The organism is Marinomonas posidonica (genome assembly GCF_043643765.1).
Lineage (GTDB): Bacteria > Pseudomonadota > Gammaproteobacteria > Pseudomonadales > Marinomonadaceae > Marinomonas > Marinomonas posidonica_A.
This window is the reverse complement of record NZ_JBHZSP010000012.1, coordinates 122,740-180,410: the sequence shown is the minus strand read 5'-3', so window position 1 is coordinate 180,410 and position 57,671 is coordinate 122,740. Positions and strand designations below refer to the sequence as shown.

Annotated in this window: 46 protein-coding genes (2 of these 46 only partly in view); 32 read left to right on the top strand and 14 right to left on the bottom strand. The window is 46.0% G+C overall.

Annotated elements, in window-relative coordinates; genetic code table 11:
- Positions 1–732, bottom strand: the 5' portion of a protein-coding gene (locus ACHUFM_RS14795; protein WP_394183121.1) for a class 1 fructose-bisphosphatase. Its footprint begins 228 nt before the window's first position; 732 of the gene's 960 nt are visible here — the first part of the coding sequence; its start codon is at positions 730–732; the stop codon falls past the left edge of the window.
- Between the two features lie 148 nt (positions 733–880).
- On the opposite strand from ACHUFM_RS14795, the gene ACHUFM_RS14790 reads away from it, so the two are divergent.
- Complete coding sequence (locus ACHUFM_RS14790; protein WP_394183119.1) at positions 881–1,849, top strand: zinc transporter ZntB; 969 nt, start codon at positions 881–883, stop codon at positions 1,847–1,849.
- Between the two features lie 54 nt (positions 1,850–1,903).
- Here ACHUFM_RS14790 and rpiA read toward each other — a convergent pair whose 3' ends face one another.
- Positions 1,904–2,578: a ribose-5-phosphate isomerase RpiA gene (gene rpiA / locus ACHUFM_RS14785; RefSeq protein ID WP_063333602.1), complete on the bottom strand. Its 675-nt coding sequence runs from the start codon at positions 2,576–2,578 to the stop codon at positions 1,904–1,906.
- Positions 2,579–2,858: 280 nt separating this feature from the next.
- Here rpiA and ilvA point away from each other — a divergent pair, with 280 nt between their 5' ends.
- From ilvA to ACHUFM_RS14765, 4 genes are all read left to right on the top strand, one after another.
- Positions 2,859–4,364 carry a threonine ammonia-lyase, biosynthetic gene (gene ilvA / locus ACHUFM_RS14780; protein ID WP_394183117.1) on the top strand — a complete coding sequence of 502 codons (1,506 nt, stop codon included), beginning with the start codon at positions 2,859–2,861 and terminating at the stop codon, positions 4,362–4,364.
- Positions 4,365–4,493: 129 nt separating this feature from the next.
- Entirely contained in the window at positions 4,494–6,227 is a 1,734-nt protein-coding gene (gene argS / locus ACHUFM_RS14775) for an arginine--tRNA ligase (RefSeq protein ID WP_394183116.1), read from the top strand.
- Positions 6,228–6,355: 128 nt separating this feature from the next.
- Positions 6,356–7,321, top strand: a complete 966-nt coding sequence (locus ACHUFM_RS14770) for an asparaginase domain-containing protein (protein ID WP_394183114.1) — start codon at positions 6,356–6,358, stop codon at positions 7,319–7,321.
- Positions 7,322–7,429: 108 nt separating this feature from the next.
- A complete protein-coding gene (locus ACHUFM_RS14765; RefSeq protein WP_394183112.1) occupies positions 7,430–8,290 on the top strand; it encodes a DMT family transporter in 861 nt (286 codons plus the stop codon).
- Here the strand turns inward: ACHUFM_RS14765 and ACHUFM_RS14760 are convergent.
- From ACHUFM_RS14760 to ACHUFM_RS14735, 6 genes are all read right to left on the bottom strand, one after another.
- A complete protein-coding gene (locus ACHUFM_RS14760) occupies positions 8,287–8,910 on the bottom strand; it encodes a ubiquinone biosynthesis accessory factor UbiJ (protein WP_394183111.1) in 624 nt (207 codons plus the stop codon). The genes ACHUFM_RS14765 and ACHUFM_RS14760 overlap by 4 nt on opposite strands.
- 30 nt (positions 8,911–8,940) lie before the next feature.
- On the bottom strand, positions 8,941–9,318 hold the full coding sequence (locus tag ACHUFM_RS14755; RefSeq protein ID WP_394183109.1) for a gamma-butyrobetaine hydroxylase family protein: 378 nt from the start codon (positions 9,316–9,318) through the stop codon (positions 8,941–8,943).
- Between the two features lie 64 nt (positions 9,319–9,382).
- Complete coding sequence (gene hslU / locus ACHUFM_RS14750) at positions 9,383–10,708, bottom strand: ATP-dependent protease ATPase subunit HslU (protein WP_394183129.1); 1,326 nt, start codon at positions 10,706–10,708, stop codon at positions 9,383–9,385.
- Between the two features lie 43 nt (positions 10,709–10,751).
- Complete coding sequence (hslV, locus tag ACHUFM_RS14745; RefSeq protein ID WP_063333609.1) at positions 10,752–11,303, bottom strand: ATP-dependent protease subunit HslV; 552 nt, start codon at positions 11,301–11,303, stop codon at positions 10,752–10,754.
- Positions 11,304–11,411: 108 nt separating this feature from the next.
- On the bottom strand, positions 11,412–12,035 hold the full coding sequence (locus ACHUFM_RS14740) for an SPOR domain-containing protein (protein ID WP_394183108.1): 624 nt from the start codon (positions 12,033–12,035) through the stop codon (positions 11,412–11,414).
- Positions 12,036–12,095: 60 nt separating this feature from the next.
- Positions 12,096–14,327, bottom strand: coding sequence for a primosomal protein N' (locus ACHUFM_RS14735; protein WP_394183107.1), 2,232 nt, complete (start codon positions 14,325–14,327; stop codon positions 12,096–12,098).
- Positions 14,328–14,595: 268 nt separating this feature from the next.
- Between ACHUFM_RS14735 and rpmE the strand changes: the two genes are divergently transcribed.
- The 4 genes from rpmE (at position 14,596) to ACHUFM_RS14715 (ending at position 17,736) form a co-directional block, all read left to right on the top strand.
- Positions 14,596–14,811, top strand: a complete 216-nt coding sequence (gene rpmE / locus ACHUFM_RS14730; RefSeq protein WP_013797718.1) for a 50S ribosomal protein L31 — start codon at positions 14,596–14,598, stop codon at positions 14,809–14,811.
- Between the two features lie 8 nt (positions 14,812–14,819).
- Complete coding sequence (locus ACHUFM_RS14725) at positions 14,820–15,602, top strand: thermonuclease family protein (protein ID WP_394183105.1); 783 nt, start codon at positions 14,820–14,822, stop codon at positions 15,600–15,602.
- Positions 15,603–15,779: 177 nt separating this feature from the next.
- The gene (locus tag ACHUFM_RS14720) at positions 15,780–17,048 is read left to right on the top strand and encodes a malic enzyme-like NAD(P)-binding protein (RefSeq protein WP_394183103.1); all 1,269 of its coding nucleotides are present in this window, start codon (positions 15,780–15,782) and stop codon (positions 17,046–17,048) included.
- Positions 17,049–17,166: 118 nt separating this feature from the next.
- The gene (locus ACHUFM_RS14715; RefSeq protein ID WP_394183101.1) at positions 17,167–17,736 is read left to right on the top strand and encodes an LOG family protein; all 570 of its coding nucleotides are present in this window, start codon (positions 17,167–17,169) and stop codon (positions 17,734–17,736) included.
- 76 nt (positions 17,737–17,812) lie between these two features.
- Here the strand turns inward: ACHUFM_RS14715 and ACHUFM_RS14710 are convergent, their stop codons facing one another.
- Positions 17,813–20,272: a penicillin-binding protein 1A gene (locus ACHUFM_RS14710; RefSeq protein WP_394183099.1), complete on the bottom strand. Its 2,460-nt coding sequence runs from the start codon at positions 20,270–20,272 to the stop codon at positions 17,813–17,815.
- 158 nt (positions 20,273–20,430) lie between these two features.
- Between ACHUFM_RS14710 and ACHUFM_RS14705 the strand changes: the two genes are divergently transcribed.
- The 9 genes from ACHUFM_RS14705 (at position 20,431) to ACHUFM_RS14665 (ending at position 33,239) form a co-directional block, all read left to right on the top strand.
- The gene (locus ACHUFM_RS14705; RefSeq protein ID WP_394183098.1) at positions 20,431–21,387 is read left to right on the top strand and encodes a hypothetical protein; all 957 of its coding nucleotides are present in this window, start codon (positions 20,431–20,433) and stop codon (positions 21,385–21,387) included.
- The gene (locus ACHUFM_RS14700) at positions 21,359–22,093 is read left to right on the top strand and encodes a hypothetical protein (protein ID WP_394183097.1); all 735 of its coding nucleotides are present in this window, start codon (positions 21,359–21,361) and stop codon (positions 22,091–22,093) included. The genes ACHUFM_RS14705 and ACHUFM_RS14700 overlap by 29 nt, the downstream gene beginning before the upstream one ends.
- The gene (locus ACHUFM_RS14695; protein ID WP_394183095.1) at positions 22,062–23,228 is read left to right on the top strand and encodes a type II and III secretion system protein; all 1,167 of its coding nucleotides are present in this window, start codon (positions 22,062–22,064) and stop codon (positions 23,226–23,228) included. The genes ACHUFM_RS14700 and ACHUFM_RS14695 overlap by 32 nt, the downstream gene beginning before the upstream one ends.
- A gap of 42 nt (positions 23,229–23,270) precedes the next feature.
- The gene (locus ACHUFM_RS14690; protein ID WP_394183093.1) at positions 23,271–23,819 is read left to right on the top strand and encodes a shikimate kinase; all 549 of its coding nucleotides are present in this window, start codon (positions 23,271–23,273) and stop codon (positions 23,817–23,819) included.
- On the top strand, positions 23,819–24,925 hold the full coding sequence (aroB, locus tag ACHUFM_RS14685) for a 3-dehydroquinate synthase (protein WP_394183091.1): 1,107 nt from the start codon (positions 23,819–23,821) through the stop codon (positions 24,923–24,925). The genes ACHUFM_RS14690 and aroB overlap by 1 nt, the downstream gene beginning before the upstream one ends.
- 31 nt (positions 24,926–24,956) lie before the next feature.
- Positions 24,957–26,501, top strand: a complete 1,545-nt coding sequence (locus ACHUFM_RS14680) for an SPOR domain-containing protein (protein WP_394183090.1) — start codon at positions 24,957–24,959, stop codon at positions 26,499–26,501.
- Positions 26,502–26,927: 426 nt separating this feature from the next.
- Complete coding sequence (gene gltB / locus ACHUFM_RS14675) at positions 26,928–31,379, top strand: glutamate synthase large subunit (RefSeq protein ID WP_394183088.1); 4,452 nt, start codon at positions 26,928–26,930, stop codon at positions 31,377–31,379.
- A gap of 113 nt (positions 31,380–31,492) precedes the next feature.
- Positions 31,493–32,914, top strand: coding sequence for an FAD-dependent oxidoreductase (locus ACHUFM_RS14670; protein ID WP_394183086.1), 1,422 nt, complete (start codon positions 31,493–31,495; stop codon positions 32,912–32,914).
- 151 nt (positions 32,915–33,065) lie between these two features.
- Complete coding sequence (locus tag ACHUFM_RS14665) at positions 33,066–33,239, top strand: DUF6435 family protein (RefSeq protein ID WP_394183084.1); 174 nt, start codon at positions 33,066–33,068, stop codon at positions 33,237–33,239.
- Between the two features lie 21 nt (positions 33,240–33,260).
- Here ACHUFM_RS14665 and ACHUFM_RS14660 read toward each other — a convergent pair whose 3' ends face one another.
- Complete coding sequence (locus ACHUFM_RS14660; protein WP_394183082.1) at positions 33,261–34,859, bottom strand: cation:proton antiporter domain-containing protein; 1,599 nt, start codon at positions 34,857–34,859, stop codon at positions 33,261–33,263.
- 284 nt (positions 34,860–35,143) lie between these two features.
- Here ACHUFM_RS14660 and chvE point away from each other — a divergent pair, with 284 nt between their 5' ends.
- The 7 genes from chvE (at position 35,144) to ACHUFM_RS14625 (ending at position 44,215) form a co-directional block, all read left to right on the top strand.
- Positions 35,144–36,205: a multiple monosaccharide ABC transporter substrate-binding protein gene (chvE, locus tag ACHUFM_RS14655; RefSeq protein ID WP_394183080.1), complete on the top strand. Its 1,062-nt coding sequence runs from the start codon at positions 35,144–35,146 to the stop codon at positions 36,203–36,205.
- A gap of 190 nt (positions 36,206–36,395) precedes the next feature.
- The gene (mmsA, locus tag ACHUFM_RS14650; protein WP_394183078.1) at positions 36,396–37,934 is read left to right on the top strand and encodes a multiple monosaccharide ABC transporter ATP-binding protein; all 1,539 of its coding nucleotides are present in this window, start codon (positions 36,396–36,398) and stop codon (positions 37,932–37,934) included.
- 14 nt (positions 37,935–37,948) lie between these two features.
- Positions 37,949–39,151 (top strand): multiple monosaccharide ABC transporter permease, encoded by a 1,203-nt coding sequence (mmsB, locus tag ACHUFM_RS14645; RefSeq protein WP_394183076.1) that lies wholly within the window; start codon positions 37,949–37,951, stop codon positions 39,149–39,151.
- Between the two features lie 10 nt (positions 39,152–39,161).
- Complete coding sequence (gene araD1, locus ACHUFM_RS14640) at positions 39,162–40,130, top strand: AraD1 family protein (RefSeq protein ID WP_394183074.1); 969 nt, start codon at positions 39,162–39,164, stop codon at positions 40,128–40,130.
- The gene (locus ACHUFM_RS14635) at positions 40,127–40,897 is read left to right on the top strand and encodes an SDR family NAD(P)-dependent oxidoreductase (protein WP_394183073.1); all 771 of its coding nucleotides are present in this window, start codon (positions 40,127–40,129) and stop codon (positions 40,895–40,897) included. Before araD1 ends, ACHUFM_RS14635 begins: the two co-directional genes overlap by 4 nt.
- Positions 40,894–42,654 (top strand): L-arabinonate dehydratase, encoded by a 1,761-nt coding sequence (gene araD / locus ACHUFM_RS14630; protein ID WP_394183072.1) that lies wholly within the window; start codon positions 40,894–40,896, stop codon positions 42,652–42,654. The genes ACHUFM_RS14635 and araD overlap by 4 nt, the downstream gene beginning before the upstream one ends.
- A 43-nt stretch (positions 42,655–42,697) precedes the next feature.
- Positions 42,698–44,215, top strand: a complete 1,518-nt coding sequence (locus tag ACHUFM_RS14625; RefSeq protein ID WP_394183071.1) for an aldehyde dehydrogenase (NADP(+)) — start codon at positions 42,698–42,700, stop codon at positions 44,213–44,215.
- Positions 44,216–44,247: 32 nt separating this feature from the next.
- Here ACHUFM_RS14625 and ACHUFM_RS14620 read toward each other — a convergent pair whose 3' ends face one another.
- Positions 44,248–45,192, bottom strand: coding sequence for a LysR family transcriptional regulator (locus ACHUFM_RS14620; RefSeq protein ID WP_394183069.1), 945 nt, complete (start codon positions 45,190–45,192; stop codon positions 44,248–44,250).
- Between the two features lie 136 nt (positions 45,193–45,328).
- Between ACHUFM_RS14620 and ACHUFM_RS14615 the strand changes: the two genes are divergently transcribed.
- Entirely contained in the window at positions 45,329–46,576 is a 1,248-nt protein-coding gene (locus ACHUFM_RS14615) for a multidrug effflux MFS transporter (RefSeq protein ID WP_394183067.1), read from the top strand.
- A gap of 4 nt (positions 46,577–46,580) precedes the next feature.
- Here the strand turns inward: ACHUFM_RS14615 and ACHUFM_RS14610 are convergent, their stop codons facing one another.
- Entirely contained in the window at positions 46,581–47,594 is a 1,014-nt protein-coding gene (locus ACHUFM_RS14610) for an ABC transporter substrate-binding protein (RefSeq protein WP_394183065.1), read from the bottom strand.
- Positions 47,595–48,146: 552 nt separating this feature from the next.
- Here ACHUFM_RS14610 and ACHUFM_RS14605 point away from each other — a divergent pair.
- Together ACHUFM_RS14605 and ACHUFM_RS14600 are read left to right on the top strand one after the other, a co-directional pair.
- The gene (locus tag ACHUFM_RS14605; protein ID WP_394183063.1) at positions 48,147–49,505 is read left to right on the top strand and encodes an amidohydrolase family protein; all 1,359 of its coding nucleotides are present in this window, start codon (positions 48,147–48,149) and stop codon (positions 49,503–49,505) included.
- Positions 49,506–49,656: 151 nt separating this feature from the next.
- Entirely contained in the window at positions 49,657–51,009 is a 1,353-nt protein-coding gene (locus tag ACHUFM_RS14600; protein WP_394183062.1) for an MATE family efflux transporter, read from the top strand.
- 55 nt (positions 51,010–51,064) lie between these two features.
- On the opposite strand, the gene ACHUFM_RS14595 is transcribed toward ACHUFM_RS14600, so the two are convergent.
- Together ACHUFM_RS14595 and ACHUFM_RS14590 are read right to left on the bottom strand one after the other, a co-directional pair.
- Positions 51,065–51,517: a hypothetical protein gene (locus ACHUFM_RS14595; protein ID WP_394183060.1), complete on the bottom strand. Its 453-nt coding sequence runs from the start codon at positions 51,515–51,517 to the stop codon at positions 51,065–51,067.
- A gap of 18 nt (positions 51,518–51,535) precedes the next feature.
- Entirely contained in the window at positions 51,536–53,620 is a 2,085-nt protein-coding gene (locus ACHUFM_RS14590; protein WP_394183058.1) for a TonB-dependent receptor, read from the bottom strand.
- Positions 53,621–53,799: 179 nt separating this feature from the next.
- Here ACHUFM_RS14590 and ACHUFM_RS14585 point away from each other — a divergent pair, with 179 nt between their 5' ends.
- The 4 genes from ACHUFM_RS14585 to ACHUFM_RS14570 all read left to right on the top strand — a co-directional run.
- On the top strand, positions 53,800–54,723 hold the full coding sequence (locus ACHUFM_RS14585; protein WP_394183057.1) for a heme/hemin ABC transporter substrate-binding protein: 924 nt from the start codon (positions 53,800–53,802) through the stop codon (positions 54,721–54,723).
- 3 nt (positions 54,724–54,726) lie between these two features.
- Complete coding sequence (locus tag ACHUFM_RS14580; RefSeq protein ID WP_394183055.1) at positions 54,727–55,785, top strand: FecCD family ABC transporter permease; 1,059 nt, start codon at positions 54,727–54,729, stop codon at positions 55,783–55,785.
- A 23-nt stretch (positions 55,786–55,808) separates the two neighbouring features.
- The gene (locus ACHUFM_RS14575) at positions 55,809–56,603 is read left to right on the top strand and encodes a heme ABC transporter ATP-binding protein (RefSeq protein WP_394183053.1); all 795 of its coding nucleotides are present in this window, start codon (positions 55,809–55,811) and stop codon (positions 56,601–56,603) included.
- 183 nt (positions 56,604–56,786) lie between these two features.
- Positions 56,787–57,671, top strand: partial view of a helix-turn-helix domain-containing protein gene (locus tag ACHUFM_RS14570; protein WP_394183052.1) — the 5' portion only. It continues 9 nt past the right edge of the window; 885 of the gene's 894 nt are visible here — the first part of the coding sequence; the start codon lies at positions 56,787–56,789; its stop codon lies off the right edge, out of view.

Here is a 57,671-nt window from a genome sequence, read left to right as displayed (position 1 = left end):
ACATAGAATACGATGTACATCACCAACCATCGCCGCGACCCAGCGCATATTGAAATCTTTTTTACGGGTGCCGGTACTACCTGCAATCAAGTCGTTAACATAATTTTGCATCGCGGCAGACCAAAAACGTTGATTAGATAGGTTAATGGCAAACTCTTGTGTTTCAGCTGCAACCGTTACTTGATCTTGGGTTAGAACAAAGTCATTGTTTTCTGGGTCAAGCGTGAACATCTGGACGCCATTACCTGTTGTTAGTACCAACATACAAGAAGGTCCATACAGCACATAACCTGCAGCCACTTGCTCAGAACCGGGTTTTAAGAAGCCTTGTTCAGTTGCTGGCTTACTACCAGTGTCATGGTAGATAGAGAAAATGGTGCCTACCATGGCGTTGATGTCTATGTTAGATGAGCCATCTAGTGGGTCGAAGGCGATTAAGTATTCACCCGTAGTATTCGCGGGGACAATGTCATCTTCTTCTTCTGATGCGACTGCTCGAACAGCAGGGCAGGCTAACAATGCCGTTTTAAGCATGTCGTTTGAGATGATATCGAGTTTCTTTTGCTCCTCTCCTTGCACGTTTTCGTTTCCCGCCACTCCAAGAATACCTGCAAGAGAGCCTTTGTGAAGAGCATTGCAAATATCAATACAAGTGTTGGTCGTAACGCTTAAAACAGTTTGAAGTGATGTTGGTGTCGAGCTGGATGCCAAAACGTGTGCTAGGTTTTGCATGATCAAGCTTTTCCTTATTATTTTGAGGGTGATGAAATTATGCCACTCTCAGCAGAGAGTGTCAGCTGAGCTAGCTCGTTGAAGTGAAAATAAATAGGGCAGCGGGACTTTTTCCGTTAATCTACAAGCCATTGATGGAGGAGGGGTTATGTCTGAATTTGTTGTGCATCACGTGGCGTTAGATGGTCAAGGCGGCGCAGACCATTTGGCCGAGACGGATTTGCCAAAGAGAATTCCTGAAGCAGGTTGTCGTTGGATTCATGTGGATGCTTCGGAAGACTCGAGTCGAGACTGGTTGGCCAGTGTTGAAGGGGTTGCTGATGAGGTTGTCGAGGCATTATTCGCTGAAGAGACACGTCCTCGAATGGTTAAAATGGGCCGTGGCACCTTAGTGATTCTTCGTGGTGTGAATTTAAACCCAGGTTCTGATCCATCGGATATGGTGTCGTTACGTTTATGGGTGACGCCACACTTTATCGTATCCAGTCGACGTCGAAAATTGTTATCCGTTGAAGATGTGGTAAATAGCTTGGCGCAAGGTGAAGGTCCTACAGATAGTGCTGATATTTTGGCCACCTTGACCGTCACATTAACGGGACGAATGTCGAGTGTCATCGTCAATTTAGAAGAAGAGTTGTCTGATTTAGAAGAACGAATTGGCGAAGGCATCGAGCAGGGACAAAGAGAATTATTGGTTCAACGTCGACTTGAAACCATTCGTTTACGTCGATTTTTGGTGCCTCAAAAAGACGCTGTTCAAGCCTTGGCTCAAGATACGTCTAGTTGGCTGACGAGTCGGCAAATCACGCAAGTTCAAGAAGCCGTGAACGACATTGTTCGTTATGTTGAGGGGCTTGAATCATTAAGGGAGCGTTGCCAGTTAATGCAGGAAGAGTTTGTCAATTTACAAGCTGAAAAAATGAATGCTCGTATGTATGTGTTGTCGATTTTGTCTGGAATTTTCTTGCCCTTGGGTTTTTTAACTGGGTTGTTTGGTATCAATATCGCGGGGATGCCTGGCACCGATAATAATCAGGCTTTTGGGCTGTTTTGTGCGGTTTTAGTGGTGATGGGGGTCGGACAGTTTTGGTTGATGCGAAAAAGTCGCTGGTTTTAAGAGTAAGATGAGCCACTTTTAGAAAGGTGATTTAAGTGGCTCATTTGAGGTTCTCTAGTCGTTTTTCAGTGTTTTCACACCGTCTTGTGTTGCCAGTAATAACACGTCAGCAGATCGATTAGCGAACAGCCCGTTGGTGACGACTCCAACAATCGCATTAATCTGAGCTTCAAGCTTAATTGGGTCAATAATCTTAAGATTGTAGACGTCCAGAATGTGGTTGCCATTATCCGTCACCACACCTTCACGGTAGACTGGATCGCCCCCCAGTTTTACTAGTTGGCGAGCCACATGACTGCGTGCCATGGGGATGACTTCAACGGGTAAGGGGAAATCTCCCAACACTTTGACCAATTTTGACTCGTCAGCAATACAAACAAACTCATCACTGCAAGCCACCACGATTTTTTCACGGGTCAAAGCGGCACCACCACCTTTGATAAGGTGTAGATGATGATCGGATTCATCGGCGCCATCGATGTAAACACGAATCTGATCGACACCATTTAAATCGTAAACAGGAATGCCATGATCTTTCAGGCGTTGGGCTGAAGCATCAGAGCTGGCTACGGTGCCATCAAACTTGCTCTTGTGTTTGGCCAACTCATCAATGAAAAGGTTAGCCGTTGAGCCTGTGCCAACGCCGACAATGGTGTCGTCTTCTAGTAACGGTAGAATGTAGTTAACGGCCGCTTCCGCGACAGCTTGTTTTAACTCATCTTGGGTCATGAGGGAGTGCCCTTTATTATCGTTGAATGAGAAAGTAGTTAGAGCTTACTCTTTTGGTAAGCTTCCTCTGTTGGTGTCATTATTATATTCCCTTCTCTAAATGAATGTTAGCCAAAACAACTGGGATTTATGCTGGCTATTTTGCAGATTCAGGGGCTTTCGCCTTTACGTGAGTTAAGCCGAACAGGTATATTTCGATGTTCTATTTTTAGACTTGGTTTTCTCAATGCTGTTGAGCGCCGGTCTTGTTCTGACGAATGTTATTTTCCTAGGAAACATTATGCCTCATACCATGATCAAAAAGATTCTACAGGCACGCGTATACGACGTTGCCGTAGAAACACCACTGTCTCGAGCCAATCAATTATCGAATCGATTGGGCAACGAGATTATTTTGAAGCGAGAAGACCTGCAACCCGTTTTCTCGTTCAAAATTCGTGGGGCATACAACAAAATTTGTCAGCTCACCGATGCTGAAAGGGCCAATGGGGTGATTGCCGCATCAGCCGGAAATCATGCACAGGGTTTGGCATTGGCGGCGAAAAAATTGGGTGTGCAAGCCACCATTGTAATGCCAGCAACGACACCGGAAGTGAAGGTCAGCGCCGTGCGTAACCATGGTGCGGAAGTGGTGCTGTTTGGTGATGCTTTTGATGAGGCTTCTGCTAAATCAAAAGAGATCATGGCACAAACGGGACAAACTTATGTTCACCCTTTTGACGATGTCGATACCATCGCTGGACAAGGCACGATTGGTATGGAAATTTTACATCAGCATGAAGGCAATATTGATGCGATTTTCATACCGGTAGGTGGTGGTGGCTTGATTGCTGGCGTCGCGGCTTATGTTAAGTACCTACGTCCTGATATCAAAATCATTGGTGTGGAACCTGAAGATGCGGCTTGTTTAAAAGTGGCAATGGAAAAAGGTGAACCAACTCGTCTTGCTCAAGTGGGCATTTTCGCTGAGGGGGTTGCGGTCGCTGAAATTGGTCATAACACCTTTGCCATTGCCAAAGACACGGTTGATGACGTGATCACAGTCACAACGGATGAAATGTGTGCTGCGATAAAAGACATTTATGATGATACTCGAGCCATTACCGAGCCAGCTGGTGCTTGTGCTTTGGCGGGATTGAAGAAGTACATTGAGCGTGAAGGCGCCAAAGGTCAGACCCTGATTGCGATTAACAGTGGTGCCAACGTGAATTTTGACCGCCTACGCCATGTGTCAGAACGTGCAGAACTGGGTGAAAAACGTGAAGCTATCATTGCTGTGAAGATTCCTGAGTCTCCCGGTAGCTTTAAGGATTTCTGCCAAGCGTTAGTTGGTCGAAATATCACCGAGTTTAACTACCGCTATGGTGATGATCAGCAAGCGGTGATTTTTGTTGGTGTGGCATTGGGCGGAAGCCCCCATAGCCGTAAAGAACTGTTGGACGATCTAAAAGATTACGAAATCATTGATTTAACTGATGATGAAACTACTAAGGTGCATGTGCGTCATATGATTGGTGGCCACCTACGCAGTCAAAAAGGGGAGTTGCTATACAGTTTTGAGTTCCCTGAACGTCCTGGTGCCTTGTTGAAATTCCTCAACACCTTAGGTGGTCAGTGGAATATTTCTATGTTTCATTATCGTAATCATGGTGACGCCTATGGTCGCGTGTTGGTTGGCTTACAGGCGGTTGGCGAAGAAACGGATGTGACGCATTATTTAGATGAGCTAGGTTATCCTTATCAGGATGAAAATAATAACTTGGCATGTCAGCTGTTCTTTCGCTAAACGGCGGTAAATCGGTTATTATTAGGTCATTAATTTTCTTATTTAAACCCTCCGCTTGCTAGGCAAGAGGAGGGTTTGTGATTTTGATATGCCAGCCTAACGGCATGTTAACTGTTTAAAGGTTTCCTTGTGAATATTCAAACGCTTCTAAATCAACGTATTCAAGCCGCTATGGTTGCGGCTGGTGCACCAGAAACAGCTCCAGCACTGACTCGTCAATCCGCTAAGGTTCAGTTTGGTGATTACCAAGCCAATGGCATTATGGGTGTGGCAAAAAGCCTTAAGATGAACCCTCGCGAATTGGCGCAGAAAGTCGTCGATGGGTTGGATTTATCCGACATCGCGGAAAAAGTCGAAATCGCAGGCCCTGGTTTTATCAATATCTTCTTGAAGAATGCTTGGTTGGGCAAAGAACTTATGGCTCTGCGCCAAAGTGAGCGCCTAGATGTGCCAAGTGTGGCAGCACCTGAAACCGTCGTGGTAGATTATTCTTCTCCAAACCTAGCAAAAGAAATGCACGTAGGGCATCTACGTTCTACCGTTATTGGTGATGCGGTTGTCCGTACCTTAGAGTTTTTAGGGCACCGAGTTGTTCGTCAGAACCACGTAGGTGATTGGGGAACGCAATTCGGTATGCTATTGGCTTATATGGAACGCTTACGTTCTGAAAGCGCTGAGATTAGTATGGCGTTGTCGGATCTTGAGACCTTTTATCGAGCGGCTAAAGGCTGTTTTGATGAAGATGAAGCCTTTGCCAATCGTGCTCGTGAATTGGTTGTGGCTTTGCAATCCGGTGATAAAGACTGCTTAGCCTTATGGGATGAGTTTATCGACATTTCTCTGACGCACTGTGAAGAAACCTACAAAATGTTGGGTGTGTCTTTAGAGCGTCAACATGTCATGCCTGAAAGTGCTTACAATGATGATTTGCAAAATGTAGTCAATGAGCTGCAAGAGCAAGGTTTATTGAAAGAAGACCAAGGCGCACAATGTGTCTTTTTAGAAGAGTTTGCTAATAAAGAAGGGGAAATCACCCCGATTATTGTGCAAAAGACCGGTGGTGGCTTTTTGTATTCCACGACGGATTTAGCCGCAGTGCGTTTCCGTCAACACACATTAGAAGCCAGTCGTGTGTTGTATTTCGTCGATGCGCGTCAATCGTTGCATTTCCAGCAGATCTTTACCTTGTCTCGTAAAGCCGGCTTCGTAAAACCAGAAACTCAGTTGGAGCATATGCCGTTTGGTACGGTAATGGGCAGTGATGGCAAGCCGTTCAAAACACGCTCTGGTGGCGTTGCGAAACTGTCTTCATTGCTAGAAGAAGCACAAGAACGCGCTTATCAGTTAGTGTCTTCTAAGAACCCTGATATGAGTGAAGAAGAACTTCGTAACATTAGTCGAGTGGTTGGAATTGCCTCGGTTAAATACGCGGATTTATCGAAAAACCGTACCAGTGATTATGTGTTTAACTGGGACACTATGTTGAGTTTCGAGGGCAATACTGCGCCCTATTTGTTGTACGCTTACTCTCGTGTTGCCAGCATTGTGAAACGTTCTGAGATGGACGTTGCATCTTTAACGGGTGAAATTCAAGTTGAAGCAAGCCAAGAGCGTGCGTTGGCCATGAAGTTGTGTCAGTTTGAAGAAGCCATTCAGCAGGTTGCGAACGATGGTATGCCTCACTTCTTATGCGCGTATCTGTACGAATTGGCAGGAACCTTCATGACCTTCTATGAAGCTTGTCCAATCCTAAACGCTGAAGAAGACGTTAAAAATAGCCGTCTACAGTTGGCGTTGAATACAGCGTCAACATTACAACTTGGTCTATCATTGTTGGGTATTGAAACCCTAGAAAGAATGTAGTCCATACCGCTTATTCAGTGAGCGGTTGGGTAGGTTTAGATAAAAGGCGCAGTTCGTTAGGATTCGCGCCTTTTTTATCACTGTATTGAAATGCGCTGTGTCGATATAAGGGTGAAAAGAGGAACGAGATGAAAATATACATAGCTTATACCGGTGGTACGATTGGTATGGTGCCATCATCACAAGGCTTGATCCCTGATGCGGCCTTTGCTGACCATTTAAGTGAGCACCTAAACGCCTCAGATGAGCTGCCACACGATTTTGTAATACAAAGTTATGCTGAGTTGATTGACTCCTCTAATGCCACGCCAAAAGACTGGCAGACCATTGCGTTAGACATTCAAAGTAAATGGCATGAATTTGATGCCTTCATTGTGCTTCATGGCACAGATACCATGGCGTATACCGCCGCCGCGCTGAGCTTTATGTTTGAGCAAAGTGCTAAGCCAATAATCGTAACAGGCTCACAAGTGCCCATGTATAAAGCGCGAACCGATGCCATGAACAATGTGTTAGGGGCGATTTCTGCTTGTGAATCCGTTTCCAGAGGTGTGTTCTTATTCTTTGCTGGTCGTTTGATTGAGGGGGATTGTGCTCATAAATCGCATACTAGTGACTGGCTGGCTTTTTCTTCTCCCAATCGGGCTGAGCGAGGCATTTTAGGCATTGATTGGCGTTGGCGAGAAGGTCAAGCCGATGATGTTCCCTGCGTGATTCGTATTCCTGAGATGGCGTCTGGAGTGGTGACCTTATTACCTGTTTTTCCGGGTGTGCAAGCGGAGCATTGGCGCGATTTATTAAATGAATCCGTGCAAGGTGCTGTGCTGTTGAGCTATGGTGCGGGCAATGCGCCCGATAAAGACGCTGAACTTTTATCGGTATTGCAGCAAGCCAGTGAGCGAGGGGTTGTCATTGTTAATGTCAGTCAATGTGGAGCGGGCAGTGTGGTAGCTGGTGCCTATGCGGCCGGGTCAGCCTTGGTGAACGCAGGTGTGATCTCAGGGCAAGCGATGACTTATGAAGCGGCTTTCGCTAAGTTGCATTTTTTGATCGGGTTGGGTTTGAACACTGCAGAGATAAAAGCCGAGTTTTAAGGAAGGTACGAACAAGTCCTCTTGCCTCAGTATGTGGATAAAAGCTTGTTATTCGTATCTTCCTTAATCTTCATTTAAGCGCAGGCAGCGATTAATAAAAGGAATTATATGGTCATTCTTTATGTGCTCTTAGTGTTAATTTGGTCCACCGGTTTCATTACCGGTAAGCTGATTGTTGGCCTGATGGACCCCAACATTTATTTGGGCATTCGTTTCTTATTGGCGGCTTTGTTGTTTTTTGCCTTGGCGCTTTGGCAGCGTCGAACTTTTCCATCACGACAAGAGCTACCTCAGCAAATATTGGCTGGGGTATTAATGAGTGGTTTGTACCTTGGTCTTGCCTATGTTGCCATTGCTAAAGGGTTGCCGGCAGGTGTCATGGCATTGATTGGCGCTTTACAGCCCGTGTTGGTGACCTTGTTAGCCTTCCTGTTGATTAAAGAAAAGACGTCTTTTTTAAGCATGTTCGGTATGCTGATTGGCATCATTGGCTTGTTGTTGGTGATTTCTCCCGCATTGGAGTTGGACATGAGTCACGGTGGCGTCACTCTGTTGACGCTTTGCCTTGCTGTTGGAGCCATTTTGGCTTTATCCCTCGGTGCCATCTATCAGAAAATGTCGATTGCTTCCTCTGACATCATTGTTTCCATGGGCATTCAGAACTTAGCCGCTGGTGCGGTGGCGTTTGGTTTTGTGTGGATGTTAGGTGAACACGTGTTTGTTGCTCAATGGCCATCGTATTTATTGTTGTTTTGGGGGGCGGTGGTGTTGTCGGGTGGCGGTGTGTTTTTAATGGTTTGGTTGCTAAGGAAAATCCATGCATCGCAAGTCGCTATGCTGTTACTGTTAGCGCCACCTCTCGCTGCCGTAGAGAGTTATTTCTTATTCGCTGAGACCATGACAATGGTGCAAATAATCGGCTTTGTTATCACTATAGGTGGGGTTTATTTTAGCCGGCTAAAGGCTTAACGACGTTTGTTTTCACGCAGTCTGAGCTTCGCTTCAAAGCGATCTAACTGAGTGCCAAAATTTTCCAGTTGATCCACAAAGGCATCGACTTCGATCTTGCTTGGTAGTAATTGACTATCAGACTGTAAATGTTGTACCAGTTGGATGCGTGCTTGGGTGGCAAGTTCTTTACTCCACGACCACTGAACTCGTAGTAAACGTGCCAGAGTGGCGGCGGGTAAATCACCAATGTGATCTGCTAATAAGCCTTCCCAATCCAGTTCGAAGTTTTCCATCACTTTATGCAAGGTCATCAGTGCTTGCGCATTACCCTGAATGCGTAGATCGCCATCAAAGAAGCCATCGCCTTCGAGCAGTTTACGATAGGCTGAGCTTGGCCCTTGTACTAACGTATCTAATTTAGGGTCGAGTTCGATGTCTTCTAGATGATCAGGCTTGTGTAACATCACGCCTTGTTCAAGGATATGTACCTGTAGAATGAGTGAAAAATCTTCCACATACAGGATGACCTGTTGCCCTGCGAGCTTGCTTAGCCTTTGCTGAGAAGGTGTATCTTGCTGAAGAGCAAGGTTAATACCATGTTCAATCGCGCTAATGGCAGACAAGCTGAGTGAGCTCATAACAGGTTTTCCTAAATTTGAGAGTGCTGTTTAGTGTTGATGAATTTGAATCACGGAAGTGTCCCGCGTCTTCCCTTCTTTTTCAAGGCGAGTTAAGTACATTTGCCATAACTGATCGTGGTTTTTTCCCAAATTATGTAAGTATTCCCAAGTATAGAGGCCAGAGTCATGGCCATCGTCAAAGGTGATCTTTAACGCGTAATTCCCTGCGCCTTCAATGTTCTGTATGAATATGTCCTTTTTACCGTATTGGAGAATGGGCATTTGTGCCCCATGACCTCGAACTTCAGCAGAAGGAGAATGCACTCGTAAAAATTCGGCACTCAATTGAAAGCTTTGACCATCAGAAAAGGCCAGCTCAAGTTCACGGGACTGTTTGTGGTAATGAATTTTGGTTGGTGTGAGCATGATGTTTACTCTAAATAAAAAGGCGAACCACTAAGAAGTGGTTCGCACTAATTTAGCACTAAGCCTACAGGATGTATTGGCTTAGATCTTCGTCTTTGGCGACTTCACCTAGCTGTTCATCCACATAAGCGGCTGTGATGTCAATTTGCTGACCTTCTGGCATATCGCAAGCTGAGTAAGATACCTCTTCAAGTAAACGCTCTAACACAGTGTGAAGGCGACGAGCACCAATGTTTTCAACGGTTTCATTCACTTGGCAAGCAATCTCGGCAATGCGAGTAATGCCTTCGTCGGTAAAGTTCAGATTGATGTTTTCCGTTTTCGCTAAGGCCACGTATTGTTTAGTCAGAGACGCGCTTGGTTCAACTAAAATGCGTTTGAAGTCTTCAACGGTCAAGGCATCTAGCTCAACCCGAATCGGTAAACGACCTTGTAGCTCAGGAATCAGATCTGACGGCTTAGTTAAGTGGAACGCCCCTGAAGCAATAAACAAAATATGATCTGTTTTGATCATGCCGTACTTGGTATTGACGGTACAACCTTCTACCAAAGGCAATAAATCACGTTGGACCCCTTCACGAGACACTTCACCGCTGGTGCGTTCTGAGCTTTTGGCGACTTTATCGATTTCATCTAAAAAGACGATACCGTTTTGCTCAACCGCTTCAACAGCACGGGCTTTTAGTTCGTCTTCATTGACCAGCTTTCCGGCTTCTTCATCGCGCACTTGGCGTAAGGCGTCTTTGACTTTTAACTTGCGCTTCTTTGTTTTATTAGAACCGAAACTTGAAAACATGTTCTGCAATTGGCTGGTCATTTCTTCCATGCCAGGTGGTGTCATGATTTCCACGCCAACGGGCGCATCAGCGACATCAATATCGATCTCTTTGTCGTCTAATTGGCCTTCACGTAGCTTTTTACGGAAGATTTGGCGTGTGGTGTTCTCATTGTTCAACTCTGGATCACCACCTCGAGCTGGTGGTAGCAATGCATCAAGGATTCGATCTTCGGCCGCGTCTTCTGCTTTGTGGCGTAACTTTTCAGTTTCTTGCTCGCGCAGCATTTTGATGGCCATTTCTACGAGGTCGCGGATGATGGATTCCACATCTCGACCAACATAACCGACTTCGGTGAACTTGGTGGCTTCAATTTTAATGAAAGGCGCATTCGACAGTTTCGCTAGACGACGGGCGATTTCAGTTTTACCGACACCCGTCGGCCCAATCATTAGGATGTTTTTAGGCGTGATTTCTGCGCGCATGTCTTCTGGTAATTGCATTCGACGCCAACGGTTACGAAGTGCGATGGCGACGGCGCGTTTGGCTTTTTGTTGGCCAATAATGTGATTGTCTAGGGCGTTAACCGTCTCTCTTGGGGTCATACTGCTCATCATTTGGTCTCTTTTAATGGGTCTGTTTGACGTCGTGAATCAATTAAGCGGATTGATCTTCCAGCTTGCCTTCAACGACAATCTCTTCAATGGTTAGACTGTGGTTTGTGAACACACAAATATCCGCCGCGATGTTAAGGCTTTTTTCCACAATCTCTTTGGCTGTAAGGTCCGTATTGTCGATCAATGCTCGGGCAGCGGCTTCAGCATAGTTACCGCCAGAGCCTATTGCTAAAGCGCCGTGCTGAGGTTCTACCACATCACCGGTCCCAGTTATGATGAGGGTGCTTTCTTTATTGGCAACAATGAGCATAGCTTCAAGCTTGCGTAAGGCGCGATCTGAGCGCCAGTCTTTTGCTAGATCAACGGCCGCACGAACGAGATGACCTTGGTGCTTCTCTAGTTGGCCTTCAAAACGTTCGAATAGGGTGAAGGCATCCGCCGTGCCACCGGCAAAACCAGCAATGACTTCACCATGGTATAAGCGACGTACTTTGCGAGCGTTGCCTTTCATCACAGTGTTGCCAAGAGATACTTGTCCATCGCCACCTACGACGACTTGGTTGCCTTTGCGTACAGTTAGAATCGTTGTCATGCTTTACTCCAGTTTCGATTCTAACAAGGTGGGGGCAAGCGATGAGATTTCAAGCGGTGAACGTGCACGGAATGGCGTCGTCCATACTGTGCACTTTTATCAAGAGAATTAAGGCTCTTTCTTTACTTTGTATGAAAAAGAGGAGATGTCCATAGAGACCAGCTTGTCCTCGGCGCGATTCATTTTCGAGCGAGAAATATAAGGGCCAAGTATCACGCGATACCAAGGTCGGCCATCTTTGCCTATGGTTTTTCGAATGCTGGCTTCTACTAGTCCCGATAAAATGAGTTTGGCGCGTAGGCGATCTGCATCGTCAGAACTTCGAAAGGAGGCCGCTTGTAACATGTAATAAAAATCTTGTTCACCGCGCGGCGTAGATTGATAAGCATCCACATGACTCGTATCAACTTCGCTGTCTTGCAGAATTTGATAGAACTCAAAGTTGTCTTTTTTCGCAGTGGTTTGCTCCGCAGGTTTCTTGACGGGTTTGGCTTTTTCGACGGTTTTCGGTTGTGGCGCGGGCTTTGATGGTTTCGCTGCACTTGCTTTTGCGGCTTCTGGGGCAATTTGGCTAAGTTGCATTAAACCGTAAATGAAGGCCAGCAAGATGGCTGGAATGAGCAACCATAACCACCAAGCGGTTTTGCGTTTTGCTACAGGTGGCGGTGTACGACGAGTTGCGCCTTTTTTCGGGCGACTCCCTTTGCTAGCAATGTAAATTGGCTTAAACATAGTGTGTTGTTGGTTTACTCAAAAATGGGGCGTCATGCAGGGCACATTATGCGTTGTCGCTTAATAAGTTTCCAGTGGATCGACGTCGATAGCGAAACGAATTTTATGTTGTTTGGTGGCTTGTTCTAACCATTGCGTTATCCAATCCGTGGCTTGATGCAATGGCGCCCTAGAGGCCGACTTAATTGAAATCAAGGCTCGGTGCTGACCTGCCTTGCGAACAATGATAGCAGCATAAGGACCCACCATGTAAACGTCCGGTGAGAGCATGGGGGTGAGGTCGTTTTTCAGAGCATTCAAGAGCTGCATGGCTTCTTGTTCGTTGGCGGATTCAGCCCGAACAATTACTTGGTGGTAAAACGGTGGTAAAGAGAGGGATTTGCGTTCAGCCAGACCATCAATTGCAAAGTGTTCATATCCTAGGTTGCACAAGCATTCAATGGCGGCATGGTCGGGGTGGTAGGTTTGCAATAATACATGGCCTGGTTTTTTGGCTCGACCCGCTCGACCAGCAACTTGAGTGATAAGTTGTGCTGTACGCTCCATACCGCGAAAATCGGATGAAAATAAGCCTGCATCGGCATCCATAATGACCACCAAGGTGACATTCGGAAAATGATGGCCTTTAGCGAGCATTTGGGTACCAATTAAAATGGCTTGGTCATGTTCATGGATCTTTTGTGTAAGCTTGGTCATCGCTGACTTGCGTTGAGTACTGTCTCGATCAATGCGCAAAATAGGCGTGTCTTTAAACAGCGTATTGAGTTGAGTTTCTAACTGCTCTGTGCCTTCTCCAACCGTGAACAATTCTTCGCTTTGACAATCTGGGCATTGATGAATCAAGGCTTTTTGCGAATCACAATGGTGGCAATGCAGTTTGTTTGCGCGTTTGTGTACCGTAAGGTTGACGTCACAGTGGTCGCACGTCGCAATCCAGCCACATTGATGGCACATCAGTGTTGGTGCATAACCGCGACGATTCAAAAAAATTAACACTTGTTCTTTGCGCTCTAGGGCGAGCTTCATATTGCTCAGCGCCGTTTCACTAAAACCATGAACGAGAGTTTGTCCCCGTAAATCGACTCTTTCCATTTTCGGAATATGAGCGTCCCCAGCCCGTTGACGCAATTTTAGCCATGAGAAGCGCTTTTGTAGAGCATTGGTCAAACTTTCATAGGACGGTGTAGCGGACGCCAGTAAAACCGGAATGTTCAGGTTTTGTGCCCGTTTTACGGCGAGGTCACGAGCATGGTAGCGAAATTTTTCGTGTTGTTTATAAGAGGCATCATGTTCTTCGTCGATAACCATGAGACCAAGTTTTGGTGCGGGAACAAAGACCGCTGAGCGGGTGCCTATGATGATTTTGGCGTGGCCATTGGCGGCGAGTAGCCACGCATCCAGACGTTCTCGGTCATTCATATTGGAATGCATGAGAACAATGTCGGTGTTAAATCGTACTTCAAAACGTTTTAGGGTTTGGGGGGTTAACCCGATCTCAGGCACCATCACCAACACTTGCTTGTCTTCTTTGATGCACTGCTCTATTAAACGTAAAAAAACCTCTGTCTTGCCACTGCCTGTCACGCCATCTAATAAGGAAACGTGGAAGTGTTGACGGTGCTCAAGCAAAGAGTCGATCGCGGCAGCTTGCTCGGCATTGAGCGTTGGAGGAACTTGAGTCTGGTGCGTGTGTTTTTCGCCTGCTTTATTAAAGGCTCTTGGTTCTCGTCGTAATAGCCCTTTTTCTTCAAGGCTTTTGCCTGCAGCAGGCGCCAGATCCAATACCGAGGCCGCTTGTTGACTGAGGCCGTTCGGATGTTGTTGAACAGCTTTTAAAAAGTCTTGCTGGCGTGGTGCACGGCTTAGCTGCTGGACATCGAACGTTTGACTGGTTGCAGTGGTAAACCACCAATTCTCAGTGCGAAATTCGGCATTTTCTCCTTTGCGAAGTAAAACGGGTAAGGCATGAAAAACCACATCGCCGATTGGGTGGTGATAATAACGTGCCGCCCATTCGCAGAGCGCCATGAGTTCTGGGGTAATGACTGGCTGTTTATCATGCAGTGAGGTGAGAGGTTTGACTTCCTCTGGGTTCCAGTCACTGGTGTCACTGAGGGCAACAATGACGCCTAAACGGCTGCTTTTCCCAAATGGCACTTTGACTCGCATGCCCGGCTGTAAGTCATGGCGTAAGGCAATGGCTTTTGGCACTTTATAGTCGAATAAAGTGCGCATTGGCACAGGCAAAGCGACTTTAATATAAGGGTGCTGAGTGAGTAGAGCCTCTTGCATGCGTTTAGTTAAGCCTTGTTTAGTAAAGGAAAAAGTTTAGCTGTTGGTTTATAGGCTTAGTGTACGCTAGAGCGAGGCGTTTACGCGAGGGGCAATTTTATGTGAAAAGAGTGATAAAAGGCTTGATGAATCGTTAATTGATCCCTAAAATACGCCGTTCTTGGTACCACTGTACAATGTCTGTACAACGAATCGTGCGGTGCTTGGCGAGGCGAAAGCCCTTTTATGTCGATCAAGTGGCGGCACACCAAACTTTAAGGTAGAAACAATGCAAAAAGATATTCACCCAAATTATTCTGCGATTACTGCAACTTGTACTTGTGGTAACACTTTGAATCTTAACTCTACAATCGGCAAAGACATGCACATCGATGTATGCAGTAACTGCCACCCATTCTACACTGGTCAGCAAAAAATGCTGGACACTGGTGGTCGTGTGGATCGCTTTAACAAGCGTTTCGGAGCACGTCGTACTACTAAGTAATTGGTGGCATGATTGTGAGAGTGTTAAAAAAGCGCCGAGTTTACTTGGCGCTTTTTTTATGTCTGTCATTTAGTGCTGGCGCTACTGAACTTTGTCGGGCAACCGGGCCATTAGAGCGTGCGCAGATTAAACGCATTGTCGATGGCGATACGATTCATTTAAGCGATGGTCGTAAGGTGCGTTTAGTTGGTATTAATACTCCAGAATTAGACCATAAAACGGGTCATCATCAAGCCTATGCCGAACAAGCTAGACAGTTTCTCGCCTCTCGCCTAGAAGGTGAGGTGTTTATCCAGAAGGCTAGAAGCGATCAAGATCGCTATGGTCGTAAGCTCTATTACCTGTTCGATAAAGATCGTATTTCACTGACAAGTCAGTTACTATCTGAAGGGCTTGGTTATCGTATTGCGGTGCCGCCGAATTTAGCTTATCAGGCATGTTTTGTCGATGCTGAAAACGCTGCTCGTAAGGCTCATAAAAGGTTATGGCAACACAATTTGCAATGGCAGCCACAAGCTGGTTTTGCAATCGCTAGAGTGAATATCTCTTCCGTTACCCGCAACCGAGGAGGTTGGTGGCTAGAAACACAACAGGATCTAGTAATCAACTTGTCACCCTATGTCTCAGATTATTGGCCCGCTCAAACCGTGTTTAGTTTGCAGGGAAAGACCATTGAGATAAGAGGCTGGCAACATCACAGAAAAAATCGTAACAACGCTTTTAAATCGTGGGTTTTATCGGTAAGACATCCGAATGACTTGCGTGAAATCAAGGACCTTAATTCTAATTGATTGATAGAATATTCCAATGGTTTTGTGCTTTAAAGTGTGTGTTAGATAGATTATTCTGACGAACCAAAACGATAAGGTGTCATTTTTTGGTAGGAAGATGCAGTGCATTTATCACCAAGAATAAGGCCCACAGAAAAGCAACTAATTCAATAACACCAAACAGACGGAAACATCATAATGGCAGAAGATATGAAGCAAGCTGCATTGGATTACCATGAGAATCCAGTTCCAGGTAAATTGAGCGTTACTATTTCAAAACCAACAGAAACGGCTCGTGACCTTTCCTTAGCTTATAGCCCAGGTGTGGCTGAGCCTTGCCGTGAAATTGCGAAAGACCCAGAGAATGCTTATCGCTACACTGGTAAAGGTAACTTGGTCGCGGTTATTTCTGATGGTTCTGCCATTCTAGGTTTAGGTAACCTTGGTCCATTGGCGAGTAAGCCCGTTATGGAAGGTAAAGGCTTGTTGTTTAAACGCTTTGCTGGCATTAACTCAGTGGACGTGGAAGTGGAATCTGAAAGTCCACAAGCGTTTATTGATACCGTTGCGCGTATCGCGAATACCTACGGTGGCATCAACCTTGAAGATATCAAGGCGCCAGAATGTTTTGAAATTGAACGTCAGCTTATCGAACGTTGTTCTATCCCAGTATTTCATGATGACCAACACGGTACTGCGATTGTAACAGCGGCAGGTTTGTTAAACGCGCTTGAGCTTCAAGGCAAAGACATTGCGGATGCGAAGATCGTTTGTCTAGGTGCGGGTGCAGCGGCGACAGCTTGTATGAAGCTGATCATTGCCTGTGGTGCTCAGCGTGACAACATTTTTGTGTTGGACCGTAAAGGCGTTATTCATTCTGGTCGTGACGATTTGAACCAATTTAAAGCTATGTTCGCAATCGACACAGACAAGCGTACTTTAGATGATGCGATTGATGGTGCGGATGTGTTTATCGGCGTATCGGGTCCTGATCTATTGTCTGCTGATCAGTTGAGCAAAATGGCCGCTAACCCAGTGGTATTTGCATGTTCTAACCCAGATCCAGAAATCAGCCCAGAATTGGCACGTCAAACTCGTAGCGATTTGATCATGGCGACAGGGCGTTCTGATTACCCTAATCAGGTCAATAACGTATTGGGCTTCCCATTCATTTTCCGTGGTGCATTGGATGTTCGTGCAACACAAATTAATGAAGAAATGAAAGTCGCTGCGGTTCATGCTCTGAAAGACTTGGCGAAAGAAGAAGCACCAGCTGATGTTGTCGCTGCTTACGGTGGTACTGCATTGAGCTTCGGTAAAGAGTACATCTTGCCTAAGCCAATGGATTCTCGCTTGCTAAATGTTGTTTCTGCTGCCGTTGCACAAGCCGCAGTCGATTCTGGTGTGGCACAACTTCCATACCCTGATTTCTACCCACTTGAGAACCTAGACCACTTCGGTGCTTAAGTTGCGTACAATACTTTGATAGACCTTTTCATGGTCTAATCACAGCAAAAAAGGCGATACTCTTTTCTGAGTCTCGCCTTTTTTTATGACGAATCATTGCCATGTCAGGAGAGTGTTGATGAGATTAGCAATTTACTGTGGTTCCGCAGAGGGACGCTCGGAAGATTATATGAAGAGTGTTTGGTCATTAGGTCAGTACTTGGCAAAGCAGGGTGTGGATGTGGTGTACGGCGGTGGCAATGTCGGTTTGATGGGTGTGATTGCGAATTCGGTATTGGACGCTGGTGGAAAGGTGATTGGTGTGATTCCAAATCATTTAAAACAAAAAGAGATCGCTCACCTTGGTTTAACTGAGCTCCACATTGTTGCTGATATGCATGAACGCAAAGCGAAAATGATGGCATTAGCCGATGCTTTTGTGGCGTTACCCGGCGGTGTGGGCACCTTAGAAGAAATATTTGAAGCGTGGACGTGGGGGCAGCTGGGTCTGCACCAAAAAGCATGTGCTTTTTATAATGTGAAGGGGTTTTACGATCCTTTATTTACCATGGTGGAAAGCATGCAAAAAGCGGGTTTTGTGAAGCCCGCTTATCTTGATATGTTGATTCGAGAGTCGACACCAGAAGCGTTATTGGTGGCACTACGAAACTATCAAGCGCCGCAGGCAAAATGGTCTAAGAGCGAATAAAACTAAGAAAAAACCATAAAAAAAGACCCACGTCAAAGCAGGTCTTTTTTATGGGTTAAGCTTATGAAGGCGCTATTTAGAATAGATTTTCCAGAGCGCTGCTTTCTTGTTTTTCTTCCTGTACTTCACTGGCGGTGCTGTTGTCTAACGCTGGTGAGTTGAGGTCACGTTTAGGTGGAACGTGGTCTTTGCGGAAAATCTCAAAGATCGCATTGTTTTGGCCCGGTAGCGCTCGCTCACCTGTTTTTGGGTCAATGCGAACGGTAACTAGGCTCGAGGGCTTAGCAACGTAATCTGGTGGTGTGTCTTGTAGTGCGTAACGCATGTACTCAATCCAAGGGGGTAAGGATACTGAACCACCCCATTCAGATCGACCACCGCTGTAATGGCCAAGTGGCGAGGAATTGTCGAAGCCACTCCATACGGAGGTGACAATGTGTCCATTGAAACCAGAGAACCAAGCATCACGTCCATCGTTGGTGGTACCAGTTTTTCCTGCGATGTCGTCACGTTTGAGAACTAACGCGCGTCGACCAGTACCGTATTTAATGACATCGCGCATCATGTCGTAAATGATGTAATTGACTTCAGGGTCTAACACTTGTGGCGCAACAGGTAAGCTATTGATGCCATCGGCATTATTAAAAAGCCCCATTTGTGGTTCATCTTCCGAGCTTCTTTCTAACAGTGTACACGTCTCACAAACCGTCACTGGTGTGGCTTGGAAAAGCGTTTGACCATCGCGGTCCACAACACGATCTATTAAATAAGGTTGTACTTGATAGCCACCGTTCGAGAAGACGGCATAACCAGCGGCAATTTGTAACGGAGATAAGTTGGCACTGCCTAAAGACAAGGATAAGTTATGTGGTAACTCATCAGGATCAAAACCGAAACGTTTTAAGAAGTTCAGTGTTGGACGAATGCCGAGCTCGTCCAATAGTCGAACGGAGACAATGTTTTGTGAGCGGTACAATGCTTGGCGCAAACGGGTTGGCCCATAAAACTTACCGCCATCATTGGTGGGACGCCAAGCCGTCGCCAGATTGGTGTCATTAAACACCACAGGCGCATCATTGATGATACTCGCGGCGGTATAACCACGAGCCAAAGCACTGCTGTAAATAAACGGTTTGAAGTTTGAACCTGGTTGGCGCTTAGATTGTGTGATGCGGTTGAATTTATTTTCGTAGAAATTAAAACCACCAACCAAAGATTGTATTGCGCCATTTTTGCTGTTCAATGAAATCAATGCACTTTGTACGTCGGGCTTTTGAGCCAGCAGCCAACCTTGGCTGTCATCCGGCCGCAAACGAATGACATCACCAGGCACTAGGACGTCAGCCATGGTTTGCGGAGCAGGACCTTGGCTATCGGTATCGATATAGGGTTTTGCCCATTTGACGGCTTCCCAGGATAGCGACACACGTTCACCATTGACCATACGTACGTCTGCCGTTTTTTCTTCTGTGGCAATGACTAAGGCGGCTTGCCAGTCTTTAAATCGACTGACTTCTTCTAGCGCGGCTTGCTGTTCTTCAAGTGGTGCGTCGACTAGGTCAATACGAGTTTCAATCGAGCCACGGTAGCCATGGCGCATGTCGTAACTAATCACGCCATTGTAAACGGCTTCATTTGCGGCTTTTTGACGACCAGAATCGATGGTGGTGTACACCGTCATACCGTTATTGTAAAGGTCATTACCAAAGGTAGTGTAGAGCTCAGAACGCACCATTTCAGCAATGTAGCCCGCTTCAATATCAGGCGTAACACCATGGTTTTCAGCGGTCACAGGGGATTCTACAGCGGCTTCATAAGCTTGTTTGTTAATCATGCCAAGGGACAGCATACGCTGTAAAATCCAGTTTCTTCGAATTAACGCTCGGGAAGGGTTAACGATTGGATTGTATCGCGAAGGCGCTTTGGGGAGGCCTGCAATCATCGCAATCTGAGCGAGGGTCAGCTCGGATAAGCTCTTGCCATAATAGACTTGCGACGCGGCTTCGAAGCCATAGGCGCGTTTGCCTAGATAAATTTTATTGACGTAAAGTTCAAGAATTTCATGTTTGGTCAGTTCCCGTTCCATCTTCAATGCAATGAAAATTTCGGTGAATTTACGGGTAAAGGTTTGTTCAAAAGATAAGAAGTAGTTACGGGCGACCTGCATGGTAATAGTGCTACCACCGCCTTGTTTCTGGCCTGTGGTAATCAGTTGTACGACAGCACGGCCAAGGCCAAGAATATCAACACCGGGATGGTGGTAGAAGTTCGTGTCTTCTGCAGCCAATATGGCGTGTTCAAGGTTGGCTGGGATGTCTGCATAGTTAATTGGGGAACGGCGCTGTTCACCAAATTCGCCAATCAATTGGTTATCGGCGGTGTAGATGCGTAAGGGGATCCGCAGCTCTATGTCTTTTAGTTCTTCCACGGTCGGAATACGATCTTTTACATTGTAATAAATCGCATAGGTGATACCAGCCGCACTAATTGCTCCTAATACACCGAGAAAAAAGAGAATTTTTAATACCTTAGCCATAGATAACCAATTGCCACTGGATGAAAAAGAACCATTATACCTAATATCTTCATAGAATTGGCGCTTAACTTTGCAGCAAAACGTGTTATCTTGAGAAAAAAGTTTGGTATGGATACTGACCTTCGAAACTTCATTAAAAATAACATCAAGGATGAAAGATGGCACTCGCTTTAAATTATTCAATTGCTCTATTTTCAGGGCAGGCTTGTCAGCTTTTTCACTCTTCCGAATACCGTGAATTATTGCCGCGATTATCGTCCTCTGAGTCTTCAGCGCCATCGGCGGAAAGCATCAATGCGTGCTTAAAAGGGGTTGACTTTGCCTCATTGGACTGTGCTTCAAGATTATTAATACTCATACCGGACGAATGGCTTAGTGTGACTCAGCATAGCTTGGATCATCCTGTTTCTGCTCGATTATTGCCTTTAGCTGCACTCAGTTTCGCGGTTGAATCGACTTACGCTACCCCCGACAATACCTTGTATGCATTTCAGCATAAAACAGCGTCAGCTCATGAGACACAACTCACCGTGTATGCTTGCTCAAAAAACTGGTCCGAGCCTTTATTTTCGGCGTTTCAACAGCAAGGCCGACACTGTATTTTAGTCGCTTACAGTCAATTTAAAGACTTCTCATCTCGGTCTTGGTCTTATTGTACTAGCCAGCAAATCTCAGGCTATCGCCCAGAATATGAAAAACAGCAAAAAGTGCGTCGCTGTCTATGGCTTGGCGTGATATTAAGCCTAGTGATTCATTGTTTGGCTGTGGGGTTGTATTGGTATCTTGAGCAGGCGGCTAAGTCGGCGGACATGGCTTATCAGCAGGTGATGGATGTGACCTCAAATTGGTCACAAGATCAGCTAGCGAGCCCCTTTGTATTGACGGCTTTGAATATGGTGCAAAGCCTGCCTGACCGTGTCAGGGTAGAGACATTTCAGGGTCATGGTGAACAAGCGCAGATTCATTTTAGTTTGCCTCATGCCATGCTGAAAAGGGTATTGGATAACTGGCGCAGCATGCACCCTCAATGGCGTTGGAAAGTCGAGAAAAATACGCTTTTAACCGTTGATCAAGAGGAAGTGGTGAATGTCTCCGTTCAAGTCTTCCGCTCTTAATATGTCTTTCCTACGCATGCTGAATGGGCGCTTAATACTGTTTTTTTTGTGCTTACAGATGGCGATCTGGTATCCGTTTTTATTTTCTGTCTATGAAGACTGGAAAAGAGAAGAGAAAAATTTAGCGAATGCTTGGCAGCGCTGGCATAAGGTTCAACGGCAAGATGATCGCTTGTTAGCGCTGTCATTATCTGATTGGGAATGGCTCGATCAGACGGCTATTAAAAAACGCAATCGCTTGGTCACAGGTTGGCGCCTTGAAGGCGTGGCGCACATGACTCAATGGCAACCTGTGTTAGAAGTGGTGCAGGAAACGTTGGCCGTATCGGTAATGGGAGTCGATTGGCAGCGGCAAGTCGATGGCCGTTGGCGAGGTATCATTGAATTGGATGTACAATTGCCAATGGCAAATCGAGAGTTTGAAAACTGGCTGCCAACGCCTTTTCGAACAACGCATTTTAATGCGCGAGATTGGCGCTTATTCTCCACAATGAAAAGTGCTGACCGGCGTTCAGCTCTCGTACAATTTCGTCGTAAACAATATTGGCTTCACGAAGGCAGTTGGATACCCGAAGCGGGTGTTAGTGTGCTTTCTGTGTTGGCTGATCGCATTATTTTAGTCGCCAAGGATGGCTCGAAATATACGCTATTAATAACCACAAGGAGGTCAGAGGATGACAGTTTGCTGCAGGAGGTGGCTGATTAGCGTAACAGGACTATGTTTTAGTAACCTGTGCTTATCATTGGATGTGTACTTCGAAAACAAGCCATTGCAAGAAGTGTTGCCTTGGTTAGCCGCTCAGTTAAATGAAAGTGTGGTGATTAGTCCGGACATTGACCGCAATCTAACCCTGTCTATCAAGGATGCCAGTTGGCAAGACGTATTAGCGGCCGTGGCTCGTCAACCTGGCATTAGTTTGCAATGGCAGTCTGAGGTAGCAGTATTGATTCCGGACCAAACCATGTCTGAACCACCTCTGTGTCAACGTTCGTTTTGGCCTTTGAAACACGCTAAGGCGGAATCTGTTAGTAAGCATTTACAAACTCTTTATCCTTCGGCTTCCATTGTGGTAGACCACAGAACGAATGCATTACTGGGGTATTATTGTGCGCCGTTGGAAGGGATGGATGAGGTTTTGGCTTGGTTGGACTCGCCATTAAAGCAGATTGAGATCAGTGCTCAAATTGCCCAGGTCAGTCGATCGGCTCAGTCACAATTTGGTGTTAATTGGCAAAGCATCTTGTCCCAAGGGGTACGCTCTTCTATCGGTGGTGCGATTGATCTTGGTGCTCTGGCACCCACGAGTGAATTTAATTTGTCGGCTAACGGCGCAAATAGCTTGTTGTCGTTAACGTTGGATATGCTGGAAAGCGAGGGCATGGCGAATGTGGTATCAAAGCCGAAAATCGTGACGTCTGCTGGCCAAATCGCTCGAATTGAATCGGGGACAGAAATTCCGTACCAGACGGTGAGTGATGATACGGTCAGTGTGTCGTTTCGACAGGCCGCACTCATGTTAGAAGTGACCCCTTATGTAAAACAAGATGACCACATTTTATTAGAGTTGAGTATTCACCAAGATTCGGTTGGTGAGTTGGTTAATGGTGTACCGAGTTTGAAGACCAATCGCTTAACCACCCAAGTCATGTTGAGAGATCAGGAAACACTGGTTTTAGGTGGTGTATTTAGGGAAGAAAGCTTTACGACGGAAAGTCGAGTGCCCTTGTTGAGTTCTGTACCTTGGTTGGGAGAATTATTCAAAAGTCACTCAAAACAACAAGAAAAGGTTGAATTACTTGTATTTATTACGCCAAAACTGCTACAAATGACGGTAAACTAAGACCTATTCTTAATTGGCTTAATTTCTGTGTAACAAAATACAATGATAAATGCCCCCAATATTATTTTAGTAGGCCCAATGGGCGCTGGAAAAACAACAATAGGCCGTTTGATTTCACAATCGATGGGCAAAGAGTTTTACGACCTAGACAAAGTCATAGAAGACAATGCAGGTGCCGATATACCATGGATTTTTGAGCGCGAAGGGGAAGAAGGGTTTCGTAAAAGAGAAACACAGGCGCTTTCAAACATGATTCAATCAGATACACACAATACGGTCCTCGCGACGGGTGGCGGTATTGTCATGCGCCCAGAGAATCGCGATATTTTGCAGCAAGATGGCTTGGTGGTGTACTTATATGCTTCGGTAGCGCAGCAGCTTTATCGAACCTCGAAAAGCTCTCATCGTCCTTTGTTGCAAACGGGTGATCCGAAAGCCACGTTGAAAAAATTATTCGAAGTGCGCGACCCTCTTTATAGAGACGTGGCGACTTTAGTGATCGAAACGGATGCTCGTCATCCGAAAGCCGTTGCCAATAAAGTATTAGACGCCATCAAGCGTTATTTAACATCGGAGGATAACCAGTCCTAATGCGTACCTTAACCGTGGATCTTGGTGATCGTAGTTACCCTATTTACATCGGTAGTGGTATTCGCCAACAAAAGGCCCTATTTGATGAGGCCATTCATGGCAAGCAAGTCATGATAGTGACGAATGATACTGTTGCCGCTATTTATTTAGAGGCTATGGTGGCGATGCTGTCCGAGGATTATCAAGTTGATACTTGTATTCTACCGGATGGAGAGGCTTACAAAACGCTGGATACTTATGGCTTGATTATGTCTTCCTTATTACAAGCTAGACATAATCGTACGACGACGATTATTGCTTTAGGCGGTGGGGTTGTCGGAGACATGGCTGGGTTTGCCGCCGCGACGTATCAGCGTGGTGTGCCATTTATTCAAGTGCCGACGACCTTATTATCTCAAGTGGATTCATCTGTCGGTGGTAAAACGGGTGTAAATCATCCGTTGGGTAAAAACATGATTGGTGCTTTTTATCAGCCACAAGCGGTCATTATTGATATTGATTCGTTGTCGACCTTACCGCCACGTGAATTGTCTGCTGGTATGGCGGAAGTCATCAAATATGGTTTGATCTGTGATGCGGAGTTTTTCGATTGGTTAGAACTTGAAATGACCGACTTGATGGCGCTTGAATCGAATAAGATTACAGAGGCCATTTATCGGTCTTGTTTGGCGAAAGCCAATGTTGTTGCTCAAGACGAGCGAGAAGGCGGTATTCGTGCGATTTTGAATCTGGGTCACACCTTTGGTCACGCGATTGAAGCTGAGCTGGGTTATGGTAAATGGTTACACGGTGAAGCGGTTGCAGCAGGTTGTGTGTTGGCAGTGGATCTATCATGGCGCATGGGACATTTAAGTGAACAGGATGTTAATCGTTCTGTGGCTTTGTTTGAGGCTGCTAAGTTACCAGTGCTACCGCCACAGGAAATGACCTTGGACAGCTTTGTTGAGCGTATGGCGTTGGATAAGAAAGTGTTGGATGGTAGCTTGCGTTTGGTCTTACTCGCGTCACTAGGTGAAGCCATGGTAACGTCAGATTTTCCAATAGACGCTTTTGAATCCTGTATTTTGGATGCGCTTGAAGTCGGTAAACAGGCCAGTTTGGCATAATATTTGTTGGTGATATCTTAGAAGGAAGGATATGTCTCAGCCAGAGTTTCAGTTTGATCTCGAGGAAGCCTTGAATCAGCCCTCCAAAGGGCCGCTGAGGGATCCTTTTGGCTCTAAGGATGCGTCTGTCTACTTTGCTTCGGAAGAAGGTAACCAACAACTGGCTTTGCTGGAACATTTAAGTCGCTATAGTAATTTACTTTCTGTCGTACAAGGCCCAGAAGGCAGCGGCAAAAGTCGTTTCTTGATGGAGTTTGCTCGTCACCAAGATGAGATGACGGTGATTAGCCATGTGAAAGCCAGCATGTTGATGACGGCTGGTCAATTATTACAAGCCATCTACGCTGGTTTTTCTGGCCACTTCACCCAACCACCCAATGAGGCTACATTTGGTCCTTTGCTTAAGTTTGCTCATGAGCTAGAGGATAAAGGTCAAGCTGCATTAGTCTTGATTGATAATGCCCAAGAGCTGAATACCGATGCGGTGAGTATGTTATTGGACATGATGTCCTTGGCGACGGAAAATCAAACCGTGCCGCATATTGTGCTGTTTAGTGCTCATTCATTAGGACGTAATCTGGATGCCTATCAACGTTCTCGTTATGAGCAATTGAGTCACTCTTTCAGTCTTGCACCTTATTCATTAGAACAAACTCGTGCTTATATGTTGCATCGAGTTCGTGCGGTTGGAGGTGGGATTAATCTGCCGTTTACGGACAAACAGATCAAGCAAATCCATCAAGAATCAGGTGGTTATCCTGGTCGTATTAATGAAATCGCCCAGCGTCTGATGGGTAAAGGGAACAAAGCTAAGTCTGGAAAAGGGTTTAGTTTGAGTATGGGGTTCCCATTGGCTCACATGGCGTTATTGTCGATTGTGATGTTGGGTATTTTAGTGGCGGTATTGTTTTCGGATAAAGCGGAAGACACATCAAATGATCGCACTGCAAATGTTATTCCGTTAAGCCCAAGGCAGGGACAATCTTCTGAAGCAACCATTGCTCGTATTGATGCGATGCAGCGACAAATCGGTCAACAAGGGCAAGTGGTTTTGCCGCCGATTCCTGAAGGTGCATCGTTACCGGCTATTAGCATGTCTAAAAGTAATGAGGTCCGTTCAGAGTCGATCGCACCAAGTATTGAGACGGCGCCAATTCGGTTGGAAGCGCCCATTCGAGCAGAGGCGCCTATGTTGGCCGAATCACCTGACATAACCGAGCCAAAACCTGTTGTACCGAAAACGGAAGAAACCGCGGTAAACACACCTGATGATGTGTTCAATAAAACTCAGTGGTGGTTATCGCAAAACCCGAACCGCTATACTCTTCAGTTATTAGGGACTCACAATCAGCAAACCGTAAAAGACTTTATTCGAGACCAAGGTGGTATTGATGCCTTTGGTTACTTTAAAGCTCAGCATAATGGCCGTGATTGGTTTGTGGTTGTGTATGGTTTGTATCGAAATCGCAGTGAAGCCATTGCCGCCGCGGAAACGCTACCGAGTGATTTGCGTACCTTGAATCCTTGGGCAAGAAGCGCTCGGGGTATTCAGGACGATATCCGCAAGGCCCAATAAAACCGCATTATAATCTTCTCTCAGATAAGAAAAACTCATCGAAAAATGCTGTCGGATGCGTTTTTCTGTGGGTCATTCGTGAAAAAAAATCACAATTTAGTAAAAATAACTGTATTTCTCTAAAAAACGTGAATGAACAGAGGAATTTTCTGTTTGCAAAAACTCCTGCCATAGATAATTCTCTATCGCCCTCTAAATTGCCTTAAATTACCCTATAAAAAGCCCTAAAATAACAGAATGCAGGGCAGCTCGAGTTTGAGTCACCGACTTCCTCGGGGTAGTATGAGCCTCCATTTCGGTGGCTTTTAGGGTAAATAGTAGTCATTATCAAAACACTTTTCTAATAATAGAATCACTTTTAACCCCGCCACCAGATAGACGATTCGACATCTTATTTTTTTATGTTTCAACTGTGGGAGTTGGTGTATGAATGCAGGCCTTTATCGTCCTGGCGAGTTCAAAGACAACTGCGGCTTCGGCTTAATTGCACATATGGAAGGCAGTACCAGTCATGAACTGCTAAAAACCGCCATTGAATCTTTGACATGTATGACGCACCGCGGCGGTATCGCTGCAGACGGGAAAACGGGCGACGGTTGTGGCCTATTGATTCAAAAGCCGGATGCGTTTTTACGTGCAGAAGCCGATACCTTGTTTAACCATACCCTTTCGGATTTGTATGGCATTGGTATGGTCTTTTTAGACCAGGACCTAGCACTAGCGGAAGAACAACGTGTACGTGTGACGAAAGAATTAGAAGAGCAAGGTCTGAAGGTCGTAGGTTGGCGTGAAGTGCCAACGGATCCCTCTTGCCTAGGTAGCATCGCATTAGATTGCTTACCTCGAATTGAGCAAGTCTTCATTGATAGCAATCGTATGGACGCCCGTACGTTTGCCACCCGTTTGTTTGTGGCACGTCGTCAAGCCGAAATTGCGTTGGCACAGTATGAGAATTTTTACATCTGTTCTTTGTCAGACAAGGTTTTGTCTTACAAAGGTCTGATGATGCCAGTTGATCTGCCGTCTTTTTACAAAGACCTTGGTAACGAAAAACTGAAAACCGCTATTTGTGTGTTCCACCAACGTTTCTCAACCAACACTTTACCTCGTTGGCCGTTGGCGCAGCCTTTCCGTATGTTGGCGCACAATGGTGAGATCAACACCATTGAAGGTAACCGTAACTGGGCATTGGCGCGTGCTAGTAAATTGCGTTCACCTTTGATTCCAGAGTTACAGGACTTACAACCTTTGGTTAACCTGACGGGTTCTGACTCTTCCTCTATGGATAACATGTTGGAAATACTTGTCACTGGTGGCATGGACATCTTTCGTGCAGCGCGTTTGATTATTCCACCTGCATGGCAAAATGTTGAAAACATGGATCCAGAGTTACGTGCTTTTTACGAGTACAACTCGATGCACATGGAACCTTGGGATGGTCCAGCTGGCTTGGTCATGACCGATGGCCGTCATGCTATTTGTATGTTGGACCGTAACGGGTTGCGTCCATCTCGTTGGGTTGTTACCAAAAATGGCTTTATTACTTTGGCATCTGAAATCGGTACCTACGATTACAAGCCTGAAGATGTGGTCGCGAAAGGTCGTGTTGGACCAGGGCAGATGCTGGTGGTTGACACTCAGACTGGTAAAGTGCTGCATACAGACGATATCGATAACCGTCTAAAGGCTTTACATCCATACAAAAAATGGTTGAAGCAGGAAGCGATTCGAATCGAAACTATCTTGGTGGAGTCGTCTCAGGAATTCGAACCCTTTACCAAAGATGAGATGACGACGTATCAGAAGATGTTCCAAGTGTCTTTTGAGGAACGTGAACAAATCTTCCGTCCGCTGGCTGAAAGTGGTCATGAAGCCGTCGGTTCGATGGGGGACGATACACCTATGGCGGTGATGTCGAGTCAGACTCGTCCAGTCAGTGACTACTTCCGTCAGAAGTTTGCTCAGGTGACGAACCCACCGATTGATCCACTGCGTGAATCCATTGTGATGTCGTTGGAAACCTGTGTCGGTGTGGAGCGTAACCTGTTCGAAGAAACACCGAAGCACGCTAATCGTATTATTTTATCGTCGCCACTGTTGTCACCTCGTAAGTTCAGCCGTCTGTTGGCGATGAACGATCACAGATTCCGTTTAGTTCGCTTGGATACGAACTATGATCCGGCCGAAGCGTCTTTAGAAGAATCCATCAAAGCCTTGCAATTGAAAGCCGAGCAAGAAGTGCGTGATGGCGCGGTGATTCTGGTGCTAACGGATCGTGATTTGGCTAAGAGTCGTTTGCCGATTCCAGCGCCAATGGCGGTTGGTGCGGTTCACCACCACTTAACCAAAGTGGGTTTGCGTTGTGATTCTAACATCATTGCTGACACGGGTTTTGCTCGTGATCCTCATCAATTCGCTGTGTTATTAGGTTTTGGTGCGACGGCGGTTTATCCATATCTATCGTATCGTTTGATTAACGACATGATTGATAAAGGCGAAGTCTTGGGGGATCCCATTGCTTGCCATGCGAAATATCGTAAAGGCATTAACAAAGGCCTGATGAAAATCCTATCAAAAATGGGTATTTCAACCATGGCATCTTATCGTGGTGCACAATTATTCGAAGCGGTTGGTTTGGCAAAAGATGTTATCGACCTCTGTTTCAAAGGGGTTGCGAGTCGCATCGAAGGCGCAAACTTCATTGATTTCCAACGTGAACAAGCGTCCGTGGCGAATAACGCCTGGAAACTTCGTAAGCCGATTCAGCAAGGCGGTTACCTAAAGTACGTACACGATGCGGAATATCATGCGTTTAATCCAGATGTGGTGCGTAACCTACAAACTGCGGTAGGCAGTGGTAATTTTGCTGACTTTACTAAGTACACTGAATTGGTAAACAGTCGCCCAGCCTCTATGTTGCGAGACTTGTTTGCTATTTCAGATAACGCGACGCCAATTGAATTGGATCAGGTTGAGTCGATTGAAAGCATATTGCCGCGTTTTGATTCGGCTGGTATGTCGCTTGGTGCCTTGTCACCTGAGGCGCATGAAGCCTTAGCACAAGCAATGAATGAACTAGGTTGTCGTTCAAACTCAGGTGAGGGTGGTGAAGATCCTGCTCGTCACGGTACAGAACGTCGCTCAAAGATTAAACAGATTGCGTCTGGTCGTTTTGGAGTCACACCGGAATACTTGGTCAATGCTGAAGTGCTGCAAATTAAGGTAGCGCAAGGTGCGAAACCGGGTGAAGGTGGTCAACTACCTGGTGGTAAGGTAAATGGCTTGATTGCTCGTTTGCGTTATGCCGTGCCAGGTGTGACTTTGATTTCACCACCGCCGCACCATGATATTTATTCTATCGAAGATTTGGCTCAGCTGATTTTCGATTTGAAACAAGTTAACCCTGATGCTTTGGTTTCCGTAAAACTGGTATCTGAACCGGGTGTAGGCACGATTGCCGCTGGTGTGGCGAAAGCCTATGCGGATTTGATCACCATCTCTGGTTACGACGGTGGAACGGCCGCGTCGCCGATTACCTCGATTCGCCATGCGGGTTCGCCTTGGGAACTTGGTTTAGCGGAAGCGCAACAAGCCCTTCGTGCCAATGATTTGCGTGGCAAGATTCGCCTCCAAACGGATGGTGGTTTGAAAACCGGCTTGGACGTGGTGAAAGCCGCTATCCTTGGCGCTGAAAGCTTTGGTTTTGGTACCACGCCAATGGTTGCTATGGGTTGTAAGTTCTTGCGTATTTGTCACTTGAACAACTGTGCTACCGGTGTGGCGACTCAGGATCAAAAACTGCGTGATGACCACTTTATTGGCACAGTGGAAATGATCAAAAATTTCTTCCGCTTTATGGCCGAAGATACGCGCTTGTGGCTAGCAAAATTGGGTGTTTCAAATTTACAAGACTTAATCGGTCGTACGGATTTGTTGAGCCTGTTGCCAGGTGAAACTGAGAAACAACGAAATCTAGACTTGTCTCCGATTTTGAACAATGACGCGATTCCAGCGGACAAGCCTCAGTACTGTGAAGTACCGTTGAACCCGCCACATGATAAAGGCCTATTGGCGTTAAAAATGTGGGATACCGTGAAAGACGTTGTTGAAGAAAAAGAAGGTGGTGAATTCGCTTTTGATGTGACCAACTGTGATCGTTCTATCGGTGCCCGTTTGTCTGGTGAAATTGCTAAACGCTATGGCAACCAAGGCATGGCTGATACACCGTTGACTTTAAAGCTGAAAGGTACGGCAGGACAAAGTTTCGGTGTCTGGAACGCCGGCGGTCTGAACATGTACTTAGAAGGTGATGCTAATGACTACGTTGGTAAAGGCATGACTGGCGGTAAGTTGGTTATTCGTCCTCCTCGTGGTTCGATGTTTGAATCGCAAGATTCGGCCATTATTGGTAACACCTGTTTGTACGGTGCAACAGGCGGTAAATTATTCGCCGCAGGAACCGCAGGTGAGCGTTTCGCTGTGCGAAACTCAGGTACTCATACGGTTATCGAAGGCGCAGGTGATCACTGTTGTGAATACATGACGGGCGGTATGGTAACGGTACTGGGTAACACGGGATACAACTTTGGTGCTGGTATGACAGGCGGCTTTGCTTACGTACTGGATATGGATCGCACCTTTGTTGATAAGTACAACCATGAGTTGGTAGAAATTCACCGCATAGGTACGGAATTAACAGAAGAATATCGTTCGCACCTTCGTTCTGTAATCGAAGAGTATGTTCGTGAAACTGACAGTGAGTGGGGTAAAGAAATTCTAGAGAATTTCTATGACTACATTGGCAAATTCTGGCTGGTAAAACCGAAAGCCGCGAGTTTAGGGGCGTTGTTGGCCAGTACTCGTCAACGTCCAGAATAAAACACGCTGTCATGGCACGTCATTTTTTGCATGACGTGCCATGAATGAATTTGATTTGACCCATTTGAGAGAAGTGCCGCTTGCGAGCAAGCGGCCACAGGAGATAGCAGCTTATGTCTGAGCGCTTGAACAATGCATTTCAATTCGTCGAAGTTGATCGTCAGGATCCAAAGAAGAAGCCTTTAATCACGCGTAAGGCTCAGTTCGTCGAAATTTATAAACCGTTTGAAGAGCCAAGTGCCAAAGGCCAGGCCCATCGCTGTTTAGAATGTGGTAATCCATATTGTGAGTGGAAATGTCCAGTACACAATTACATTCCAAACTGGCTGAAATTGGTCAGTGAAGGCAATATTCTAGAAGCTGCTGAATTAAGCCACCAAACGAACTCCTTACCAGAAGTGTGTGGTCGTGTGTGCCCACAAGATCGTCTTTGTGAAGGCGCTTGTACACTGGGTGAAGGTGGTTTTGGCGCGGTAACCATTGGTTCGGTTGAAAAATACATTACGGATACGGCGTTTGCTTTAGGTTGGCGTCCAGATATGTCAAAAGTCGTGCCAGTGAATAAGACGGTTGCGATTGTTGGGGCAGGCCCTGCCGGTTTGGCCTGTGCTGACGTGTTAGTGCGTAACGGGATCAAGCCAGTAGTATTTGATAAATACCCTGAAATCGGTGGTTTGCTGACCTTTGGTATCCCTGAATTCAAGCTTGAGAAGAGCGTCATGACACGTCGTCGTGAAGTCTTTGAAGAAATGGGCGTGGAATTCGTATTGGGTACCTCTGTGGGTGACGATGTGCCGTTTGAACATGTGTTAGAAGAGTACGATGCGGTCTTTTTAGGCATGGGGACTTATAAATACATGAAAGGTGGATTCCCGGGTGAAGACCTGCCTGGTGTGTACGACGCTTTGGATTACTTGGTTTCCAATGTGAATCATTGCTTAGAGCTAGAAGAAGACGAAGCGGATTACATCAACCTGAAAGGTAAGAAGGTTGTCGTTTTAGGTGGTGGTGATACCGCGATGGACTGTAACCGTACTGCGATCCGTCAAGGGGCGAAAAGCGTCACTTGTGCCTATCGTCGTGACCGTGAAAACATGCCGGGTTCTCGTAAAGAAGTGACTAATGCCAAAGAAGAAGGCGTGCAGTTCTTATTTAACCGTCAGCCGGTAGAAATCATTGGCGATGGTAAAGTAGAAGGCATCAAGGTCGTTGAAACTCAGATGGGTGAGCCAGATGAAAATGGTCGCCGCAGCGCTGAGATCATTGAAGGCAGTGAGCAGGTGATTCCAGCGGATACGGTATTGGTGGCTTTTGGTTTCCAAGCGAGTCCAGCACCATGGTTCGAAAAATTTGGCATCGAAACCGATTCACGAGGCCGAGTGCTTGCACCGAAAAAAGGTCAGTTTATGTTCCAAACGACTAACGAAAAAATCTTCGCGGGTGGTGATATGGTTCGCGGTTCTGATTTGGTTGTAACCGCCATTGATGAAGGTCGTAAAGCGGCGGAAGGCATCATGGACTACCTAGACGTGTAATATGCCAGAAACACACTGAATTGAAGCAGAGTGTTTTTGATTGACATAAAATGCCAACTTAATTCGTTTAAGTTGGCATTTTTTATGGCTTAAAACATCTAAAATAGAGAGAGCGTCGTATCTACTAAAACGACGCACAAAGAGGATGACTATGTTTAGTTTCTTGAAAGCCGATCCAAAGAAAAAGCTCAACAAAGAGTATGGCGAATTGCTTGAAAAAGCCATGCAGGCTCAGCGTGGCGGCGACATTCGCTTGTATTCTGAATTAACGGAAAAAGCCGAAGCCGTGAAGGCTAAGATGGATGCATTACCTGCCTCCACCTAACTACTTAATCTGATTGTGATATTAGAGTGCCGGCATGGTGGCTTTACTAGATTCATTGGGTCTAATTAATCCTAAACTCTCTTCCGCGAAGCCGGTACCTGCTTCGGTATAGAAGTTGAAGACATTATCAATGCCTGCGGCAAGCAGCTCTTCGCGCTCATCTTGGTAACGAGCTATGGCCGCTATTTGTCCCTGATAGTTTGCTTTGCGTAACTGAATCGCGATATTGGTACTGTCTTCGGCAATCGGTAACGCCAGCATGATAAGCTGAATGTCGGCAGTGTCCAGTCGTTCCCATAAATCCGCATCTTCACCGTCTCCGTAAAAGACGTTTTCATTGGCTTCTTGCATACGTCGAATCCGAATCCGGTCAGCATCCATGCCAGCAACACCGCTGCCGACTAGATTTTTGAGCGATTCAAACGCACCGCGTCCTACTCGTCCTAAGCCGACGATGAGTATTTGTGCGTCTTTGGGCTGACTAAAGACATCCACAGGCAAGCAATCGGGGCGTTCAAATTGGCGAATCGCATCTTTATTTTTTCGATACAGTCGATGAGATTGGCGATAAATGATACTGGTGATAACAAACGAAAAAGACACAGCCAGCGCCAAAATCACCAGCCATTCTTTGTTTAGCCAGCCATTGGACACACTCAGTGCCACGACAATCAGACCAAACTCACTGTAATTCGATAAGATTAAAGCGGATAAAAATGAGGTACGACCGCGCAACTTCAATTTTGTGAGCAAGACAAAGAAAAGGGCAAATTTTGCTAAAATCACCAAGGTAATAATGAGACTGATGCCAATCATACTTAGTGTGGGGAGCGCAGTAAATCCGATGGAAAGGAAAAAGCCGATTAAAAATAGATCTTTAAAATTCATTAAAGACTTGTTCATTTCAGAGGCTTTGGCATGAGAAGCCAATAGGATGCCGAAGATTAACGCGCCTAGATCACCTTTGACGCCGACTAGGTAAAATAACTCGTAGCCGCCCAAGGCAAGAAAAAGGCCGGTTAACGGTAGCATCTCTCCGTGCCCAGCTTGATCAACCAGTTTGTTGATCAAAGGGCGAACTAGAATTAGGCCGAATAGACCCAATGCCCAAAGCGAAGGTATGTGTCCAGTGGCGGCAACTAGAAACACCACCGCTACTATGTCCTGCATCACCAAAATACCCAGTGCCAGTTGGCCATGACGTGTTTTAAGCTCGCCGCTCTCTTCTAGCAATTTCATAACACAGACAGTGCTTGAGAAACTCAGAGCGAACCCAATCAAGGCGGCTGTCTGTAGGGTCAATAGGTTAAAGAATGGCAAACTCAGCATGGCAAAAAGTAAACCTAGACCACCGAACAATACCGTCCAAATCCCCATATGACTTAACGTTGACGCCCAGACTTCACGCTTTAATAGATCTTTTACGTGCAACTTAAGCCCGATGCTAAACAGCATCAGAGTAATGCCCACATTGGCGAGAGAATCCAGAATACTACTTGGTTGAATACCCAGATAGTTGAGTAAGAAACCGGCCAATAGGAAACCGATCAAGGGCGGCAAATTGACCAGTTTCACCGCAAGCCCACAAACAAAAGCGAATAAAATCCAAATAAATTCCATACATTCCTTCTAAATGAACGGCGTACAAAAAGGGGCTTACATCATACGAAATTTGTTTACTAAGCGCAGCTTTGAATTGATTGCTTTTCGAGTATTTGAGAAAAAGACATACCGTTATTGGTATGTCATAAAGCGTTATTTCTATTTGAATGGTATGTCTAATTTACCTACGCTGCTGAGTAGGTTTTAAAACCTGATTGGCTAGACAAAATAATCATAATAACTCTAAAGGCCAACTGAGCTTGCTTTTTGTCGAGCTTACTTGGTCACAACAGGAGAAGCTAATGAACTACCTAAAAAACACCATGATTGGATTGGCGGTTGGTGCGACGCTACTCAGCTCGGCCAGTACCTTTGCTGCGAATGGCTATGTTGGTATCGCGATGCCAACAAAATCTTCCGCACGCTGGATCACAGATGGCAACTCAATGGTTACCCTCTTCAAAGATGCGGGCTATAAAGTGGACCTACAGTACGCGGAAGATGAAATACCGAATCAACTTTCTCAAATTGAAAACATGATTGTAAAAGGTGTTGATGTTTTGGTCATTGCGGCAATTGATGGCACGACCTTATCCAATGCCTTAGAAAATGCCGATGCCGCTGGCATCAAAGTGATTTCCTATGATCGTCTGATCAAAAATAGCCCTTATGTGAGTTACTACGCGACGTTTGATAATTTCAAAGTCGGTGTGCTGCAAGCTAAGTCGTTGGTCAGTGGCATGGAGCAACGTGGTAGTGGCCCTTATAACGTGGAACTGTTTGGTGGTTCTCCTGATGATAACAATGCTTATTTCTTTTACAACGGGGCGATGTCTGTGCTTCAGCCAATGATAGATTCAGGCAAGGTGAACATCATATCAGGTCAAATGGGCATGGATAAAGTTGGTACTTTGCGTTGGGATGGCGCGACCGCGCAAGCACGCATGGATAATTTATTGTCTGCGCATTATACCACCCAGCGTATCGATGGCATTTTATCGCCTTATGACGGTATCTCCATTGGCATTTTGTCTTCGCTAAAGGGGGTTGGCTATGGTTCTGGCGATATGCTGATGCCGATCGTGACCGGGCAAGATGCGGAAGTGCCATCGGTTAAGTCCATTATCGCAGGCGAACAATATTCAACCATCTTTAAAGACACTCGGGAACTGGCCAATGTGACAGTGGGAATGGTTCAGGCGGTGTTGAGTGATACCCAGCCAGAAATCAATGATACCGAAACTTATGATAACGGCATTAAAGTTATACCCAGCTATTTGCTGGAGCCGGTCACAGTGGATAAGTCTAACTGGCAAGATGTGCTGCTCGGCAGTGGTTATTACACTAAGTCTCAAGTCGAATAACTGGCTCGAAGACACGGTTAACCAATGCCTTATAGTACTGAATCAAGAGGTCTAGCTTGGTCGGGCATTGGTTGGCGTGTGACTTAGTACAAAGTGTTTCTATTGTCCTAATTAACAATAATAACGAGGCGGATGCGTTGCTAGCGAAAGCTTTTTTTGCGAATAACGCGTCCAGCTGATGGGATGTTTTATGGAAAATATCATTTTGGAAATGCGCGGCATTACCAAGACCTTTCCTGGCGTAAAAGCTCTCGACTCAGTGAACCTGAAAGTACGTGAAGGCGAAATTCATGCCTTGGTAGGGGAGAATGGTGCAGGCAAATCGACGCTGATGAAAGTGCTGAGTGGCGTGTATCCATACGGCAGTTATGACGGCGACATTCTATTTAACAATGAAACGGCGCGATTTTCAGGGATAACGGACAGCGAAGCAAAAGGCATTATTATCATTCATCAAGAGTTAGCTCTGGTGCCGCTGTTGTCGATTGCTGAGAATTTATTTTTAGGCAATGAGAACCTTGATAACGGCGTGATTAACTGGCCGAAAACCTATGCCCGAACGCAATCTCTACTCGAAAAAGTCGGATTAAAAGAGTCGCCCTCCACTTTGCTTGGTCAATTGGGGGTGGGCAAACAGCAATTGGTTGAGATCGCTAAGGCCTTAGCCAAGGATGTGAAATTGCTGATTTTGGACGAGCCCACGTCAGCGCTGCAAGAAAACGACAGTGCCAAGCTGTTGGATCTATTGTTGGAGTTCAAAGCGCAAGGCATTTCTTCCATTCTCATTACCCACAAACTCAATGAAATCAGCCGGGTTGCGGACAGCATTACGGTGATTCGTGATGGCCAGTCGGTGTCTACCCTAGATTGTCATGCACAAGCCATTAGTGAAGAGGACATTATTCGCGACATGGTCGGCCGTGATATGGCGCATCGTTATCCCACTCGAGACAACGCATCCGACGGCGGTCATCCTGGCAAAATGCTGATGGAAGTAGAGGCTTGGAATGTTTGGCACCCAGATGCGCTAGATCGTCAGATCATCCATGATATTCGTTTTCATGTTCGTGCCGGTGAAGTAGTTGGTATTGCTGGGTTAATGGGGTCAGGGCGAACAGAATTAGCGATGAGTCTGTTTGGTCAGAGCTACGGCAAAAATATTCAAGGCGAAGTGAGGTTGCGTGGTGACATCGCGGATTTATCAACGGTACCCAATGCCATAAAAAGCGGTTTGGCGTACGTGACGGAAGATCGCAAAGAACTCGGTCTGATTTTAGAGGAAACCATTCAGATCAATACCACTTTGGCGAATCTGAATGGCGTTTCTTCACGGGGTGTCATTGATGAAAATAGAGAGCGTCAAGTGTCAGAAGACTACCGAAAAGCCTTGAATATTCGAACCCCTAGTGTGTTTCAAAAAGTCATGAATTTATCAGGTGGTAATCAGCAAAAAGTGGTGTTGAGTAAATGGCTGTACTCACAACCTGATGTCCTCATTCTGGATGAACCGACTCGTGGTATCGATGTCGGTGCCAAATTTGAAATCTACAGCATCATCAATCAGCTGGCCGATGATGGCAAAGGCGTGGTGATGATTTCTTCCGAGATGCCGGAGTTACTAGGCATGTGTGATCGTATTTATGTGATGAATGAAGGCCGTTTTGTGGGTGAGTTAGAGCAAGCCGATGCCAGCCAAGAAAAAATCATGTCAATGATAGTGAAAGCGTAACAGGAGCAAGAATCATGACAACAACAAAAGAAACCACTTCGTCGGTGCAAGCAGCACCTTCTGTTACTCATTATTTGAAAACACATGTGCGAGATTATGGGATGTTAATTGCGCTGGTGGTGATCATGGCGATGTTTGAGTTTTTAACCGATGGCACCTTGATGCGGCCGGTGAACTTAACCAATTTATTTCTACAAAATAGTTACATCATCATTATGGCCATTGGCATGTTACTTGTGATTGTGGCGGGTCACATTGACCTGTCAGTAGGTTCGGTTGTTGGATTCATTGGCGCATTGGCGGCGGTTATGTCGGTCAATTATGATTTGCCAACCATCATTGTTGTGCCTGTTTGCCTTTTGGTCGGGCTGATCATTGGTGGTTTGCAAGGGTATTGGATTGCCTATTGGAAGATTCCCGCTTTTATTGTCACTTTGGCAGGTATGTTGGTGTTTCGTGGCTTGACCCTAGCTTTATTGGAAGGGCAATCGGTGGGACCTTTTCCGAAGAGCTTTCAGCTATTGAGTACTGGCTTCATTCCCGATGTGTTTGGCGTTGGTCGTCCTAATGTCACCGCTTTGGTGCTTGGTATTTTAGCGGCCAGTACCATTGTCTTTTTGGCGGCGCGTAGTCGTGCTCAATCTTTAAAGTATGGTATTCAAGACGAACCCTTCTCGTTTTTCCTCGTTAAAAACGCCTTAATTGCCGCGGCGATTATCTATCTGTCTTATTTGTTGAGCACGTATCGTGGATTGCCCAATGTATTGATTACCATGGCTGTGCTCATTGCTATTTATACCTTTGTCACTAACAGCACCACCATTGGACGTCGTATCTATGCTTTAGGCGGTAATGTGAAGGCGGCCAAATTGTCGGGTATTAATACCGAACGTCTGACTTTTTTGACCTTTGCCAATATGGGCATGCTGGCCGCGCTGGCCGGTCTTATCTTTGCGGCGCGTCTGAATACGGCGACACCCAAGGCGGGTTTTGCCTTTGAGCTGGATGTCATTGCGGCTGTCTTCATTGGTGGCGCCTCAATGACAGGAGGCGTGGGGAAAGTGATTGGTGCTGTGATTGGTGCATTCATCATGGGCGTCATGAATAACGGTATGTCGATTTTGGGAATAGGCATCGATTGGCAGCAAGTCATTAAAGGTTTGGTCTTGCTCGCGGCGGTGGTCTTTGATGTCTACAACAAACAAAAAGCACGCTAAGGAGCCAATTATGTTGTTTCTATCGCAAATAAAACAAGGTGGCGTGGTGTGTCGCGAAGGGCTGGAAGCGCGCCTCGTGAATCAGGCTTTGAGTGTGTATGAGCTGGCGCAAGAAGCCATTAGTCATAACGTCACATTGGCGTCCGTGATTCAACAGCACGGATTGGGGGAGCAAGTGGATTTGGCCGCATTAGCACAGAGCAATCAGCTTGATTGTCCTGTGCGGCATCCAGATCCAGCGCACATGTATTTGACGGGGACCGGATTAACGCATTTAGGGTCGGCCGCTACTCGTAATGCCATGCATGCGAAAAGTGAAGAACTGACGGATTCGATGAAGATTTTTCAAATGGGCATTGAAGGGGGAAAACCCGTTGAAGGTCAAGAAGGTGTTCAGCCCGAATGGTTTTATAAAGGGAATGGGGCTGGTGTGATCGCGCCAGGAGAGGAACTAGCGTCGCCTTCTTTTGCCTTGGATGGTGGGGAAGAGCCAGAAATCGCGGGTTTTTATCTTATTGGTGAAGATGGCAAAGTACATCGACTCGGTTACACATTAGCCAATGAATTTTCAGATCACGTGACGGAGCGTCAGAATTATCTTTACTTGGCCCATTCTAAACTACGCCCTGCAGCGTTTGGTCCTGAGTTGTTGGTCGGTGAATTGCCGATGCACATTGAAGGACATTCTCGAATAGAGCGAGGTAAAACCACCTTATGGGAAAAGGGCTTTGTCTCGGGTGAAGACAATATGTCACACACCTTCAAGAATCTTGAACACCATCATTTTAAATATGCCATTTTCCGTCAGCCAGGGGATCTGCACGTGCATATGTTTGGCACGGCCACCTTATCTTTTGCGGATGGCATTCAAGCTCGCGAAGGGGATGTCTTTGAAATTGTTTCGCCGACTTTCGGTTTGCCACTGCGCAATACCCTCTCTAAGGCCGCGCCATTATCGACAGAAGTGAGTGCCATATGAATAGGCTACCGAGTGCCATTTACCCAGATTTGAAAGACCGCTCCGTGTTTGTGTCAGGAGGGGCGACGGGCATCGGCGCGGCGATTGTGGAGGCCTATGCAAAACAAGGTGCGAAAACGGCGTTTGTGGATTTGGATGAGAACGCGGGGTGTCAGCTGGCAGAGCGCTTGTTGAAGGATGGGCACAGTGTGCGCTTTGAGATGTGTGACATTACGAATATCAAAGATTATCAGAGCAAAATTCGTCATGCAGCAGAGGCTTTCGGGCCCATTAGTGTTCTGCTTAATAATGCGGCCAATGACGTTCGTCACTCGTTAGCGTCGCTGACGGAAGAGCGTTTCGATGAATTGGTGGGCGTAAACATCAAGCATGCCATGTTCGCGGCTCAAACAGTCGCCCCCATGATGAAAGAGCTTGGTGGCGGTTCTATCATCAATTTCGGTTCGGTTGGTTGGATGATGGCCACCGCTGGCTATCCAACCTATGGCACAAGCAAAGCGGCGATACACGGGTTAACTCGTTCGTTAGCTCGTGATCTTGGTGCCGCTGGTATTCGCGTCAATACCTTGGTCCCAGGTTGGGTGATGACGGAAAAGCAGCTGCGTTTGTGGGTCGATGATGCGGCTGAAGAAAAGATTAAGCAAAGCCAATGTTTGGCTGGCAAGGTGCTACCAGAACATGTGGCGAATATGGCGCTATTTTTGGGGTCGAATGCAGCTGTCATGTGCTCGGCGCAGAATTTTATTGTTGATGGAGGTTGGGTATGACGGAGTCATCAAAAAAGGCATTCGTGCCCAAACCATGGCCGCGAAAATTACGTTCCAGCGAATGGTTCGGCGGTACGTCTCGTGATCATATTTATCATCGCAGTTGGATGAAAAACCAAGGCTTGCCTGCTGATTTATTTGATGGTCGCCCAGTGATTGGTATTTGTAACACCTGGTCGCAATTAACACCTTGTAATGCGCACCTTAGAGAACTGGCCGATCGAGTGAAGCACGGTATTTATGAAGCTGGCGGTTTGCCATTAGAGTTTCCCGTTTTTTCGGTTGGAGAAAGCTCTCTAAGGCCGACGGCCATGATGTACCGGAATATGGCGGCCATGGATGTTGAGGAAGCGTTACGAGCGAACCCTTTGGATGGTGTTGTTTTGCTGGCGGGTTGCGATAAAACAACGCCCGCGTTATTGATGGGCGCGTGCAGTGTGGACATTCCGGCGATTGTGGTCTCAGGTGGCCCGATGCTCAATGGTTATTTCAGAGGTGAACGGGTTGGTTCGGGCACCGCCTTGTGGCAGATGTCAGAGGACATCAAAGCGGGCAACATGACTCAGGAAGACTTTTTAGAAGCAGAGCAATCCATGTCTCGCTCCGCCGGTTCCTGTAATACGATGGGAACCGCCAGTACCATGGCGTCGATGGCCGAAGCGTTGGGCATGGCGCTGTCAGGAAATGCAGCGATTCCGGCTGTAGACAGTCGTCGTCGGGTTATGGCGCACCTTACTGGGCGTCGAATCGTTGATATGGTGAAAGACGATCTGAAACCGTCGGATGTGTTAACAAGACAAGCATTTGAAAATGCCATTCGCATCAATGGCGCCATTGGAGGTTCAACCAATGCGGTGATTCATTTATTAGCCATTGCGGGCCGAGTGGGTGTTGATCTGAATTTAGATGACTGGGATAAGTTGGGTCAGGACATTGCCACCATAGTGAATCTCATGCCGTCAGGGAAATATTTGATGGAAGAGTTTTTCTATGCGGGCGGATTGCCTGTGGTGATTAAGCATCTAGCTGAAGCTGGAAAACTTCATAAAAATGCGCTTACTGTCTCGGGTGAATCGATTTGGAACGAGGTTAAAGAGGTTCGTAACTGGAATGAGAATGTTATTTTACCGGTTGAAAAAGCCTTAACTCAAAAAGGCGGTATCGTCGTTCTAAAAGGTAATCTTGCGCCTCAGGGGGCCGTGCTTAAACCCTCAGCGGCCTCGGCGCATTTATTACAGCATCGCGGACGGGCGGTGGTGTTTGAAGACATTGATGATTATAAAGCCAAGATCAATGACGAAGCCTTAGACATAGACGAGCATTGCGTGATGGTGCTGAAAAATTGTGGTCCGAAGGGTTACCCAGGTATGGCCGAAGTGGGCAATATGGGCCTGCCGCCCAAAATCTTACGCAAAGGCATTAAAGACATGGTGAGGATTTCGGATGCGCGGATGTCAGGCACCGCTTATGGCACTGTGGTGTTGCATACTACGCCGGAGGCCGCTGCGGGTGGTCCGTTAGCCGTGGTGAAAAATGGTGACATGATCGAGTTGGATGTAGAGCGTCGTTGTTTGCGAGTAGACATCACGGATGAAGAAATGGCGACTCGTTTAGCCAACTGGAAAACACATCTTGAGGCACCTAAAAGTGGCTATATTAAATTGTTCCATGATCATGTCCAAGGCGCCGATACCGGGGCCGATTTTGATTTTTTGAAAGGTTGTCGTGGTGCAGCGGTTCCGAAAGACAGTCATTAACAAGATCTGCAAACTATCTCGTCATAATTAATAAGGAGACAGCATGTTAACCGGACAACACTTTATCGCTGGGAAGTGGGTAAAAAGCGAAGACACGTTTTCATCTCATCCTGCGAGTGGACCTTCTCACTCTTTTTACGTTGCTCGAGCGGCCGATGTGGATGCTGCTGTTAAAGCGGCGGAAGCGGCTTTTGAAACGTATGGTTACTCTTCTCGTCAAGATAGAGCCGTTTTTTTAAATGCCATTGCCGATGAGATAGAGGCTCGTGGCGATAGCATTACAAAGATTGGCGTACAAGAAACGGGTTTGCCAGCAGTCAGATTGCAAGGTGAACGAGGCCGTACTGTGGCACAATTGAGATTGTTCGCCAGCCACATCTTGTCAGGTGAGTATTTGGATCGCCGCTTTGATGGTGCGTTAGTGGATCGTGAGCCGTTACCTCGTCCTGAATTACACATGATACAGCGACCAATTGGTCCTGTGGCGGTATTTGGTGCGTCCAACTTTCCATTGGCTTTTTCGACGGCGGGTGGCGATACCGCCGCCGCCTTAGCTGCAGGTTGTACTGTTGTGGTAAAAGGTCATCCGGCGCATCCTGGAACTGGGGAAGTCGTGGCACAAGCCATCGCCGCCGCCATTCAAAAATGCAATATGCCAGCGGGCGTATTTTCCTTTATACAGGGAGATGGCTTTGCCGCAGGGCAAGCTTTGGTTCAGCATCCTTTGATTAAAGCGGTTGGCTTTACTGGCAGTTTAGCGGGAGGTCGCGCGCTCTTTGATTTGTGTTCGGCACGTCCTGAGCCGATTCCTTTCTTTGGTGAATTGGGGTCCGTGAACCCCATGTTTGTTCTGCCAGACGCGCTAAAAAATCGAGCGGAAGAATTGGGCCAAGGTTGGGCGAGTTCACTGACAATGGGTGTGGGGCAATTTTGTACGAATCCCGGTATTGCGGTGATGCTAGATAACACCGATTCGCAAGCCATGATAACCGCCGCGAGTGTGGTTTTGTCGGAAGCTTCTGCGCAAACCATGTTAACCGATGGCATTGTCAGTGCTTACCGTTCAGGAGTCGCGACGATAGAGAGTGCTGAGGTCTCGTCGGTTCTACGCACAGCCGATACCGAAGACCGTACAGCACGACCAAATTTGTTCGTGGTGTCAGGACAAGCTTGGCTGGACAATCCGATCTTGCATCAAGAAGTATTCGGTCCGCTAGGTTTGGTTGTATTAGTGGACAGCATTGAGCAAATGATTGAGTTAGCTCGTCATTTGGAGGGGCAGCTGACTTGCACGCTTCATCTTGATCAAGGAGATTATGCGGTGTGTCAGAAACTTATGCCTATATTGGAACGCAAAGCGGGGCGAGTGTTGGCGAACGGTTTTCCAACCGGTGTTGAGGTCAGTGACACCATGGTTCACGGTGGTCCATACCCTGCGTCTACAAACTTTGGCGCTACTTCTGTCGGTACCTTGTCGATCCGCCGTTTCCTGAGACCTGTGTGTTACCAAAACATTCCAGAGGCGCTTTTGCCTAGAGATTGCTCGGAATTGTCTGTCTAGTTTTACGCTTGGTTAACGTTTTACTTACTTGTTTAAGAGCTTGTCGATTTTTGTTCTAGCTCGGCAAGCACTAAACGTTTGAGTTGATTGGCTAGAGGCGATAACTGGCGACCTTGCATTTGTAATACATAGTATGGGCTCATGGTGATGCTACGATCCAATTGAAGGACTTTCAGTTCTGCATTTACCTTTTGCCCCACGAGAAGGTCGCAGACTTCACTGGCCATTGGTGCAATGGCATTGGATGAGACTAGAATGGCAATCAATGCCAGTAATGATGTGCTGTTGGTAATGCTTAACGGTAACTCGGCGCGTTCTTCCATAAAGGCCGCTTCTACGGCCTCTCTTATGGGGGCTCGATGGGATTGCATCACCCATTCAAAATGAGCTAAATCTCGAACGGCGATTTTTTCTACATTGGCTAAAGGATGATCTTTGCGTACGACGAGTTGTACGGACTCACTTCTTGCTGGGAAGATTTTAAATTCATTGGCATCATATTGTTTTGGAATCCGGGCCAATACAAAGTCATTGTGGCCGGCAATTAAGTCTCGAACTAAGCTGTCGCTGGTATCGACGTTTATATCGATTTCCGCTCTGGGCGCAATGGCGCGCAATTGTTGAATAGCAGGAATGACAAAGCCAACAGCCGCACCTGTCACGGCTCCGATTGCGGTTGTGCCTCCTCCACCTTCTTTGAGTTCACTGACCTCCCTGGCGAGATCGCGTAATTCAACAATAAGATTATGTGCACGACGGGCGACGGCTTGTCCAACTAGAGTTGGCTCCATCCCTTTTGCATGGCGAATGAATAAACGTGTGCCAAGGGTTTGTTCAATGTCGCTTAACATTCGCGAGGCAGCGGGTTGTGTCATGGCCATTTCATCGGCAGCAATGCCCAGTTGTCCATATTCTGAAATGATGGAAATCAAGCGCAGTTGATTGAGCTTTAAATGTTTGGCTAGACCTAATTCCATAGTCCCCTCGTTTGTTGTTTTTATAGGTTATTTATGATGACATCCAGTACATTACACAGTTTACTACAGGTACTGAAATAAGCAGTTTTATTTATGTCATAAGATGGATAGACTGTTCTCTTTTTTAAAGATAAGTATGTCGAGCTCTGATCCTGTCGTGCGAAATCCCTCAATAAAACGTCTTCCCGAAGTGGAATTCATTACTCTGTTTGCTCTGATGATGTCCTTGACGGCACTGACCACAGACGCCATGTTGCCAGCGTTTTCCTTTATTGCCCAAGACTTAGCCATCGACAATTACCAGCATACCCAGTGGATTATTTCGGCGATGATTTTGGGTATGGTGTTTGGTGAAATTACCTTTGGACCCTTGTCGGATGCCATTGGTCGGAAAAAGAGCATCGGCATAGGCATTGGCATTTACTTAGTGGGAACCCTAGTGGCGTTGTGCTCTATGTCATTGGAAATGCTATTGCTTGGCCGCATGATCCAAGGCTTTGGCGTATCGGCTCCGAAAATCGCTTCACGTGCGCTGATTCGAGATTTGTATAAGGGCGCGGCCATGGCACGCATCATGTCTTTTATCATGATGGTGTTTTTGCTGGTGCCTTTACTCGCACCTGCAATCGGTCAGTTGGTGATGCAATTGGGCAATTGGCGTTGGATTTTTGCTATGTTGTTGATTCAATCTTTAATCGCATTGGCTTGGTTATTTTGGCGACAACCGGAAACCTTGCCAAAAAAGCGTCGCATTCCTTTGCATTGGCGCAGTTTACTGCGAGATGCGCGAGACATCATAAATCATAAAGAGGTCATGGCCTTTACTCTGTTGTTGGGCTGTATTTTTGGCAGTTTGATGCTGTATATCAGTACGGCACAGTCAATATTCCAAGATATTTACGGGGTAGGGGACGATTTTCCTTTGTACTTCGCCATGATGGCAATTGGCTCCAGTATCATGAATTTCTTTAACGGAAAAATTGTGCTGCGCGTTGGTATGAAAGCTTGTGTGTATTTTGCTTTAACCTTAATGGTCTGCTTGTCCTTTGTGCTGTCGCTGGTGGTCTTGTCTTATGATGGTGTGCCACCTTTTGTGTATTTTATGGGAATTTGCATGGCGATGTTTTCTTGCTTTGGTATGGTGTTTGGTAATGTCAATGCCATGGCAATGGAACCACTCGGGCGAACAGCGGGTTTGGGAGCATCGATGATTTCCTCTTTATCAAGTTTTGTTGCGATCGTTTTGTCAGCTTCTATAGGGCTGTTTTATCAAAATACCTTAACGCCCTTTGCGACAGGCTTCTTTCTTTTATCCGTGACCAGTGCGGCGCTGATGTTTGTAGCAATACGTTTTTCTTCCCTGAAAAACGTGTCTGCTGAATAGGCGATTAAGGCATGAATTGACGCTGAATGGCGGTTTCCGGATCGAAGCTCTCTACTTTGATGTCTTGCGCGGTTGCCGTCCATTTCCAAGTCGTCGCTAAACGCTCTGGAGTGATTTCCCCTAAGCCATCCTGATCACTCACGCTGTTGTGCACTAGTTTTTTGATCGAGATGATAGTATCTGTGGCGGTTTTGGCGTCTACCTCGGGCACCTTTTTATGAACGATTTCGCCGCTTTCTTCTGGATGTTGCCATGTATAGACAACGGCTTTTTGGAAGGCTTTGGTAAAACGTTTCACCACATCTGGATGTTGTTCAAGGAAGTCATCTGCCGCGATGACGGAAGTTGAGTAAAACTCCAAGCCAGCGTCATACCAAGGGAGCACGCGAAGTGTTTTACCTGCTTGAATGGCTTGATCCTGATATTTCACTTTGTCTGTTATCCATGAAATCACCACATCTGTGTTGCCACGAATCAACATAGGGTTTAAGGCGCCTGGATCGGCTTTCACTAGTTGAATGCTGTTTTCATCCACTTGGTTCACCTTTAACAAAAGTGGTAAAAACACATTGGATGAGGTGTAAGGAGAGGTAGCGATCTTTTTGTTTGCTACGTCAGACACTGTGTTTATACCAGAACCCTCTAACACAAAAAAAGCGTGGGGCGCTTTACTGAATACCGAATACACAGCGGATACGGGTACTTGGTTCTGCTGCTTTGACATCAGTAGAGCCACCAAGTCACTTAATCCTATATCGGCATTGCCGGTGGCAATTTTGTTGATGGCGTCATTGGAACCGCGACCACTTGCTACCTCTACTTCTATGCCTTCTGCTTTGAAAAAGCCTTTTTCGATACCGACATACACAGGGGCTTTGTCGCCACCGGGTAACCAGTCGAGTTGAAATTTAACCTTGTCCATTGCAAAGGCATTGCTGAGACTGAAACAAGCTAAGATGGCGGCGCTAAGGCCAAGTCGCTTGATAAGATGACGAGATTGGGATCGAGTCGTTTTCATACGTGTTCTCCATGTTGATATCCAGCTTAGTAGGCTTTACCAAGCGGTTTTACTATCACAACCACAAAGAGAATGAGGTGCTGAAAGGACGAGAGGGCAGGGTACACAGGCGTGAATAAGAAACGTCTGTCACTTCCCTTTCGACACCAAACAGGGTGGTCGAATCAGGTCGTGAGCAATGCCCTAACTTATAAACCGCATAAGTCTGACCGCTTCTACTCAACATTGTGTGTTCATGTCACACAGATAAGATATAGCAATAAGTGGGCCAGCTTGTGTTTACTGCTTTGGCAGAACAACTGGGTATGAACAGATAAAATGTTCTTTTTGTTGCACGAATAATGTGCAATGAAACGATGTCTTGTACGCTGATTGAGCATTTTATCAACAGGAAATTCTGCAAGCGTGTGTGAACTCTGATTGAATAGCTTTGGTACAAGCTTTGCTTATCTTTGATGGTGTTTATATCGGTTTATAAAGGTTCGCAGTAAAGAGTAGAAGCGGTTAGTGCCATTCGGCCCAGACATTGCTCTTTCCCATTCGGAGGGAGTTATGAGTCAGTATTTTATTCATCAAGCAGAAGCGGTGTTTGGCTTTGATCGTCCTGTATCCATTCGTCTTAAAGATGGTATTATTGCCGATATTGGTGATCGTCTAGTCGCCATGGATCAAGACATTGTTATTGATGCCAGCCAATGCGTTATCTATCCAGGTTTTGTTAATACTCACCATCATTTGGCACAGTCCATTTTAAAAGGCGTTCCCGCAGGTTTGAATCAAGGGTTAGGGGAGTGGCTGGCTAGTGTGCCGTATCAATTTTGGCCACATATTACCCCAGAGCACATGTATGCAGCGGCTAAGTTGGGACTGTTTGAGCAATTAAGGTCGGGCGTCACGACTTGTGCGGATCACCATTATTTATATCACGCTGCGACGACGCCGGAATTGGAAGAAGCGGTTTGGCAGGCCGCACAAGATCTTGGTGTGCGCTTTGTGTTATGTCGTGGCGGCGCAACATCACAGGGCAGCCATAAAGGTATGCAAGGCAGTGCCATTCAGCCTGAGCCGTTGTCACTGGCCTTGACTCGCATGGGAACGACCTATCAACAGCATCATGATGATAGTCCTTTTAGTATGACGCGTTTGGTGGTGGCGCCTACTAGCTTGGTACATACCTCGCCCGTAGAAGATTTAAGGACCTTTGCTGAATGGGCCAAAGTTCGAGGTTTAAAACGTCATTCGCATTTACTGGAAGTGGGCTTTGATGAGCAAATGGCCCAACAAAAATTTTCCATGAGTGCCATCGATTACGCAGCCCATTGTGATTGGTTAGGGGAAGATGTGTGGTTCGCTCATCTGGTTAAGGCGGACGAGGATGCCATTCAGCGATTGGCGCAAACCGGAACCAGTATTGCTCATTGTCCCACATCAAATTGTCGCCTTGGAAGCGGTCTTGCTCCGGTGATTGCTATGGAACAAGCAGGTATGAAGATCACGTTGGGCGTGGATGGTTCGGCATCCAGTGAAAGTGCGTCTATGTTGCAAGAACTCAATTTAGCTTGGTTGATTCATCGCTCTCAACATGGGCCTGAAGCGACTAACATTGAGCAGGTGATCCGCTGGGGAAGTGAAAATGGCGCGGACTTATTGGGTTTGAAAACGGGTAAGTTGGCACAAGGCTACGCTGCGGATCTTGTCATTTACTCGTTGGCGTCACCGCGTTATGCCGGCGTACATAGCCGACTAGAAGCGCCGGTTTTATGCGGTGAACCTGCTAAAATTGCCTACAGTTTTGTCAATGGCAAGCTGGTGGTGAAACAAGGTGACGTTATCGGGGTTAATAAAACTAGATTGCAACAAGAAGTAAATGAGGCTTGTCAGGATCTGTTGGCTAGGGCAATCAGCAGTTAGCTTGGTTAATTGAATTCATATCAGCCTTGTCAGTGTGTTACAGCAAGAGATTTCGTTGATATCTTCACAATTAAAGTGGCGATTCTTCCAAACAGTCACGGAAAAGGCGTTATAATATAGCGTTTATCATTATCTGAGTGTCTTTTCTCGTATGTCTGTGACTCCCGCTTCTTCTCTTGGTCGTGAACTCTTCAAAATGACTTGGCCTATGTTATTTGGTGTTCTGTCATTAATGAGTTTTCAACTGGTCGACAGTGCTTTCATTGGTCAATTAGGCGTATTACCCCTTGCTGCACAGGGTTTTACCCTACCGGTGCAAATGATACAAATGGGTGTGCAAATTGGTTTAGGTATTGCCGCGACGGCGGTGATTGCTCGTGCTCTGGGGGCTCAGAATGTAACCTATGCAAAACAGCTAGCAGGCTTAGTGTTGGTGTCGGGTGGGCTGGGCATTGCGCTGTTAGGCTTACTTATCTGGCTGCTTAGATACCCTATCTTAACCCTGCTTAGTGCGCCTTTCGATGTTTATCCCATTATAGATAGCTACTGGCCTTATTGGCTGGTCAGTTCGTGGGTAGGGGCCATCCTGTATTTCTATTACAGTATTTGCCGCGCTAATGGCAATACTATCTTGCCCGGTGTGCTCATGGTACTCACCAGTGTGATAAACATCATACTCGACCCTATTTTTATCTTTACCCTGAATCTGGGCATTCAAGGGGCCGCTATGGCGACCATAGTGTCATTTGGTTTGGGGGTCTTGATTGTGGCGCCCAAAGTGATGCAAAACAAATGGCTAAGCTTGGATTGGAAAAACCTTAATGTGAAAGCCAGCCTAGCTCAGATAGGTAATATCATGGGCCCCGCCATGGTTAGTCAGTTGCTACCTTCGGTGTCTTCAATGTTGGCGACCAAGCTTCTTGCAGGCTTTGGCGCGGCGGTGGTAGGGGCGTGGGCGTTGGGTTCTCGTTTTGAATTTTTTGTGATTGTGCCTGTGTTGGCCTTAACCATGTCTATGCCGCCCATGGTAGGGCGTATGTTAGGGGCGAAACAGCTACAAGACGTTCGTCAGTTGGTTCACATAGCGGTGAAATTCATCATCGCCTCTCAAATTCTAATTGCCTTATTAACCTTTATATCATCTGGTTTTATTGCCGGTTTAATGAGCCGTGATACACAAGTCACCAGCGTGCTGCATTTATACCTAGTGTTAGTGCCGATTAGCTTAGGGTCTTTAGGTATTTGCATGCTCATGGTGTCGGTGTCTAACGCCTTGGGCAAATCCTACACCGCCTTGCTTATATCGGCTTTGCGACTGTTTGTTTTTTTCTTGCCTTGCTTATGGCTAGGGTCTCAACTGGCAGGACTAAAAGGTATTTTTATCGGTGTGCTAGTGGGGAATCTACTGGCGGGTGTCTGTGCTTGGTTTATTTATCGTCGAGCACTGGTTCAGGTAGAGCAGTTGATACAAGCTGAAAAAAGTGACTCACCAAGCTCAGTTTAAATTGATAATGATAGAGAAAAATCCCCTATGCATAACGTTAGATAGGGGGGAATGTTTAAAATGAGTTGAGGGTGTGTTTGACTGCCTCTTTCCAGTTTGGTGCTAAATTCGATAAGTCCATATCTTCATTGCATTGATCAAACCAGATAAAGGCGTCTTCAATGGAAGAGAATATCCCACCGGGAATACCAAATACCGTCGTCACATTCATGTTTTTCATGCGAGGATATTGATCGGGCGGGACAATAATCATCATACTGTTTACGAGACTACGAAACTTGATGTCAGCCCCTTTTGACATCCATTCTAGCGTCGCTTTACCGACGCCAGAATCTTGTTCAAGTGAGGCCTTGTCGGTATAAAGGCGAATAACATGAAACGGCTCGCTTTTGTCAAACCATGCATTCCAATTCTCTAAAGACTCTATATGTTGTTCCAATGTCAGCTTTTCTTGTGCAATAGTTAGCGCCAAAGGCCAATGCGTATTTTCGTGTATTAAAATGCCCATTATTTTTCCATCACAGCGCTAAAGTTGATATTGAATGCCAACTAAGAAGGTTCTTGGTTGAAGTAGTACCGCTGAATCCGCGGAGGCAGAATCTGAGTCTGAGCGCTGAAAAACGGCTGTCTCTTCATCAAACAAATTATCAATACTGGCAAACCATTCAGCGTTACCTGTCGTGTAAGAGGCTTTCACGTTCGTCACAATGTACGCGTCTGTTTTAGATTCAGCTTGGTTGGCTAAGTAGGTAAAATAGCGGTCGGAGTAACGTACATTTAAGTTGGCTTGCCAAGCTTCTTTTTGCCAGTCCAAATTGAGGCTAGATGTGATGGTTGGAGACGTAGCAAGGTCGTTGCCCTCTAAGCTCGTATCATCGGAGAATTTCACGATTTCAGTCTTTAGTAGGGCGATGGAACCAGACAATGTGAGTTGATCTGACACGAGTACCGTTAAGCCTTGTTCGAGCCCCCAAGTATTCACCTTGTCAGCATTGACAATAGAATACGAGCCGTCGTTGTTCCAATCGTCAGTCGTACTGTAAGCTAACTGAAGGTCTTTATAGCGAGTGTGGAAAAGGTTTTGTGTGCTACTAACTCGTCCTGCTAAGAAAGTTTGTCGACCATAAATTTCATAGGTCCAGGACGTTTCTTCTTCGTATTCATAGTCGTTTACGGCAAAGGTGGCAGAATTCAGTGTCCAGCCAGCGCCGCCTGCATTATAGCCTTTGGAAATTTGTACGCCCCAGCTGAGATTGTCAGACTGGTGCCAGTTGATGCCCACTTTGGGTAATAATTCGGAATAACTTTCATCGTGGTTGAAATCATCTGCCGTTATGCCACCACTGTAATCACCACCATGACGTTGTCGGGATTCATACTCATGACGCAAGCCCAGTGATAGGGCGAGATCTTCTGACAACGCAAATGAGCTTTCTGCGTAGGCACTTAATGTGTCTGTTTCGTCTTCATAGTGCAGATCGCCAACGCTGAAGAGTTCTGAGAATTGTTCTTCTCGCGCACGATAATAATAGAGTCCTGCGACGGCATTCCATTTGCTATCACGGTAGTAAATTTGAGGTTCCAATACATATTCACGGGTATCAATTGTCGTATTTGTGCTGTTCTCTACGGTGGTGCGAGTAAAGTCTACATCTGTTGCGGAAGCGTTTAATCTAAATTGGAAAGCAGAGGTAAGATCTTGAGAGTAATCCACGGACATGGTGTTGGTCACAGGATTATGTTGAGGTTGTTTTACCGCATTTGATACCTTGTTTTGATAGGGTTCTGAGACTACTTCGTTCGCTGGTCCTGAGTAATCCGAATGAGATAGACCAATTAGTAGTCTGGCGTTGTTTTCTGTGTCAGGTTCAACGAGGAGCTTACCTCTGATATTAACGCTTTCATATAGACCTGGGTCGTCTACCCCATCGTAAGATTCGAATTCGACAGACGATTTTCGTTCCGTCCAGTCTGCGGCTAAACGGATTGCCACTGAGTCTTCTGTGATTGGCCTGTTTACAACCGCAGACATTTGCTGGTTATGATGGTTGCCTACTGCGGCTCGTAAAATGGTCTCGTCTTCGAAGACAGGGTCATTCGTTTTGATGTTTACCGTGCCTGCCATGGCATTTCGGCCCACTAGAGTACTTTGAGGCCCACGTAAGACTTCAACCGTATTCACATCAAATAAATTGATATCACTATAGGCCACTTCATTGAACGACATTGGTCTGTTATCTATTTCGTAACTCAATCTAGATCGACCACCAGCAAAAAGAGCAATGGCATTTTGAGCCGCCCCTGTACCGTCTATACCTCGTACTGTCGGTGCAGTACCTGTGCCATCCATCACCGACACATTGGAGGTTGTTTCTAGGATGTCTTTGACTGTGGTTATGCCGGCTTGATTTTTAATGTCCTCTTCATCAAAAATTTCGGCGCTTTCTGCACTTTCTTGTACAGATTGGTCCAGTAAGCTTGCTGTGACAATAAGGGCATCTAGCGTCAGTGTATTATCTGACAGTGAATTTTTATTGTCTTCTGCTTGTGCCATTTCAGGAACCAATGCCAGTGGCAGAAACAGAGTGGAGAGTAGTGTTTTGTTGAGCATTATTTGAGCCTTTTGGTGTTATCGATAATAATTATCATTAATACTATTGCGATGACAACCTTTAAACCACTCCATAAGCGTCCGAAATGCTCCAATAGCGGGACTAATATTTCAATTCCATTGACACTTAAATAACAATGCTTATCATTTTTGTTATTCTTTTTTTTTGTGGATTAATTATGACGAAATATCGATTGTTGTTTTTAAGTTGTTTAATGACTTTGAATGCGGCTAGCGTGATGGCAACGCCCGCGCCACCTGAGCGAATTGCGGTGGCTGGCGGATCTATCACTGAAATTATTTATCGTCTTGGAGAACAAGACCGTATTGTGGGCGTGGATTCTACGAGCATCTACCCTGAAGACACCAAAAAATTTCCAGTATTAGGGTATGTCCGAAATATTGCGGTAGAAGGTGTGTTGTCTTTAAACCCTGATTTGTTGTTAGGAGAGGAGGACACTGGTCCAATTAAAGCACTTGAGCAAATCGCCTCAGTCGGCGTAAAAACAGACATAATAGAAAAAGATAATACCCTCCTAGCGTTACAAGAAAAAATAATGCGGATTGCCTCCTTGCTGGACGTTGAAGAAAAAGGTGACTCTCTTTTAGAAGACATTCAAATTGATCTTGATGCATTGTCTTATGCGAAACAGCACCTTCCTGAGTCGGTCAAAAAATCGCCGCCTAAAGTACTATTTTTTCTTACATTAGAAAACGGTGCACCCATTGCGTCAGGTTCAGGTACACCAGCTCATACAGTTGTTGAAGAGGTTGGAGCAATCAACTTATTAGCCGATTATGATGGCTGGATAAAACTGTCTCCAGAGTCGGCGTTGGCATTAGACCCTGATGTCATAATTGTCATGAATCGACGTCAAGATGTTTTCAAGCAAATTGGTGAGCTTGCTCACTTCAAATATATGAAAGCGGTGAAAAATAAAGAGGTTTACATCATAGATGGTATTTACCTCCTTGGTTTTGGCCCTCGTACTCCGCAAGCGATTGTTGAATTAGGCACCATGATATATCAAGACTTCCCTTTGCCTGCGGGCTATGAGTTCCGCGCTCCGCGAGACGATCTACCTTCTATGGCAGAGCAATAAGCGATGCAAAAAATGGTATCGCTTTACCAAAAACGGGGTAAGCGTCAACTTATGGCGATCCCATTTACGTTGGGATTAATGCTGTGTTCGACTTTTTGGGCTTTGGTCGTTGGTGCTGTACCTTTATCGGAAAGTGATATTTTAACCTATGTTAGTCATGGCTTTTCAGAGGTTAACAGTTCATTAAGCACACGGGTTCTGTTTGAAATTCGATTGCCTAGAACAGTTTTATCTCTCTGTGTCGGCGGTGCATTAGGGCTTTGCGGTGCCGCCATGCAGGCGCTGTTTAGAAATCCACTTGCTGACCCTAGTTTGATTGGTGTCGCGGGTGGCGGAGCTTTGGGGGCCGTGACCGTTATTGTACTGGGCTATTCTTTATGGCCTCAGGCAATGGGTGTGATCGGTCAATATGCTCTACCAATAGGGGCTATGTTGGGCTGTTTGGGGGTCTGTGCCATCATCTATAGATTAAGCAATCGCCAAGGTCAGTTCACCATCATTACTTTATTGCTATCTGGCATTGCGGTAAATGCGATTGTGGGTTCTCTCATTGGTATTTTAACACTTGTGAGTAGCGACAGTGAGCTAAGAGAGCTGACGTTTTGGACCATGGGGAACTTGGGCGGTAATAGCTGGGCATTAATATTGCCCGTGTTAGTGTTAATCATCATTAGCCTGATTGGCCTTAGTCGGCTGGCTAACCCTCTTAATCTGTATTTACTCGGCGAAGCTCAAGCACAGCATCTTGGCGTGTCGGTATCGTATTTAAAGAAACAGGTCTTTATTTACACTGCTATGGCTGTTGGTGCAGCAGTCTCTATTAGTGGGATGATTGGTTTTGTTGGTTTTGTTGTCCCTCATCTAGTCAGAATCCTTATTGGTCCTGATCATCGTTTTCTGTTTCCCGTCAGTATGTTGTTTGGTGCCAGCTTTTTAACCATAACAGACGTTATCGCTCGTATTGTGATTGTACCGGCTGAGTTGCCCATTGGCTTGGTGACGAGCGCATTAGGTGGCCCTTTCTTTTTGTTTGTTTTATACAAACAAACTGGTCGATATTAATATTGAGATTACAGGAACCCAGTATGAATATTGAAATACAAGCCTTGTCCATCTCTGTTAATAAAAAAACGCTTTTAGATGACATTGATTTAACCATTAAACCTAATGAGTTAAGCCTGCTTATTGGGCCGAATGGAGCAGGTAAATCCACCTTACTGAAAGCTTGTTCCGGTGATATGCCACCCAGCAAAGGAGACGTTTATATTAATCAAAAAAGCCTCTCTTGTTTTTCTCCTATTGAGTTAGCTAAAACACGAGCCGTTATGACGCAATCGTATCAAATGGGGTTTAGTTTTACCGTGATAGAGGTGGTGTCGATGGGCTGTTTTAATTATGAAGAAGGCATATCTCAAGTTAAGAAACTCGAGATCCTTCAGGATGTTATGCATTTCATGGAAATAGAACACCTTGCCGAGCGCAATTTTGTGACGTTGTCAGGAGGAGAGCAGCAGCGTACTCAACTGGCTAGGGTATTAGCACAGCTATGGTTACCTTACGAACAGGAGGAAGCTCGCTATTTATTTCTTGATGAGCCAACGTCCAGTTTGGATGTGTTCCATCAATATCATGTGCTATCGCTGGCCAAAACGCTGACGAAACGTAATATTGGTGTATTAGCGGTGATTCATGATTTGTCTTTAGCGGCCAGTTTTGCGGATCAGTTGGTGCTATTAAATAACGGAAAAATCATCACGAAAGGTAGGCCTGAAAACGTTTTACAGCGATCACATCTCGAAAATGTTTATGGCATAAAAGCGGAATACTATCATCATTCTGTGACCGTAAAGCCTTCCGTTTTACTCGACCAACAGCAATAAATTCATAAGTGTGATGCTTTGAACGTTCAACATGACGCAAAAAAGAGACGTTTAATATACAGTGTATTGACGTTATGGCTTTATTTGATAATCGTTCTCATTCGTGATATTTTTTGTGAGTGGATAGATTTTAATTGCAACGCGTAATGTCTCAGGGACGAGATTGCTTTTAAGGTGTTTTGAATGATAAATCAGTTAAAGGACCAGACTTCTCAAACTGAGTTAAAAGGCTTTAATAGCCGCATGCAGGATTTAGGAATTGTGCCCACACTTTCTATCTCAGATAAACGAGGCGAGTGTTTATTAGCACACGCAGAGTTTATGGCATCCGAAGGCTGTTTTTCAGCAAAGCCTTCTCCGTTTCTCATGCTTAATTTATGTACCGGTCATATAGGTCGTATGAAACGAGAAGGTGAAGGGCCATCGTTGGAAGGTGTTTTGCGCCCAGGTACCGTTGCTATAGCATTACCGGGCACTATTGCTTCAGGCTACTGGCCTCAAACTCAAATGTTAGGCATAGCGATTAAACTCGATGCTTTTACCCCAGATAATGGGGAAGGTTTTCATGTTGAGAACTTTATTCCTGCCGCGTCTCAACTTCATAATGATCCACTACTAACGGCCGTTATGATCGCACTGTGGCGAGATGCTGAGGTTCATGGTTTATCTGGGGCATTTTTCGAGCAAGGGATTTATACGCTGTTAAATAGGTTGGTTGACTATGAGCCGAAGTTCCCACAAAAAAACATCGTTTATCCATTAAATGGCCGACGTTTGCAGCGGACTTTAGATTTTATGGAAAGCCGACTTGGAAGTGATGTGAGTGTGGCTGAACTGGCAAAACTAACCGATCAAGATGTCCGTTCGTTTACTCGATCATTTCAGGCATCAATGGGGTTTTCTCCTTATGCCTATTTTACGTTTCGTCGTATGGAATACGCCAAACGGCTATTAGTTGATAAATCTTTGATGATTACCGATGTCGCACTACAAGTCGGTTACACTAACCCGAGTAAATTTTCGGCAGCATTTAGGCGCATTGTGGGTGTCACACCTAACGTATGGCGT

Bases quoted from the DNA above. Each gene is read 5' to 3' on its own strand.
- mmsB (WP_394183076.1), top strand. From the start codon at position 37,949: ATGACAACAACAAAAGAAACCACTTCGTCGGTGCAAGCAGCACCTTCT.
- ACHUFM_RS14700 (WP_394183097.1), top strand. From the start codon at position 21,359: ATGTCTCCGTTCAAGTCTTCCGCTCTTAATATGTCTTTCCTACGCATG.
- ACHUFM_RS14765 (WP_394183112.1), top strand. From the start codon at position 7,430: ATGGTCATTCTTTATGTGCTCTTAGTGTTAATTTGGTCCACCGGTTTC.
- ACHUFM_RS14575 (WP_394183053.1), top strand. From the start codon at position 55,809: ATGAATATTGAAATACAAGCCTTGTCCATCTCTGTTAATAAAAAAACG.
- ACHUFM_RS14695 (WP_394183095.1), top strand. From the start codon at position 22,062: ATGACAGTTTGCTGCAGGAGGTGGCTGATTAGCGTAACAGGACTATGT.
- rpiA (WP_063333602.1), bottom strand. From the start codon at position 2,578: ATGACCCAAGATGAGTTAAAACAAGCTGTCGCGGAAGCGGCCGTTAAC.
- ACHUFM_RS14585 (WP_394183057.1), top strand. From the start codon at position 53,800: ATGACGAAATATCGATTGTTGTTTTTAAGTTGTTTAATGACTTTGAAT.
- ACHUFM_RS14720 (WP_394183103.1), top strand. From the start codon at position 15,780: ATGGCAGAAGATATGAAGCAAGCTGCATTGGATTACCATGAGAATCCA.
- ACHUFM_RS14770 (WP_394183114.1), top strand. From the start codon at position 6,356: ATGAAAATATACATAGCTTATACCGGTGGTACGATTGGTATGGTGCCA.
- ACHUFM_RS14620 (WP_394183069.1), bottom strand. From the start codon at position 45,192: ATGGAATTAGGTCTAGCCAAACATTTAAAGCTCAATCAACTGCGCTTG.
- ACHUFM_RS14740 (WP_394183108.1), bottom strand. From the start codon at position 12,035: ATGTTTAAGCCAATTTACATTGCTAGCAAAGGGAGTCGCCCGAAAAAA.
- hslU (WP_394183129.1), bottom strand. From the start codon at position 10,708: ATGAGCAGTATGACCCCAAGAGAGACGGTTAACGCCCTAGACAATCAC.
- araD1 (WP_394183074.1), top strand. From the start codon at position 39,162: ATGTTGTTTCTATCGCAAATAAAACAAGGTGGCGTGGTGTGTCGCGAA.
- ACHUFM_RS14705 (WP_394183098.1), top strand. From the start codon at position 20,431: ATGGCACTCGCTTTAAATTATTCAATTGCTCTATTTTCAGGGCAGGCT.
- ilvA (WP_394183117.1), top strand. From the start codon at position 2,859: ATGCCTCATACCATGATCAAAAAGATTCTACAGGCACGCGTATACGAC.
- ACHUFM_RS14595 (WP_394183060.1), bottom strand. From the start codon at position 51,517: ATGGGCATTTTAATACACGAAAATACGCATTGGCCTTTGGCGCTAACT.
- gltB (WP_394183088.1), top strand. From the start codon at position 26,928: ATGAATGCAGGCCTTTATCGTCCTGGCGAGTTCAAAGACAACTGCGGC.
- ACHUFM_RS14735 (WP_394183107.1), bottom strand. From the start codon at position 14,327: ATGCAAGAGGCTCTACTCACTCAGCACCCTTATATTAAAGTCGCTTTG.
- ACHUFM_RS14760 (WP_394183111.1), bottom strand. From the start codon at position 8,910: ATGAGCTCACTCAGCTTGTCTGCCATTAGCGCGATTGAACATGGTATT.
- ACHUFM_RS14605 (WP_394183063.1), top strand. From the start codon at position 48,147: ATGAGTCAGTATTTTATTCATCAAGCAGAAGCGGTGTTTGGCTTTGAT.
- rpmE (WP_013797718.1), top strand. From the start codon at position 14,596: ATGCAAAAAGATATTCACCCAAATTATTCTGCGATTACTGCAACTTGT.
- ACHUFM_RS14610 (WP_394183065.1), bottom strand. From the start codon at position 47,594: ATGAAAACGACTCGATCCCAATCTCGTCATCTTATCAAGCGACTTGGC.
- ACHUFM_RS14580 (WP_394183055.1), top strand. From the start codon at position 54,727: ATGCAAAAAATGGTATCGCTTTACCAAAAACGGGGTAAGCGTCAACTT.
- hslV (WP_063333609.1), bottom strand. From the start codon at position 11,303: ATGACAACGATTCTAACTGTACGCAAAGGCAACCAAGTCGTCGTAGGT.
- ACHUFM_RS14725 (WP_394183105.1), top strand. From the start codon at position 14,820: ATGATTGTGAGAGTGTTAAAAAAGCGCCGAGTTTACTTGGCGCTTTTT.
- ACHUFM_RS14625 (WP_394183071.1), top strand. From the start codon at position 42,698: ATGTTAACCGGACAACACTTTATCGCTGGGAAGTGGGTAAAAAGCGAA.
- ACHUFM_RS14790 (WP_394183119.1), top strand. From the start codon at position 881: ATGTCTGAATTTGTTGTGCATCACGTGGCGTTAGATGGTCAAGGCGGC.
- araD (WP_394183072.1), top strand. From the start codon at position 40,894: ATGACGGAGTCATCAAAAAAGGCATTCGTGCCCAAACCATGGCCGCGA.
- ACHUFM_RS14600 (WP_394183062.1), top strand. From the start codon at position 49,657: ATGTCTGTGACTCCCGCTTCTTCTCTTGGTCGTGAACTCTTCAAAATG.
- ACHUFM_RS14690 (WP_394183093.1), top strand. From the start codon at position 23,271: ATGATAAATGCCCCCAATATTATTTTAGTAGGCCCAATGGGCGCTGGA.
- ACHUFM_RS14715 (WP_394183101.1), top strand. From the start codon at position 17,167: ATGAGATTAGCAATTTACTGTGGTTCCGCAGAGGGACGCTCGGAAGAT.
- ACHUFM_RS14635 (WP_394183073.1), top strand. From the start codon at position 40,127: ATGAATAGGCTACCGAGTGCCATTTACCCAGATTTGAAAGACCGCTCC.
- ACHUFM_RS14755 (WP_394183109.1), bottom strand. From the start codon at position 9,318: ATGCTCACACCAACCAAAATTCATTACCACAAACAGTCCCGTGAACTT.
- ACHUFM_RS14680 (WP_394183090.1), top strand. From the start codon at position 24,957: ATGTCTCAGCCAGAGTTTCAGTTTGATCTCGAGGAAGCCTTGAATCAG.
- ACHUFM_RS14590 (WP_394183058.1), bottom strand. From the start codon at position 53,620: ATGCTCAACAAAACACTACTCTCCACTCTGTTTCTGCCACTGGCATTG.
- chvE (WP_394183080.1), top strand. From the start codon at position 35,144: ATGAACTACCTAAAAAACACCATGATTGGATTGGCGGTTGGTGCGACG.
- ACHUFM_RS14665 (WP_394183084.1), top strand. From the start codon at position 33,066: ATGTTTAGTTTCTTGAAAGCCGATCCAAAGAAAAAGCTCAACAAAGAG.
- aroB (WP_394183091.1), top strand. From the start codon at position 23,819: ATGCGTACCTTAACCGTGGATCTTGGTGATCGTAGTTACCCTATTTAC.
- ACHUFM_RS14710 (WP_394183099.1), bottom strand. From the start codon at position 20,272: ATGGCTAAGGTATTAAAAATTCTCTTTTTTCTCGGTGTATTAGGAGCA.
- mmsA (WP_394183078.1), top strand. From the start codon at position 36,396: ATGGAAAATATCATTTTGGAAATGCGCGGCATTACCAAGACCTTTCCT.
- ACHUFM_RS14615 (WP_394183067.1), top strand. From the start codon at position 45,329: ATGTCGAGCTCTGATCCTGTCGTGCGAAATCCCTCAATAAAACGTCTT.
- ACHUFM_RS14670 (WP_394183086.1), top strand. From the start codon at position 31,493: ATGTCTGAGCGCTTGAACAATGCATTTCAATTCGTCGAAGTTGATCGT.
- ACHUFM_RS14660 (WP_394183082.1), bottom strand. From the start codon at position 34,859: ATGGAATTTATTTGGATTTTATTCGCTTTTGTTTGTGGGCTTGCGGTG.